At 70.6% G+C, this 50,766-nt stretch carries 45 protein-coding genes (1 of these 45 cut by a window edge); 24 read left to right on the forward strand and 21 right to left on the reverse strand.

All coding sequences use genetic code 11. The features are described 5' to 3' along the window. On the forward strand, positions 1 to 91 hold the final stretch of the coding sequence (locus D7Y21_RS01670; protein ID WP_120564053.1) for a BamA/TamA family outer membrane protein. Its footprint begins 1,088 nt before the window's first position; only the last 91 of its 1,179 coding nucleotides appear in the window; its start codon lies off the left edge, out of view; its stop codon occupies positions 89 to 91. A 30-nt stretch (positions 92 to 121) separates the two neighbouring features. Here D7Y21_RS01670 and D7Y21_RS01675 read toward each other — a convergent pair whose 3' ends face one another. From D7Y21_RS01675 to fni, 5 genes are all read right to left on the reverse strand, one after another. Then, positions 122 to 1,201, reverse strand: a complete 1,080-nt coding sequence (locus tag D7Y21_RS01675) for a mevalonate kinase (RefSeq protein ID WP_121710813.1) — start codon at positions 1,199 to 1,201, stop codon at positions 122 to 124. Further along, positions 1,201 to 2,187 carry a diphosphomevalonate decarboxylase gene (gene mvaD / locus D7Y21_RS01680; protein ID WP_120564051.1) on the reverse strand — a complete coding sequence of 329 codons (987 nt, stop codon included), beginning with the start codon at positions 2,185 to 2,187 and terminating at the stop codon, positions 1,201 to 1,203. Before mvaD ends, D7Y21_RS01675 begins: the two co-directional genes overlap by 1 nt. Then, a complete protein-coding gene (gene mvk, locus D7Y21_RS01685) occupies positions 2,184 to 3,122 on the reverse strand; it encodes a mevalonate kinase (RefSeq protein WP_121710816.1) in 939 nt (312 codons plus the stop codon). Before mvk ends, mvaD begins: the two co-directional genes overlap by 4 nt. 106 nt (positions 3,123 to 3,228) lie before the next feature. Beyond that, on the reverse strand, positions 3,229 to 4,557 hold the full coding sequence (locus D7Y21_RS01690) for a hydroxymethylglutaryl-CoA reductase, degradative (RefSeq protein ID WP_120564049.1): 1,329 nt from the start codon (positions 4,555 to 4,557) through the stop codon (positions 3,229 to 3,231). A gap of 33 nt (positions 4,558 to 4,590) precedes the next feature. Further along, the gene (gene fni / locus D7Y21_RS01695) at positions 4,591 to 5,649 is read right to left on the reverse strand and encodes a type 2 isopentenyl-diphosphate Delta-isomerase (protein ID WP_121710818.1); all 1,059 of its coding nucleotides are present in this window, start codon (positions 5,647 to 5,649) and stop codon (positions 4,591 to 4,593) included. A 151-nt stretch (positions 5,650 to 5,800) separates the two neighbouring features. Here fni and D7Y21_RS01700 point away from each other — a divergent pair, with 151 nt between their 5' ends. Next, positions 5,801 to 6,220 (forward strand): hypothetical protein, encoded by a 420-nt coding sequence (locus D7Y21_RS01700; protein ID WP_120564047.1) that lies wholly within the window; start codon positions 5,801 to 5,803, stop codon positions 6,218 to 6,220. Positions 6,221 to 6,383: 163 nt separating this feature from the next. Further along, the gene (locus D7Y21_RS01705; RefSeq protein WP_120564046.1) at positions 6,384 to 7,340 is read left to right on the forward strand and encodes a zinc metalloprotease HtpX; all 957 of its coding nucleotides are present in this window, start codon (positions 6,384 to 6,386) and stop codon (positions 7,338 to 7,340) included. Between the two features lie 15 nt (positions 7,341 to 7,355). Here the strand turns inward: D7Y21_RS01705 and D7Y21_RS01710 are convergent, their stop codons facing one another. Next, positions 7,356 to 8,099 (reverse strand): SDR family oxidoreductase, encoded by a 744-nt coding sequence (locus tag D7Y21_RS01710; RefSeq protein WP_121710821.1) that lies wholly within the window; start codon positions 8,097 to 8,099, stop codon positions 7,356 to 7,358. A 108-nt stretch (positions 8,100 to 8,207) separates the two neighbouring features. Between D7Y21_RS01710 and D7Y21_RS01715 the strand changes: the two genes are divergently transcribed. After that, complete coding sequence (locus D7Y21_RS01715; protein ID WP_121710823.1) at positions 8,208 to 9,113, forward strand: AraC family transcriptional regulator; 906 nt, start codon at positions 8,208 to 8,210, stop codon at positions 9,111 to 9,113. Positions 9,114 to 9,120: 7 nt separating this feature from the next. On the opposite strand, the gene D7Y21_RS01720 is transcribed toward D7Y21_RS01715, so the two are convergent. Continuing rightward, positions 9,121 to 9,960, reverse strand: a complete 840-nt coding sequence (locus tag D7Y21_RS01720) for a 2-oxo acid dehydrogenase subunit E2 (protein WP_121710825.1) — start codon at positions 9,958 to 9,960, stop codon at positions 9,121 to 9,123. 178 nt (positions 9,961 to 10,138) lie between these two features. Between D7Y21_RS01720 and D7Y21_RS01725 the strand changes: the two genes are divergently transcribed. After that, positions 10,139 to 11,254, forward strand: coding sequence for a cell envelope biogenesis protein TolA (locus tag D7Y21_RS01725; RefSeq protein WP_121710827.1), 1,116 nt, complete (start codon positions 10,139 to 10,141; stop codon positions 11,252 to 11,254). 66 nt (positions 11,255 to 11,320) lie between these two features. Here the strand turns inward: D7Y21_RS01725 and D7Y21_RS01730 are convergent, their stop codons facing one another. From D7Y21_RS01730 to D7Y21_RS01740, 3 genes are all read right to left on the reverse strand, one after another. Next, the gene (locus D7Y21_RS01730; RefSeq protein WP_120618180.1) at positions 11,321 to 11,812 is read right to left on the reverse strand and encodes a serine/threonine protein kinase; all 492 of its coding nucleotides are present in this window, start codon (positions 11,810 to 11,812) and stop codon (positions 11,321 to 11,323) included. Between the two features lie 11 nt (positions 11,813 to 11,823). Next, positions 11,824 to 12,717: a DUF2381 family protein gene (locus D7Y21_RS01735; protein ID WP_158627212.1), complete on the reverse strand. Its 894-nt coding sequence runs from the start codon at positions 12,715 to 12,717 to the stop codon at positions 11,824 to 11,826. 63 nt (positions 12,718 to 12,780) lie between these two features. Next, positions 12,781 to 14,298, reverse strand: a complete 1,518-nt coding sequence (locus tag D7Y21_RS01740) for a kelch repeat-containing protein (RefSeq protein WP_121710830.1) — start codon at positions 14,296 to 14,298, stop codon at positions 12,781 to 12,783. A gap of 123 nt (positions 14,299 to 14,421) precedes the next feature. On the opposite strand from D7Y21_RS01740, the gene D7Y21_RS01745 reads away from it, so the two are divergent. Beyond that, entirely contained in the window at positions 14,422 to 15,963 is a 1,542-nt protein-coding gene (locus D7Y21_RS01745) for a HAMP domain-containing sensor histidine kinase (RefSeq protein WP_120564038.1), read from the forward strand. Beyond that, the gene (locus D7Y21_RS01750; RefSeq protein ID WP_121710833.1) at positions 15,960 to 17,279 is read left to right on the forward strand and encodes a pitrilysin family protein; all 1,320 of its coding nucleotides are present in this window, start codon (positions 15,960 to 15,962) and stop codon (positions 17,277 to 17,279) included. The genes D7Y21_RS01745 and D7Y21_RS01750 overlap by 4 nt, the downstream gene beginning before the upstream one ends. Here the strand turns inward: D7Y21_RS01750 and D7Y21_RS01755 are convergent. Beyond that, positions 17,260 to 18,585: a tetratricopeptide repeat protein gene (locus D7Y21_RS01755; RefSeq protein ID WP_120564036.1), complete on the reverse strand. Its 1,326-nt coding sequence runs from the start codon at positions 18,583 to 18,585 to the stop codon at positions 17,260 to 17,262. The genes D7Y21_RS01750 and D7Y21_RS01755 overlap by 20 nt on opposite strands. A gap of 142 nt (positions 18,586 to 18,727) precedes the next feature. Between D7Y21_RS01755 and D7Y21_RS01760 the strand changes: the two genes are divergently transcribed. Beyond that, complete coding sequence (locus D7Y21_RS01760; RefSeq protein ID WP_233591618.1) at positions 18,728 to 18,970, forward strand: hypothetical protein; 243 nt, start codon at positions 18,728 to 18,730, stop codon at positions 18,968 to 18,970. 13 nt (positions 18,971 to 18,983) lie between these two features. Here the strand turns inward: D7Y21_RS01760 and D7Y21_RS01765 are convergent, their stop codons facing one another. Both D7Y21_RS01765 and D7Y21_RS01770 read right to left on the reverse strand, forming a co-directional pair. After that, positions 18,984 to 19,583, reverse strand: a complete 600-nt coding sequence (locus tag D7Y21_RS01765) for an RNA methyltransferase (RefSeq protein ID WP_121710835.1) — start codon at positions 19,581 to 19,583, stop codon at positions 18,984 to 18,986. 86 nt (positions 19,584 to 19,669) lie between these two features. Further along, positions 19,670 to 20,698 (reverse strand): AraC family transcriptional regulator, encoded by a 1,029-nt coding sequence (locus D7Y21_RS01770; RefSeq protein ID WP_121710837.1) that lies wholly within the window; start codon positions 20,696 to 20,698, stop codon positions 19,670 to 19,672. Between the two features lie 133 nt (positions 20,699 to 20,831). On the opposite strand from D7Y21_RS01770, the gene D7Y21_RS01775 reads away from it, so the two are divergent. Next, positions 20,832 to 22,202, forward strand: coding sequence for a cytochrome P450 (locus tag D7Y21_RS01775; protein ID WP_121710839.1), 1,371 nt, complete (start codon positions 20,832 to 20,834; stop codon positions 22,200 to 22,202). A gap of 4 nt (positions 22,203 to 22,206) precedes the next feature. On the opposite strand, the gene D7Y21_RS01780 is transcribed toward D7Y21_RS01775, so the two are convergent. From D7Y21_RS01780 to D7Y21_RS01795, 4 genes are read right to left on the reverse strand one after another with little or no spacing between them, the layout of a single operon-like run. Continuing rightward, positions 22,207 to 23,706, reverse strand: a complete 1,500-nt coding sequence (locus D7Y21_RS01780; RefSeq protein WP_120564031.1) for a DUF4388 domain-containing protein — start codon at positions 23,704 to 23,706, stop codon at positions 22,207 to 22,209. Positions 23,707 to 23,730: 24 nt separating this feature from the next. Continuing rightward, positions 23,731 to 25,581: a response regulator gene (locus D7Y21_RS01785; protein WP_120564030.1), complete on the reverse strand. Its 1,851-nt coding sequence runs from the start codon at positions 25,579 to 25,581 to the stop codon at positions 23,731 to 23,733. Between the two features lie 34 nt (positions 25,582 to 25,615). Next, complete coding sequence (gene dapF, locus D7Y21_RS01790) at positions 25,616 to 26,467, reverse strand: diaminopimelate epimerase (protein ID WP_120564029.1); 852 nt, start codon at positions 26,465 to 26,467, stop codon at positions 25,616 to 25,618. A 24-nt stretch (positions 26,468 to 26,491) separates the two neighbouring features. Further along, positions 26,492 to 32,902, reverse strand: a complete 6,411-nt coding sequence (locus tag D7Y21_RS01795; RefSeq protein WP_233611911.1) for a methyltransferase domain-containing protein — start codon at positions 32,900 to 32,902, stop codon at positions 26,492 to 26,494. Between the two features lie 128 nt (positions 32,903 to 33,030). Between D7Y21_RS01795 and D7Y21_RS01800 the strand changes: the two genes are divergently transcribed. The 3 genes from D7Y21_RS01800 to D7Y21_RS01810 all read left to right on the forward strand — a co-directional run bounded on the left by D7Y21_RS01800 (position 33,031) and on the right by D7Y21_RS01810 (position 37,790). Beyond that, on the forward strand, positions 33,031 to 33,816 hold the full coding sequence (locus tag D7Y21_RS01800; protein ID WP_121710842.1) for an IF-2 protein: 786 nt from the start codon (positions 33,031 to 33,033) through the stop codon (positions 33,814 to 33,816). Between the two features lie 542 nt (positions 33,817 to 34,358). After that, the gene (locus D7Y21_RS01805; protein ID WP_199724395.1) at positions 34,359 to 36,716 is read left to right on the forward strand and encodes a ribonucleoside-diphosphate reductase subunit alpha; all 2,358 of its coding nucleotides are present in this window, start codon (positions 34,359 to 34,361) and stop codon (positions 36,714 to 36,716) included. Positions 36,717 to 36,779: 63 nt separating this feature from the next. Continuing rightward, positions 36,780 to 37,790 carry a ribonucleotide-diphosphate reductase subunit beta gene (locus D7Y21_RS01810; RefSeq protein ID WP_121710845.1) on the forward strand — a complete coding sequence of 337 codons (1,011 nt, stop codon included), beginning with the start codon at positions 36,780 to 36,782 and terminating at the stop codon, positions 37,788 to 37,790. Between the two features lie 80 nt (positions 37,791 to 37,870). Here D7Y21_RS01810 and aqpZ read toward each other — a convergent pair whose 3' ends face one another. The 4 genes from aqpZ to D7Y21_RS01830 form a co-directional block, all read right to left on the reverse strand. Then, the gene (aqpZ, locus tag D7Y21_RS01815) at positions 37,871 to 38,698 is read right to left on the reverse strand and encodes an aquaporin Z (protein WP_121710847.1); all 828 of its coding nucleotides are present in this window, start codon (positions 38,696 to 38,698) and stop codon (positions 37,871 to 37,873) included. 162 nt (positions 38,699 to 38,860) lie between these two features. Beyond that, positions 38,861 to 39,397 carry a hypoxanthine phosphoribosyltransferase gene (hpt, locus tag D7Y21_RS01820; RefSeq protein ID WP_120564023.1) on the reverse strand — a complete coding sequence of 179 codons (537 nt, stop codon included), beginning with the start codon at positions 39,395 to 39,397 and terminating at the stop codon, positions 38,861 to 38,863. Positions 39,398 to 39,409: 12 nt separating this feature from the next. Beyond that, positions 39,410 to 40,225: a uracil phosphoribosyltransferase gene (locus tag D7Y21_RS01825; protein ID WP_120564022.1), complete on the reverse strand. Its 816-nt coding sequence runs from the start codon at positions 40,223 to 40,225 to the stop codon at positions 39,410 to 39,412. 41 nt (positions 40,226 to 40,266) lie between these two features. Beyond that, on the reverse strand, positions 40,267 to 40,866 hold the full coding sequence (locus tag D7Y21_RS01830; protein WP_043321219.1) for a thymidine kinase: 600 nt from the start codon (positions 40,864 to 40,866) through the stop codon (positions 40,267 to 40,269). A gap of 195 nt (positions 40,867 to 41,061) precedes the next feature. Here D7Y21_RS01830 and D7Y21_RS01835 point away from each other — a divergent pair, with 195 nt between their 5' ends. The 12 genes from D7Y21_RS01835 to dnaB form a co-directional block, all read left to right on the forward strand. Continuing rightward, a complete protein-coding gene (locus tag D7Y21_RS01835) occupies positions 41,062 to 41,433 on the forward strand; it encodes a DUF5658 family protein (RefSeq protein ID WP_120564021.1) in 372 nt (123 codons plus the stop codon). Positions 41,434 to 41,549: 116 nt separating this feature from the next. Then, positions 41,550 to 41,849 carry a septation regulator SpoVG gene (spoVG, locus tag D7Y21_RS01840; protein WP_120564020.1) on the forward strand — a complete coding sequence of 100 codons (300 nt, stop codon included), beginning with the start codon at positions 41,550 to 41,552 and terminating at the stop codon, positions 41,847 to 41,849. Between the two features lie 41 nt (positions 41,850 to 41,890). Then, positions 41,891 to 42,844 (forward strand): ribose-phosphate pyrophosphokinase, encoded by a 954-nt coding sequence (locus D7Y21_RS01845; RefSeq protein ID WP_120564019.1) that lies wholly within the window; start codon positions 41,891 to 41,893, stop codon positions 42,842 to 42,844. A gap of 222 nt (positions 42,845 to 43,066) precedes the next feature. Beyond that, positions 43,067 to 43,756, forward strand: coding sequence for a 50S ribosomal protein L25/general stress protein Ctc (locus D7Y21_RS01850; RefSeq protein ID WP_120564018.1), 690 nt, complete (start codon positions 43,067 to 43,069; stop codon positions 43,754 to 43,756). Positions 43,757 to 43,871: 115 nt separating this feature from the next. After that, positions 43,872 to 44,447, forward strand: coding sequence for an aminoacyl-tRNA hydrolase (pth, locus tag D7Y21_RS01855; protein WP_120564017.1), 576 nt, complete (start codon positions 43,872 to 43,874; stop codon positions 44,445 to 44,447). Between the two features lie 275 nt (positions 44,448 to 44,722). Then, positions 44,723 to 45,199, forward strand: coding sequence for a 30S ribosomal protein S6 (gene rpsF / locus D7Y21_RS01860; RefSeq protein ID WP_120564016.1), 477 nt, complete (start codon positions 44,723 to 44,725; stop codon positions 45,197 to 45,199). A gap of 48 nt (positions 45,200 to 45,247) precedes the next feature. Continuing rightward, positions 45,248 to 45,658, forward strand: coding sequence for a 30S ribosomal protein S18 (gene rpsR, locus D7Y21_RS01865; RefSeq protein ID WP_120564015.1), 411 nt, complete (start codon positions 45,248 to 45,250; stop codon positions 45,656 to 45,658). Positions 45,659 to 45,688: 30 nt separating this feature from the next. After that, positions 45,689 to 46,132: a 50S ribosomal protein L9 gene (gene rplI / locus D7Y21_RS01870; RefSeq protein WP_120564014.1), complete on the forward strand. Its 444-nt coding sequence runs from the start codon at positions 45,689 to 45,691 to the stop codon at positions 46,130 to 46,132. Positions 46,133 to 46,328: 196 nt separating this feature from the next. Then, positions 46,329 to 47,486: an acyltransferase gene (locus tag D7Y21_RS01875; protein WP_120564013.1), complete on the forward strand. Its 1,158-nt coding sequence runs from the start codon at positions 46,329 to 46,331 to the stop codon at positions 47,484 to 47,486. Beyond that, positions 47,483 to 48,601, forward strand: a complete 1,119-nt coding sequence (locus D7Y21_RS01880; RefSeq protein WP_120564012.1) for a sensor histidine kinase — start codon at positions 47,483 to 47,485, stop codon at positions 48,599 to 48,601. Before D7Y21_RS01875 ends, D7Y21_RS01880 begins: the two co-directional genes overlap by 4 nt. Further along, a complete protein-coding gene (locus D7Y21_RS01885) occupies positions 48,598 to 49,368 on the forward strand; it encodes a LytTR family DNA-binding domain-containing protein (RefSeq protein WP_120564011.1) in 771 nt (256 codons plus the stop codon). The genes D7Y21_RS01880 and D7Y21_RS01885 overlap by 4 nt, the downstream gene beginning before the upstream one ends. Before the next feature lie 158 nt (positions 49,369 to 49,526). After that, positions 49,527 to 50,766 (forward strand): replicative DNA helicase (gene dnaB, locus D7Y21_RS01890; RefSeq protein WP_121710849.1); only part of this gene is annotated, 1,240 nt, incomplete at its 3' end.

Genomic DNA, 50,766 nt, shown 5'->3' on the forward strand with positions numbered 1-50,766 from the left:
GCGCCGCGCGGCCGTGGTGCGCATGGACTACGCGCGCTCCACCGAGACGGGCCGTCAGCGCTTCTACATCACGTTCGGTCACATGTTCTAACGGCGGGCCCGGGCGCGCGCCGCGCTGATTTCACGTGAGCGCGTCCACCCAGCCACGAAGCCGCGCATCCGTCTGCGCTTCGCCGCGCACGCCCTGCTCCACGTCCAGCGTCAGCGTGAGGAAGCCGCGCGACTCCAGGCCCTCGCGCAGCTCTTCGCGCGCCTGTGCGTCCGGGGCGAAGAGGATGCAGCCGTCACCGCCGCCCGCGCCGGAGAGCTTGCCCGCGCAGTGGTACGACGCGGCGATGGCCAGCACGCGGCGCATGCCTTCTGTCTCCAGCGGGCCCAGCTCCAGGAGCAGCGCGTGCTGGGCCTTCACGGCTTCGGCGAAGGCACGGAAGTCGCCGCCACCCAGACCGTTCTCAATCGCATGGCCCAACGCATCCGAGCGCTCCACGAAGGCCTTGCGGCCTGCGTCCGCGAGGCGGGCTTCCACCTGGCCGATGAGGAGCTTCGTGGACGCGCTCTCACCGGTGAAGGCGTAGAGCATGGACACGCGCGGCACGGGCATGCGCCAGAGGTCCACGGGTGGGGACTCGGCGAGCGCGGCGTTGAAGCGGCCGGTGTTGGCGGCGTCCGCGAGCGCGGTGATGTCGTAGCGCCGGTAGCGCACGGCCCCGCCCGCGAAGCTCGTGGCCACGTCGCCGCCGCTGCCCTTGCCGCCCTGCCCCAGCGTGTGCGCGGTGAGGGCGAGCTTCAGGACGTCGAACTTCTCCTCCAGCACGAAGCGCGCGGCCTCCGCGGCGAGCACCGTCGCGGACGCGCTGCCTCCAATGCCCAGCTTGTGGCCACCCGGGCCGAGCGCACCCGGAGCCACCGCCACGTCGAAGCCCACGCTCGCGCGGCCGTGCGCACGCAGGGCTTCATCCAGCGTGCGGGCGACGAAGGAGAAACCCGCGGGCACTTCGCGGTCCCACTTCACACCCCGGGGCGTGGTGAGCCCCTGGAGCGTCCCCTCCTCCAGGCAGATGTGCACGCGCGAGTCCTGACGCCTGCGCACATAGGCGGCCGTGCGTGGCGCCACGGCCGCGAGGCGCGACACGCCGCCCCACAGCACGGCGTACTCACCGGAGATGAACAGCTTGCCCGGGGCGGAGAGCGCTCGGTCCATCAGAACAGGTGCTCGGTGAGCAGCGTCGCGTCACCGCCGGGCACGCAGCGCACCACGTCCACGGCGCCGCAGGCGCGGGCCAGGGCCTCCGCCGCGACCTCGTGGGCCGCGGTCGTCAGCAGCACCGGGTTCGGCCCCGCGTCGAGCGTGAACCACACCGGCACGCCCTTCTTGCGCTGCTCGCGCAGGTGCTGGATGAGCCCCAGCGTCGCCGGGCTCAGGTAGGAGAGCGGCGGATCCGCCGAGAGCGTCGTGCAGTGCATGCGCCACGCGTTGCGCTCGCACAGCTCGCCCAGCGCCTCCAGGTCCTTCTTCGCGATGAGCTCCCGGGCGCGGGGGACTTCCGCCTCCGCGTCCTTCACCCACGCCGGATAGTAGGGGCTCGTCTCCACCGTGTTCTTCATCCCGTCCCGCGACTTCACCTCCTTCTCGCCGCGGTCGAGGATGGCCACCACCATGCGCAGGTCCGCCCAGTGCCCCGCGTCGAAGCGCTGCACGGCGTAGCTGTCCTCGCCGTCCTCACGCTCGCCGCGCATCCACTCGCAGAAGCCGCCCTGCACGCTGCGGCACGCGGAGCCGCTGCCCCGCCGCGCCAGGATGCTGGACGCTCGCGTGTCCTGGGGAAGCCCCGCCGCCGCGCGCCCCGCCACCGCCAGCGCCGCGAAGCCCGCCGCGCTGCTGGCCAGACCCGCCGCCATCGGGAAGTCCCCGCGCGACACCACCTTCGCGGGCCCCAGGTCGCGCCCCGCCTGCACTCGCACCGCGTCCAGCAGGCGCAGCACTCGGTCGCGCTCGCTGCCCTTGGCCACGTGGCCGTGCAGCTCCACCGTGTCCGACGGCGCGCCGAACTCCACCGTCGTCGTCACGTGGATGGGGGCCAGCGTCAGCGACAGGCTGGACTGGTGCGGAAGGATGAGCGCCTCGTCGCGCTTTCCCCAGTACTTCACGAGCGCAATGTTGGGATGCGCCCGGACCGTTGCCTTCATGGAATGTCTCCCTGGACCCGCGGCCCCGCGAGCTGACTCGCGAAGCAGCGCACGCCGTCGCGCGTCAGTTGCGCGACCACGGGCTCCGGTTCGGGGAAGAGGCCGATGACCGCGCCACCGTCACCTCCCGCCCCGGTGAATTTGGCCCCCAGCGCGCCCAGCGAGCGCAGCCGGAACACCATGTCCTCCAACGCTGGTGACGACAGCCCCAGCGCGTTCAGGAGGCCCTGGTTGACGTTCATCGCGTCCCCCAGCCCCTCCAGGTCGCCCGCCTCCACCGTCTTCGCCGCCTCGGTGACGAGCCTCCCCACCTGACCGAAGAGCCGCTTGTAGCGCTCCGGCCACCGCGCCTGCCGCTCGCGCAGCGCCCCCACCGTCAGCTTCGTGGGACTGCGCGCGCCCGCCAGCGCCACCACCACCGACACCGGCCGCGGACTCTTCAATTCGCGCGCGCGGCCCGTGACACCCGCCGGCGCCTGCACCCGCCGGTAGAGGATGAGCTTCTCCTCGGCGCTCGTGGTGTGGTCCACGCCGGACGGAGTGCCGTGGAACTCCTGCTCCATCTCCCACGCCAGCCGCGCCGTCGCCTTCGCCGTGGGCGCCTGCCCCGCCGCCTGCAGCAGCACGCGCGACGTGGCCACCGCCAGCGCCGCGGAGCTGCCCAGCCCCGCGGACAGGGGCAGCTGCGGCTCCAGGGTAACCTTCACCTTCGGCTCGCCCACGAGCTTCGCCGCCCGCGCGAAGGCCTTGCGCATCATCCGCTTCTGCGCCGCGTCCGCCGTCACCGGCACGTCCAGCACGCACGAGCGCGAAGGCCCACCGCGCGCCACCACGCCGATGGTCAGCGGGCCGGCGATGGCGGGGTAGCCGTACACCACGCTGTGCTCGCCCAGCAGGATGACCTTGCCAGCACCGAAGGCGACCAGGGGATTCATTGCGGAAGTCATGGCACCAGGCACGCGAAGGGGGCGGGCGCCTTCATTCCGCGCCCCGCCCTGCCCCGTCAAGCGCTCCCACGAGGAGAGCGCCCGGGGGCGGACGTCAGCCGTTGGTGAGGGTGGCGACGGCGGGCGTCTCCGGCGGCAGGCTCGCGAGGATCTCCCGCGCCTTCTCCACCTTCACGTGCCCGGCCTTCACCAGCAGGTTGGCCACCTTCTCCACGTCCCCGCCGCGCGCGCCCGCCGTGACGGCGACGCTGCGCGCGTGCATGGCCATGTGGCCCTTCTGGATGCCCACGGAGCCCAGGGCGCGGAGCGCCGCGAAGTTCTGCGCCAGGCCCACCGCCGCGAACACCATGGACAGCTCACGCACGCTGGTGGCGCGCATCAGCTTGAGCGCCACCTGCGCACCCGGGTGGATCTTGATGGGGCCGCCCACCAGCCCCAGCGCCAGCGGCAGCTCGATGCGGCCCACCAGGTGCCCTTCCTCCAGGTACCAGGTGGACAGCGGGCGGTACTGCCCCTTGCGGCACGCGAACGCGTGGGCACCGGCCTCGATGGAGCGCCAGTCCTGCCCCGTGGCGATGGCCACCGCGTCGATGCCGTTCATCACGCCCTTGTTGTGCGTGGCGGCGCGGTACGGGTCGGCTTCCGCGAAGCGGCTCGCCTGCGCGATGCCCTCGGCGATGACCTCGCCCGGCAGGCCGAAGTCCGCCAGCAGCGGCAGCGGGATGCGGCACGTGGCGCGCGCGAGCCGCTTGTCCGCCAGGTTCGACAGGATGCGCAGGTACACCCGGCCGCCCGTCAGCTGCTCAATCAGCGGCGCCACGCCCTCCGCCATGGTGTTGATGAGGTTCGCCCCCATCGCCTCCTGCGCGTCGATGAGCAGGTGGACGATGAGCAGCGGCTCGCCGCGCGGCCCCTCCGGCGCGGGCAGGAGGCGCACCTCCACGTCCTTCGCGCCACCGCCGCGGGCCACCATGGCCGGGTGGAAGCTGTTGGCCAGGGCGAGGATTTCATCCTTCGCATCCAGGATCTTCTCGGACGCGCGGCCGGGGTCTCCGTAGTTGGAGACCTGCACCTGGCCGATCATCATCGACTCGTCGGCCTCCGCGATGAAGCCTCCCGACTCGCGGACGATCTTCGACGCGAACGACACCGCCGCCACGACGGAGGGCTCCTCCACCGCCATGGGCACCAGGTAGTCGCGCCCGTTGACGTTGAGGTTCAGGCCCAGGCCCAGCGGCAGGGAGAAGGTGCCCACCGCGTTTTCAATCATCTGGTTGGCGATCGACAGGTCCAGGCCGTTCTCGCCGCGCAGCTGGTCCAGCTCCGCCTCGGTCAGCCGGAACATCTGGCCGATGCGCGCCAGGCGTTCCTCCAGGGGCAGCTTGTGGAAACCGGCGAGCCGGGACGTCACGGTGTCAGACATGTTCTTCCTTCCCAACCTGGGATCCACCCTGCATCACAACGCCGCCAACCAATCCTTCAACGCGCCGGTCACCACGCGAGGCCGCTGCCGCAACTGAGCGACGGTGCGGCTGCCCGTCAGCACCAGCGCCTGGCGCAGGCCCGTGAGGATGACCTTCAGCGCCTCCTCCGCCGCCGGCAGCCCGCCCTGCTGCTGGGCCCGGAACAGCGGCAGCGCCATGCCCGCCAGGTCCGCGCCCAGCGCGAGCACCTTCGCGGACTCCAGCCCGCCGCGAACCCCGCCGCTGGCCACGAGCCGGACCTCCGGATCCACCGCCTTGCGCACGCTGGCGATGGCCGCCGCGGTGGGGATGCCCCAGCCGCTGAACTCCTCGCCCACCTGGGCCTGCGAGCCCACCGCGCGAAGCTGCTCCACGCGCACCCACGACGTGCCGCCCAGCCCGGAGACGTCCACGTTGCGCACGCCCAGCTCCACCAGGCGCCGCGCCACGTCCGGACCGATGCCGCACCCGGTCTCCTTCACCAGCAACCGGTCGCCCATGGCACGCGCCAGCTCCTCCACCACGCGGTAGCCGCCGCGGAAGTCGCGGTCGCCTTCCGGCTGCGTCAGCTCCTGGCCCGCGTTGAGGTGCAGCGCCATGCCGTCCGCGCCAATGGCGTCCATCAACCGCCGCACGCCATCCACGCCCAGGCCAATGGCTTGGTACAGCCCGATGTTGCCCAAGAGCGCCACCGTGGGCGCCACGTCGCGCACCGCGTACGACGCCGTGCGCGAGGGGTGTTCCGCCATGGCGCGCTGGCTGCCCACACCGAAGGCCAGGCCGTGCCGCTCCGCGAGCAGCGCCAGGTCCCGGTTCACCGCGCCCGCGCGGTCCGTGCCACCCGTCATCCCGGTGACGAGCAGCGGCGCCTGGAGGCGCTTGCCCAGGAACGGCGTGGACAGGTCCACGTCCTCCACCGCCATCTCCGGCATGGCGCAGTGGATGAGGTGCACGTTCTCCAGCAGCGTGGAGTTCCGTGCGGGTTCCACATCGCCGGTCGCGCACAGGTCGAGGTGGGCATCCTTCCGCCTGGCTGTCGTCTCGTCGCCCATGTCGCTGAAAGCCACCCGTGCTGTCGCTGCAAAAAACCTGTAAGCCTGGAAGGTCGTTGGGTTCCTACCAAGCGCCAGGGCCGAGGTGCAAGCCAAAGGGCCCCACCGGTCGCCCCCCGGGCGTGAATGGACGCGGTGGCTTCTGGACGGTATGAGCGACCGCGTGAGCACGCCGGACAACAGGGTCGTCGTCTTCCTGCACAGTGGCGAATACGACCGGGTGCACCAGGGGCTCTCCATCGCGGCGGCGGCGACGGCTGCCGGACGACGTGTGGAGGTGTACCTGTTCTGGTGGGCCCTGGAGCGCTTCCTGTTGGACAGGCTGGACGAGCCGGACTTCGCCGGCCGCGAGGACGTGGCGGACCGCTTCGAGGCGCGCGGCATGCCCACCGTGCGTGCGCTGCTTGAGCACGTGCGCGAATCCGGGCTGGGCATGGTGGCGGGCTGCACGGGCTCGCTCGGTGCCCTGGGGAGCGAGTCGAAGGCGGGCGACAGTGGCATTGACGTCTGGCTCGGGTGGAGCGCCATCCTCCAGCGTACGGCGGGCGTGGCGGATCGTTTCTATCTTTAAGGCCGGCACTACCTTTGGGACGGGCGGCAGCCGGGGCCATGGGCCTCCGGGGTAGCCTGGACCCGTTACGTTGACGCCCCCTTGCTCCTGCTTACGTTTCGTGTGGCCCCCATGGCGGGGCGAAAGGCACGGAACGAGGAACATGGCGCGGCGTGACCCCCACATGACAACCCGAGGACCGGCCGCACCGGCGCTCAAGGGCGGCGGGTGGCACCGGCTGGGCAACGCATTGAAGACGACCGTGCTGCTGGCGGGCTTGACGGGCCTGGTGCTCGTCATCGGCCAGCGGCTGGGCGGCGCGCAGGGGCTGATGATGGCGGGCCTCTTCGCGGTGGTGATGAACTTCGGCTCGTACTGGTTCAGCGACCGCATCGCGCTGGCCATCCACGGCGCGCAGCCGCTGTCCTACGAGCAGGCTCCGTGGCTGCATGAGATGGTGGAGCGGCTGGCCGCGCGCGCGGGCATGCCGAAGCCGAAGGTCTACCTCCTCCCCACCGCGCAGCCGAACGCGTTCGCCACGGGCCGCAACCCGAGCCACGCGGCCGTCGCGGTGACGGCGGGCATCATGGACATCCTGGACCGGCGCGAATTGGAGGGTGTGCTGGCGCACGAGATTGGCCACGTGCGCAACCGGGACACGCTCATCGGCACGGTGGCGGCGACGCTCGCGGGCATCATCAGCTACGCGGCGCAGATGCTCTTCTGGTTCGGCGGCAGCATGCTCAGCCGCGGCGACGACGACAGGGACGGTGGCGTGGCCGGAGCGCTGTCCAACCTGGGCCTGCTGCTGGTGGCGCCCATCGCGGCCACGCTGCTGCAGCTGGCGGTGAGCCGCTCGCGTGAATACGGCGCGGACGCCACGGGCGCGGAGCTGTGCGGTGACCCGGATGCGCTGGCGAGCGCGCTCTTGAAGATGGAGCGCGGCGCGGAGGCCATGCCGTATGACCGGGCCCCCGCGACGTCGCACCTGTTCATCGTCAACCCGCTGCACCACGGCGGGGTGATGTCGCTGTTCTCCACGCACCCGCCCATCCCGGAGCGCGTGCGCCGGCTGCGCGAGATGAGCGCGCGGATGGGCCAGGGCACCCGCGGCCGTGGCGGCTGGGAGTATGCGTACTGACAGACTCCCGGAGGGTCACGCCGACCGGGCCAGCGCCACCGCGTCTGGCCCGGCGGGAAAGCGGAGCGTCTTCGACGTGTCATTCGCGGCACGCCAGATGGCCTCGGCCACGTCGGACTCGCGCGTCACCGCGGAGGGCTGTCCGAGCGAGGCGAAGATGCGCTGGGCGTAGGGCGCATACGCTTCGGGGAACAGCCCCTCCATCCGGGGGGTGCCGTTGCTCGTGAAGCGGGTGCTCGGGCAATAGCCCGGCTCGACGAGCTTCACGCGCAGGTTGAAGTCCTCGAGTTCGAAGGCGAGCGACTCCGTGAACCCTTCGATGGCCACCTTGCTCGCGGTGTAGACGGCCACCAGCGGCATGGGGGCCAGGGTCGCGCTGGAGGTCACGTTCACGATGACTCCCGACTTGCGTGCGCGAAGCTGCGGCAACACCGCCTGCGTCATCGCCATGACGCCGAAGACGTTGGTCTCGAACACCTCGCGCACCGTGGCCATCGGCGTGGCCTCGAAGGCGCCCATGAGCCCGATGCCCGCGTTGTTGACGAGCACGTCAATGGGCCCGCTCGCCTCCAGCGCGGCGGCGATGCTCTCCGGCTTCGTCACGTCGAGCGGCACCACGCGCAGCCGGTCCGAGGAAGGGAGGACGCCCTCCCGTGGCGTTCGCATGGTGGCGACCACGTTCCAGCCCTGCGCGTGAAAGTGGCGTGCCGTCTCGAGTCCATAACCGGAAGAGCACCCCGTGATGAACACCGTCTTCATGCCGTCTCCTTTGCCGCGATTCGCGCGGCGTCGATGTTCTGAAGGTACCGGCGGCGTTCAGGACGCTCCACTACGGGGAGTCCGTATTTCTTTTGCTATCGTCCAGCCATGACCGACCCCCTTTCGGAAGTCATCGCGCTGCTTCAGCCCAGGGCCATCTTCTCGAAGGGCATCAGCGGGGCTGGCGCATGGGGTGTTCGTTACTCGGACTTCGGTCAGCCCAGCTTCTGTGCCGTGCTCGAAGGGCGCTGCCAACTGGCCGTTGACGGACAACCGGCCGTCACGCTGGAGGGGGGCGACTTCGTGCTGCTGCCGGCGACACCGGGCTTCACCATTTCTGGCTTCGAGACGGTGACGCCCGAACGTGTCGACCCCAAGGTGGCCCCGGCCCCCGCGGGGGAGGTGCGTCACGGCCGGCGTGGCGGCCGCCCGGACGTGCGCCTGCTCGGGGGTTACTTCGTCTTCGACTCGCCGGACGCGGCCCTGATGGTGTCGTTGCTCCCGGTCCTGGTGCACGTGCGCGGCGTGGAGCGGCTCTCCACGCTGGTCCAGCTCGTCAGGGACGAAACGAGCGAACAGCGCTCGGGGCGCGAGCTCGTGCTGACGCGGCTCGTGGAGTTGCTGCTCATCGAGGCGCTGCGGTCCACGCCGAGTGGCGACACACCTCCGGGGCTCCTCCGCGGACTGGCGGATGCGCGGCTCGCACCCGCGATCCGGCAGATGCACCGCCACCTCACGCGTCCGTGGACCGTGGCGCAGCTCGCGAAGAGCGCGGCGCTCTCGCGCTCGGTGTTCTTCGAGCGCTTCTCGCGCACCGTGGGCCTGCCCCCCATGGAGTACCTGCTGGACTGGCGGATGGCCGTCGCGAGGGGACTGCTTCGCGGCCAGGAGCTCACCATCACGGAGGTGGCCGAGCGTGTTGGCTACAGCTCGGCGAGCACCTTCACCGCGGCGTTCAGCAAGCGCGTGGGCCAGCCTCCCGGACGCTTCGCTCGTGGGAGCGGACAACGTTGACGGCGGGCTATTCCATCGATGGATCCGGGAGCGGACCGAAGGCCTCCACCGGGTGCTCCAGCATCTCGCGCAGCGTGCTGGCGATGACGCCCGCGTGGTAGCCGTCGAGGAAGCGGTGGTCGAAGGACGCGTTGATGTTCATCACGTGTCCTGGCACCACCCTCCCCTCCTCCACCACCGCCACCTCGCGCACCGCTCCGGGCGCGAGGAAGATGGGCACGCGGGTGAAGGGCGCCAGCGGCAGGTACGCCGTGTCCAGTCCCAGCTCGCCCACGTCCACCACGACCGCGGCGCCGAACGGATCCCGGGGCAGGCCGAGCCACGACGGATCCAGGTTCAGCGTGTACGTGAGGAACGACACAAGCCCGGTGAAGCGGTGCAGCAGCAGGTGCGGCACGCGCGCGAGCAGGCTCCGGCCCTGCTCCACCTGGGCGTCCCGGCCTTCGCGCACGCGCGCCGCGGTGGACTCCACCTCCAGCGCCAGCGCGTGCACGGATTTGCGGTCCACGTCCTCGATGCGCACGGGAGTGAGGCCGCGTTGATCCGCACCGGGGAGCACCGCACACACGGTGATCCGCTGTCGCAGGTAGATGCGCTGGTAGCGCAGGAGCGCGTTGGCGTCCGGACAGCGGCGCAGCGCTTCGCCCATGGCCTTGAGGACCAGGTGGGTCGCGGTGAGCCGCACACCGGTGCGCTGGTGGAAGGCGTCCATCCAGGCGAGCGCGGCGTCCATGCGCACCGTCAGCGTGCCGTAGACCGTGGGGTCATACGCGGTCGCCCAGCTGCCAATGGCGAGCTTGCGGAAGCTCGACACGTCCCGCTTCGGCTTCAGCTCCAGGTGCGCCATGGGGCGCGAGCGTGCCCCAGGATGGCGCTGACGGGGGAGCCGGAATGCAGGCGGGCGCCACGGCCCGGCCAGCGCGGCGGTTGGGGCCCGCCGGGTTGCCTGCCAGTGAAGCCTTGACGCGCCATGTCCCAGCGGTAGGCTGCCCCGCTTTTTGCATCTTTCTGTGGAGGTCGTTCCCTTGCTGGTTGCACTCATCCTTGTATCGATCGGGTTCGCCGTGACGCTCGGTCTGCTGCTCTTCGGAGACAAGAGCGGCGCTGGTGCCAACGCGGGCCGTCCCTCGCTCTCCTCTTCCTCCTCCGCGCCGTCGTTCCGGGGCGAGCTGGAGTCCGAGAGCAAGGCGCGCGCGAAGGCGGAATCGGAGGTCCAGCGCAAGCAGAAGGAGCTGGACGAGCAGCGCGCCCAGCTCCAGGAGGTCAAGGAGCAGCTCAAGCAGACCAAGCGCAAGCTCTTCGAGCAGAAGGAAGGCGAGAAGGGCTCGAACGATCTGGTGAAGGCCCGCGCCGAGGTGGAGCGCAACGCCAGCATGCAGTTGGAGCAGACCCGCGCGGAGCTTGCGCAGGCCCTGACGGAGAACTCCCGGCTGCGCGCGGAGACCGAGTCGCGCAATGGCCCCCGCCGCCGTGAGGCCCCCGCCGCCGCCGTCCCGGCGCAGACGACCGCGCCCGCCGCCGTCCCCGCCGCCGATGCTCCGGCCGCGGCTCCGGTGGATCAGATCGCCGCGCCCGCGAGCGAGCCCGTGGTGAACGCGGCGGTGGCCGTGACGCCCGCGCCCGTGGCCCCGGCGGAGCCCGTGCGCCGCTACCGCGAGCTGAACGACGCGGACCGCGAGAAGATGAACCGGCTGGAGCAGGCGGCGAACAAGGACCGCTCGCGCGCCGCGGAGCTGGAGAAGGAAGTGCGCCGGCTCAAGGGCCGCGCCGACACGCACGCGCGCATCCTGTCGGTGACGAAGTCCGAGGCCGACCTGGGCAAGGACAAGTACAAGGCGCTGGAGAAGCGCCTCAACCGCACGCTGCTGGAGCGCGACCTGCTTCGCCGGGCCATCAAGGACCTGGAGAAGAAGACGGGCATGCTCGCGGACCGCACGGAGCTGACGCCGGACGAAGTCGCCGCCAGCGACCAGCGCAGCGACGAGCAGGCCCGCGCCCGCGCCGAAGCGGAGGCCCGCGCCACCGCCGCGGCCACGCCCACGGAGGCCCCGGCCGCCACCGAGCCGACGGCCACCACCGAGCCGACGGCCACCACCGAGGGCGAGGCGAAGCCCTCCGAGGCCCCGCCATCCAACGCCTGAGCCGTACCCTGGCGTGAAGCACAGAGGCCCCGCGGTCCCCTCACCGGGACGCGGGGCCTTCGTGTTTCAGCGATAGGACTCGACGATGTCGACGCCCGCCGAGGAGAACTCCAGGATGGCCGTTCCTGGCTTGGAGTCGGGCCGCTTCCGCAACTGCCCCTTGGAGAGCCGCGCCACGGCGCAGATGGGAATCTTGTCGCCGTCGGGTGGATGCGCCTCGTAGTACCGGACCACCACCTGGGGTCCTCCGGTCCACACCCGCCCGTAGAGACGGGTGGTCGTTTCAAGAGGCCCGAGGCTGGAGATGAGCATGCTCTCCACGGGGCCGTCGTAGAGCGTGATGGGGCTGACGTCGTCCTGATTGATGTCGAGCGTGACATTCGCTCCGTCACCCACGCGCAGCCGGAGGATCCGCATCGTGTTCAGCGCGTCCTCGGGACAGTCCTCGGGCTTGGGCGTCCCGTCCGAATGAAGCCCCACGCCCCCTCGGGTCGTGGTGCAGCCCAGCGACAGGGCCAGCACGAGGGCAACCGGGGACCACTTGCGCGGTGCGTTCATGTCGCGTCGATCTACTCCCGGATGAAACGCTGTTCCAGGACGAGGTAGGCCTGGGACAGGCCATCGGACCGGAACAACTCCAGCGCCAGTTGCTCCAGACCCTGCGGTGACTGGAAGGCGCTGTCGTCAGCGACCACGGCGATGCGGCCCATGGCGCCCGGAGCAATCTCCTCCTGCTGCATGCGCAGCGCGAACGCACGTGAGTTACCGCCGGAGACCGTGGACAGCCGGGCCTCCATCATCCGCCAGGGCTTCTTCGCATCACGGTTCGTCAGGGTGGACAACACGGCCATCTTCGGCAGCGTCTTGCTGGAGAGCACCTCCACCAGGATGTCCGCCCCCTCCTCCTTGAGGCGCCAGCCCTGGCGACGGGTGAATGGCGTGTGCTTGAGGTTCCCCTGGGCCAGGAGCGTCGCGAGCGCGTGATCCGCGGAGTGCTCTTCCTCCCGCAGGCGCTGGTTCTCCTCCTCCAGGGCGCGACGCTGTTTGAGCGAGTCCATCAGCGTCGAGTACATGGCGTCATAGCCGCGCGGGTCCTCGAACACGTTCACCTGTTGATCCACCGCGTTCCGCCCTCCCTCCTCCGCGGGCTTGAGCAGGAACGGCACCTGCTTGCCGTTCGAGAGCGTCACCAACAAGGGAACACCTTCGTCCTCCCCCAGGTCCCGGAGAGGCTCCACGACCACCTTGCGTCCGCCCGCGAGCAGCGGCTCGAACCGGCCCTCCCACGCCAGCATGCGGGTCCGCGCGGGGTCCACGGACGTCTCGAAGCGGAGGACGGTGGCCACCTTCCCCTTCACGTAGAGGGTGGGTGCGGAGTCCGACGGGTGCTCCGACAGCAGCACCGTGCGGATCGCGAGTTCATCTTGCTCACGCGCGATGGCCTCCGCGGTCGTCAGGAGCAACGCCAGGGCCAGAGCAGACCGGGCAGGTAGACAGTCCCTCATGGGACCTGGAGCGTAGCAGCTTCAGTCGCGCGGCGGCGGCATCACCACCAGGGCTTCGGTGTTGGCGCGGGTCTCCCCGGTGCTGTCGTCCACGCCGCCCACCACGAGCACGGAGCCGTCCGGCAGCGCGGAGCACGTGTGCCACACGCGCGGCTGCGGCATCAGCGTCAGGCCCAGCACGGTGGGCTGCGCGCCTGCGTACGGGGTGATCAACTCCGCCCACGGGACCGCGTACGTCGTGCCGATGCCGGTGCCCCGCCCGCCCAGCGCCACCACCCGGCCGTCCGCCAGCGACACCGCGCACGGATTGCTCCGGGGCATCAGCGCGGGGCCGTCGCTCACGGCCATCACGTCCTCCAGCACCTCGGAGGCGCCCACCGCCCGCGCGTCCAGGGTGGGAGCCACGTCGTCGAAGCCGCCCATCAACAGCGGGCGCGGTGACTCGTCCGGCCTGCCCAGCACCGCCACGGCGGCGCCCACGCGGGGCACGCGCAGCCGGGGCGGCACGTTCGTCAGGCGCTCCAGGTCCGTCCCACTGAAGCCGACGGCCACGACCTCCGCAACGGGCCCCTGGGTGTCCGCGCCGCCCGCAATCAGGAAGGTTTTTCCGTCCGCCATCACCGTCAGCGTCGTGTCGACGCGGCGCATGTCACCAGCCACATCAACGAAGCGGTTGGAGGCACTGTCGAAGGCCTCCGCCGTGAAAACCCCGCTCCCTTCCGCGGCACGCCCGCCCACCAGCAACACGTGGCCCGCCGCATCCACCGCAGCCGAGTGCTGATAGCGCGCCACCTTGGGCGTGAGCTCACTCACCGCGCCCGTCGCCACGTCCACGAGGCGCGCCGTGGACTGCAATGACACCGGGGCGAAGGACTCCGCGCCGCCCGCCAGGAACACGTGGCCATCCGGCAGCAGCGACGCCGTGTGGAAGGCCCTCGCACCCACGTCCGGCCCGGCGCTGAACGTGCCGTCCGCCGGGTTGAACACCTCCGTGGTCCCCGACACGGGCCGCGAGCCATTTGGCTGGGGCAGATAGCCCCCGGTGATCAACACCCGTCCATCCGGCAGCGTCGTGGCCGTATGCGCCGCGCGCGCTTCGGCCGGCAACGAGCACGTCTTCGGGTCCGACGCCAGGTTCACCGGCACGAACTCCCCCAGCCGCCGCAAGAACACCCGCACCTTGGGCGCCTGCCCCTCCGCTACGTCGAACGGCGCCGTTCGGCCCACCGACACCAGCTGTCCGCCCTGGCCCGGTGCCCCCACGTAGGCCCGCACCTCCAGCACCCGCGCGCTCCCCGGCGGCAGGGCCGGCACGTCCTCCTGCGCCCACTCCACCGTCGACACCCGCTCCCGAGGCGTGTCGAGCCCCGGGCCCGTCACGCGGAAGCGCAGGTGCGTCACCCCGGCCATGGGCTGGATGCCGGCGCAGGAGGCGGTGAGCAGGTCCAGGGAGGGGCGGACCTCCTTCTCCCCGCAGGCGGGGGTGAGGGACACCAGGGCGGCGGCGAGGAGCGTGGAGCGGACGAAGCGCGGGGCCATGCGGCGGACGCTACCAGCCCCCCTCCCCGGAGGGGTGGAGTCCAGGCGTCCGGAAGCAGGCGGCGCGGTGGGGATTGCGCTGTAATGCGCCCGCTCCAGGACGTATGTCCTGTCCCCTCCTCCATGAAGCTCTCGCTCGCCACCCGCATCTTCCTGGGCTACGCGCTGGTGCTGCTGACGTTCGGGGCGGTGTCCCTCTTCAGCGTGGCGGAGCTGCACCGCAACCGGCTGGAGATCCGGCTCGTCAGCCAGGGCTACCTCCAACTGTCCCAGGACGCCGCCGCGCTGGAGACCTTCCAGACCAGCCAGGAGAAGGACACCGAGCGCGTGCTGGAGCAGAACAGCGTGGAGACGCGCCGCGCGCTCATCCGGCTGGCGAGCCTGTACTACGCGCCCCAGATGGCCCAGCGCCTGGAGGCCGCCCGCGCCAAGGCCCGCGAGGTGCTCACCTTCGCCCCGGAAGGCGAGGTGCCCTTCGTGATGGAGCTGGACTCGCGCTTCGCGGAGCTGTCGCGCAACTCCAAGGCCTACGGCCACGCGGTGGAGGCCGTGTTCACCTCGCTCGCGTCCGAGTCCCCCGAAAGCCAGGAGGTGGCGCGCGCCACCGCCGAGCTGCGCCAACTGGAGAGCGCCATCGGCCGTGAGCTGCGCGTGCTGCGCGCGACGCTGACCAACCGCATCCGCGAGCGCGTGGACGGCGCGGAGGAGCGTGAGCGCAGGACAGGCCTCACCATCATCGCGCTGTCCATCATGGCCATTGGCGTGGGCGTGGGTGTCACCGCGTGGTCCGCCCGCACGCTGCGCCCGGTGCGCACGCTGATTGAAGGCGTGTCCCGCATCGGCCGGGGCGACTACTCCGCCCAGCTGGGCGTGCGCGGCGAGGACGAGGTCGCGCTGCTCGCACGCGAGTTCGACCAGATGGCCCGCTCGCTCCAGGCGCGCGAGGCGCAGCTCAAGTCGCAGGCGGAAGCGCTGATGCGCGCGGAGCAGCTGGCCGCGGTCGGCCGCATCTCCGCTCAAATCGTGCACGAGGTGCGCAACCCGCTGTCCTCCATCGGCCTCAACGTGGAGCTGCTCCAGGACGCGGTGGACAGCGCGAACTTCGACTCGCAGGACACCGCCACGGAGGCGCGCGAGCTGCTCTCCGCCGTCACCCACGAGGTGGACCGCCTCACCGACGTCACCGAGCAATACCTGCGCATGGCCCGCCCCGCCCGGCCGGACCTGGAGCCGGAGGACATCATCGCGGTGCTGGACGGCGTGCTCGACTTCACCCGCGAGGAGCTGGTGCGCGCGGGCGTGGAGGTGGTGCGCGACTTCGCGCCCGGCACGCCCCGCGTGCTCGCGGACCAGGGCCAGCTGCGGCAGGTGTTCCTCAACCTGCTCCGCAACAGCCGCGAAGCCATGCCCACCGGGGGACGGCTCACCGTGGCCACCGTCCCGCGTGAAGGGGACGTGGAGGTCACCGTGCGGGACACCGGCGCCGGCATGACGGAGGAGGCCCGCCGCCACCTCTTCGAGCCCTTCTTCACCACCAAGGAGGGCGGCACGGGCCTGGGGCTCGCGGTGAGCCAACAGATCCTCCAGGCCCACGGGGGCTCGCTCTCCTGCCAGAGTATTCCCGGCCAGGGGACGACCTTCGTGTTAAGGCTTCCTCGCGCATGAGCTTTACACCGTACCGGGACGTGCTGCCCTCGGGGCTGCGCGTCGTCACCGTCGAAACGCCCCACCTGCACACCGCCCTGCTGGCCGTCTACGTGAGGACCGGCAGCCGTCATGAGTCGGTGGAGAACAACGGCGTCAGCCACTTCCTGGAGCACCTCTTCTTCCGGGGAAGCGAGGCCTGGCCGGACACGGTGAAGATGAACGCGGCCGTGGAGGAGGTGGGCGGCAACCTCAACGGCGCCACCACCCGCGACCACGGCTACTACTACACCCCGCTGCACCCGTCGCACCTGAGCGTGGGCCTGGACGTCATCGGCGACATGCTCACCCGCCCCCGCCTCACCGACATGGAGGTGGAGCGGCAGATCATCCTGGAAGAGATGCTCGACGAGGTGGACGACAAGGGGCGCGACATCGACCTGGACAACCTGTCCAAGCGCCTGCTGTTCCCCGGCCACCCACTGTCCCTCAAAATCGCCGGCACCCCTGAGTCCGTGAAGGCCCTCACCCACGCCCAGGTGCTGGAGCACTTCGCCCGGCACTACGTGGCCGGCAACCTGGTGGTGTCCGCCGCGGGCAGCGTGAAGCACTCGGAGGTGCTGGCCCTGGCCGAGCGCGCCTTCGCCCACCTGCCCACGGGCAGCGCCACCACGGAGAGCGCGCCGCCGCCGCTGGGCCCCGGGCCGCACTTCCACTTCGTCTCCCACGACGAGTCGCAGACGGAGTTCAAGCTCACCTTCCGCGCCGTGCCGGAGCAGCACGAGGACTTCCCCGCGCTCCAGATTCTGCGGCGCCTCTTGGACGACGGCCTGTCGTCGCGGCTGCCCTTCGAAATCGTGGAGAAGCGCGGCCTCGCGTACTCGGTGCAGGCAGGGCTGGACACGTACCACGACCTCAGCCTCTTCGAGATTGAGGCTGCCAGCGCGCCGGAGAAGGCGTCGCTCGTGGTGGCGGAGTCGCTGCGCGTGCTCTCCGAGCTCTGCGAGAAGGACGCGGGCGAGGAGGAGCTCAACCGCGCCAAGCGCCGCCACCGGATGCTGCTGGAGTTCTCCCAGGACTCGCCGGGGGAGCTGGCCGGGTGGTTCGGCGGCGTGGAGCTCTTCCGCCGGCCGGAGACGTTCGGCCACCGCGCGGATCAGGTGGACCGCCAGACGGCCGCGCGGGTGCGGGAGGTGGCCCGGCGCTACTTCACCCGGGAGAACCTGCTCGTGGTGGCGGTGGGCCAGCGCAAGGGGCTCAAGGCGCTGGAGAAGGTCGTCATGGACGCGGAGGGGCTGCCCTCCTCCGCGCCCGCCGTCAGCGCCGCCCGCGGATGATGACAGGCCCCGTCGGGGCCTTCTTCTTCTTGGGCGTCGCCTTGTCGATGGCCTTCTGGATGCGCAGGTAATCGGGGTTGTGCGGCTCGCGCTTCAGGGCCTCGTCGATGAGCTTCCTGCCGCGCGGCAGCTGCGTCTCGAACTGGGCATAGAGGTTCGCGAGCGCGGCCTTCTCCTCCACGGTCGCCTCGTTCAGGCCCGCCAGCCGCTCCAGGACCTCCTGCGCCTCCGGCTTGCGGCCGGCCTTCAGGTGCAGCCGCCACATGCGCGACAGCGCGGGCGGGAAGGCGGGCTCCGCCTTGAGGGCGAAGCGGTAGCTGTCCTCCGCCCCGCGCGCGTCGCTCTGCTCCTCCAGCACGCGGCCACGCACGTACAGCGCGCGGGCGAAGCGCGGGCGCAGGTGCAGCGCGCGGTCCACCAGCTGCTGGGCCTCCGACGCGCGGCCCTGGGCGCAGACGATCTCCGCCAGCCACGCGACGGCCTCCGCGTTCTCCGCGTCGTCCTCCAAGAGCTTGCGGAGCGCGCCCTCCGCTTCGGCCGGGCGCCCGAGCGCCATGAGCACGCGGGCCTTCATCGCCACCACGTCCGTGGAGTCCGCGTCCTCGGGCGGCACGGACTGGAGGTCCGCTTCCGCCATGTCGTTGACGCCGCTCATCAGGAAGAAGCGCGCGCGAAGGAGCCGCGCGGGCGTGAAGCTCGGCGTGCCCTGGAGCACGCGGTCCATCAGGTTCGCCGCGAGCAGCTCCTCGCCCTTCATGAGCAGGATTTCGGCCTCCACCGTCTTCGTCGGGGCGTCGTCCGGGTTCTCCCGGAGGATGCGCTCCAGCGTGGTGAAGGCCTCGTCCGGGTGCCCCTGCCGCGCCTGGAGGCGGGCCAGCGACAGGATGTCCTCGTTGGACAGCTTGCCCTCGTCCCGCAGCGACACGAGCGTGGAGATGGCCTGGGGAATCTGCCCCTCCCCCATGTACATGTCCGAGAGCTGCTTCTGGATGACGGGGTCCGTGCCCGGGATGAGGCCCTCCGCCTGCTTGAGCGTGAGGATGGCCGCGCCCGGGTTGCCGGCGCCCTGGTGGGCCTTGGCCAGGAGGAGGAGCGGCTCCACGCTCTCTGGCGCGGCGTTGGCGGCCTTCCGCAGCTCGGAGATGGCGCGGACGTACTGGCCCTGCGAAAGCGCTTCACGGCCCTGGGACAGGGAGTTCTGGACCTGGACGGCCTGCTTCTGCGCGGCCGCCGTCTCCGGGTCCTTGCAAGCAAGCGGCAGGAGCAGGACGAGCGTCCAGGGACGGGGGAAAAATCGATGGGGCATCGCTGAGGGACAGGGTAGCGGATGTTATCCTTCTCCGTCGATGGACCCTTTCGTGCGCCGCCTCGTGGAGAGGCTTCATGATCCCAGCCGGCCGCTGTCGCGGAACCGGCATTTCCACACGTTCGACACCCCCGAGGGTCGAATGGCGCTGAAGGTGTTCCGTCGTCTGCGCAGCCTCCAGCAGGACATCCTGGCCTGTCACAAGGAGGGCCGCCGCGCCCGCATCTCCCGCCAGCTCAACCCGGACGGAGACCACCGCATCGAGCTGTGGATGGAGCGCGTCGCGGGCCGCCGCGTGTCCATGCTCCAGCCCGCGGAGTACGAGCTGCTCGCCCGGCTGCCGGGTGTACGGGACGCGCTGGAGATCCTGGACGAGGCGGCCTGAAGCAGAAGCGCGTCTAGAAGACCCAGGGCCCCAGGCCCGTAGGCGCCCCGTCGCACGCGACCCTGAGCCGCGCCTGGGCGTCCGCGTAGGAGAGCCGGGCCGCGTCCGCCTTGAGCGTCGGAGAGGCCCAGTCCCGCCACGAGCGCAGCACCGCGACGTGGCGCCCGTCGTCATCCTGCGCTTCGGAGAAGTGGACCAGCAGCCGTTCCTCCAGCGCCTCGCGAGCCTTGGTCCACGGGCCTTCCTTGTCCAATGGGACGCGCTTGTCCCGCTCCACGGTGGAGAGCAGCGCGCGTGCGTCCGGGGACAGGCCCTGGAGTGACGGACGGCGGCGCGCGGGCTCCATGGCGACGCGGTAGACGGCGGGCCAGAGCGTGGGGTCCACGAAGGCGACCTTGCCCTCCACCAGCCGCACCGCGAGCACGTCCTTCGACGCGCGCAGCATGCGCCCCAGCCGGTACGCGAGGCGCCCCTTCGCGTGGTCGCGCCAGCTGCCGGTGGGCCTGCCGCCCATGACCTGTTCGACGAGGGACGTGGGCCCGTGGGTGGGCACCTCGGTGATGACGTGGCGCGTGCGCACCAGCTCTTCCGCGTCCCTCAGCGTCTTGATCATCCGTGTTCCCCTCTCCGGTGCGGCCATGTGCCGCGCCCATGTGGAAAACATTCCGCGCGAGGGACGGATTCCGGCGCCTGCCTCCTTCAGGGCTTCGCGGCCTGGGACACCTGCCACTGTCCCGGCGTCGCCCCGCTCCAGCGGCGGAAGGCGCGGGTGAAGGCGCTGGGGTCGCTGAAGCCCAGGAGGAAGGCGATCTCGAAGTGGGGCAACTGTCCGTCGCGCAGGAGATGGAAGGCGCGGTCGCGGCGCACGGCGTCCTCCAGGCCCGCGAATGTGACGCCCTCCTCCCGCAGGCGGCGCTGGAGCGTGCGCTCACTCACCGCGAGCCGCGTTGCGACGTCCGCTGGAATGAGGTCGCCCGTGCGGGGCTGGGCCGCGAGCACCTCCTCCACGCGCTCGCGCCAGGAGCGGACCTCCTGGGCCTCCACCCGCGCCAGCTCCGCTTCGGCGCGGGCGTGGAGCAGGTTGCCCAGCTCGATGTCCGCGTGACGGATGGGGAGCTTCGCGGCGGCCTCGTCGCCCTGTACGAGGTTGGCCCTCGCGTCGTATTCGATGCCAACGCCGAGGAACTCCTCCACGCCCGAGGATGCGGCATGGCGAGGATGCGTGACGCACACGCGTGTGGGGCGCCAGTCCTCTCCGCTGAGCGCGCGACCGCTGGCCACCATCGACACGAGCAGCCCCTCCACGGGGTGCTTCAGTCGCGAGGCCCAGGCATCTTGCGGATCCAGCTCCAGCTCCACGCGCATCATCCCGGGCAGTTGGAGGACGCGCCACGTCGTGCGCGGGTCCAGCAGCGCGTAGATCCGGCAATAGCGCTGGAGGGACGTGCGCAGGTCGGGGCTGTTGACCAGCACATAGCCCACGAGCCCCACGTGGGTGGGCTCCAGCGCCTGCGCGAGCCGTACGGCCAGCGGCTCGGAGCCGCCCACCTCGACGAGCAGGGTCCACACGCGCTGGAGCGCCGCGTAGGGAAGCCGCACGTCCGGCCGCGCGAGCAGGGCTTCGTCCACGCCCACCGCATCGAGCAGCCGCGCACGGGCAATGCCCAGCGACGCGCCCACCTGGAACAGGGGCCGGAACAGCGAGGACTGGAGCGTCTGGGGACGCATCGCGGGACAGCATGGCCTGACGTCCCCTCGCCTCGCAATGCGCGGTGGCGCCCGCGGACAATGCGTTGGCGCCCCGGGACCATGCACGCCGGGCGTGTGGGGCGCGATACCTCCCTCCAGGAGGAAGCGCCCGATGACCACCGCCACCGCCACCGTCACCCGTCAGCCCCCAGGCCCCAGGGGCCACCTGCTCATGGGCATCCTGCCCGACGCGCGCCGCGACCTCCTGGGCTGCCTGCGAGGACTCCATCGCCAGTACGGTGACGTGGTGCGCTACCGGCTGGGCCCCATGCGCTCGCACCTGGTCGCGCATCCGGACGCGGTGAAGCACGTGTTGCAGGACCACGTGAAGAACTACACGAAGGACCACCTCACGTACCGCATGGGCCGGTGGATCACCGGCAACGGCCTGCTCACGAGCACGGGGGACTTCTGGCTCCGGCAGCGGCGGCTCGCGCAGCCCGCCTTCCACCGGCAGCGCATCACGGGCATGGCCGCGGGGATGGTGCGGCAGACGCAAGGGCTGCTCCAGCGCTGGGAGACGGCCTCCGCGAACGGCACGCCCGTGGGCATCAACGAGGAGATGATGCGGCTGACGCTGGCCATCGTCGGGGAGGCCCTCTTCGGCACGTCCGTGGAGGACCAGACCGAACGGGTGGGCGCGGCCTTCACCGAGCTGAGCCAGCAGATCGCCGAGCGCTTCCGCACCTTCCGCATGCTGCCGCCCGTGCTGCCCACCCGCTACGACCGCGCCTTCCGCGACGCGCGCGCCACGCTGCTGGGGACCGTGGGGGGCATCATCGCCACGCGGCGCGAGCGCGGCGACGACACGGGCGACCTGCTCTCCATGCTGATGCTCGCGCGCGACGAGGACACGGGCGAGGGCATGACGGACGAGCAACTGGGGGCCGAGGTGATGACGATGCTCCTCGCCGGCCACGAGACGACGGCCACGTCGCTGAGCTGGGTGTGGGGACTGCTGTCGAAGCACCCGGAGGCGGAGGCCCGGCTGCACGCGGAGCTGGACACGGTGCTCGGGGGACGCGCCCCCACGGTGGAGGACGTGCCGAGGCTCGGGTACACGAAGCAGGTGGTGGAGGAGACGATGCGGCTGTACCCCGCGGCGGTCATCTTCAGCCGCAGCGTGCAGGAGGACGACGTCATCGGCGGCTTCCGCATCCCGAAGGGGACGTCAGTGGACGTGAGCCCCTACGTCACGCAGCGCCACCCGGACTTCTGGGAGGAGCCGGAGGCCTTCCGTCCGGAGCGCTTCGCCCCCGAGGCCGCGGCGAAGCGGCACCGCTTCGCGTACTTCCCCTTCAGTGGCGGGCCAAGGCAGTGCATCGGCAACAGCTTCGCGATGATGGAGGCGCAGCTCGTGCTGGCCACCGTGGCCCAGCGCTACCGTCTGCGCGAAGCGCCCGGCTTCACGCTGGAGCCGGATTCGCACCTGACGCTGCGGCCGAAGGGCGCGCTCCCCATGTACCTGGAGCGCCGGAGCTGAGCGTTCACGGGGGCGTCACGGACGCGCGCTGCACCTGCGTGACGCCGGGCAGCGTGGGCGAGGGGTTGAGCGCCTGGACCAGCATGGCGCGCAGGGCCTCCGTGAGGTCCTCCCCCGGAGCAATCACGCCAGCCGGGGCGCCCTGCAGCGGCGCCGGGACCTCCGTGCCCACCACCACGATGGGGATGCGGACCTCCCAAGCAAGGTAGTGCGCCAGCCGCACCGCCGGCTCCGAGTTGTCCATCAACAGCGCGCCAATGGAACCCGCGCTGAATGGACGCCACAGCGGGCGCGCGGCCTCCGCGGGCGGCAGCACGCAGAAGTCCACGTTCAACACGTCACTCAGCTCCAGGCGACCCAGCGTCCCGAAGCCACTCTTCACCGCGGTGGGATCCGCCGACATCGCCTCCAGCCCCGGCACCCGCGCCAGGATGCGGCGCGCCGCGGACGAACCGCTGCCACACACGAAGACCTTCGCCGTCGCCACCTTCGACAGCGTCCTCGTGCGCAACAGGCGCCCGCGCAGCGCGTGCACCTCCGCCGCGCCGATGAGATCGCCCCCGCCCAGGTTCTGACCTTCGCTCTCCGTGGGGCGAGCCACGCCCTTCTGGAGCAGCGTGGACAGCACGCCCAGCACTTCCATGTCCGTGGCGGGCGCCAGGTCCAGGACCTCGCCCAGCGCTCGCGGCTGGCGCAGCAGCTCCATCACCTGCGCCGTCACCGGGTGCTGCTCCTCGGACAGGTCCACCTCCGGCGCCAGCATCAGCCGCGTGTGTCGCGGCGGCAGGCCCGGCAACAGGCGGTTCACCTCGTCCGACTGGCGCATGCCTTCCAGCAGCGCGTCGTCCATCGCTCGGTTGATGCGCGGACGCGCGGCGCTGGTGCCGGGCGTGAAGGTGAAGTTGCCCTCCGTCCACGACAGGAGCCGGAACAGCGCCTTCTCCCCTTCCACCCTCCCGAGCCGCGCGTTCACTGTGCGGCCATCGGAGACGGTGATCTCCCCGCGCTCCCCGCCGCGCTCCAGCGACAGGCGCCCGTTGCGCTTGTTCATGCCCAATATCTGCATGAGGTCCGGGATGCTGAGCTGGCTGAGCGAACCTTCGATTTCCTGCTGCTCGCTCTTGAGGTCCTTGGCCGCTTCGTTGCGCCGGAAGATGTGCTCGATGCGGCTGAGCACTTCATCCAGGTTGAAGGGCTTGCGCAGCGTGCCGTCCCGCATGCCCCGCGCCCGGTCCGAGTCCAGGCTGGACGTGGTGAGCACCACCGGGATGTCTTCCGTGCGCGGGTTGGTGCGAAGAATCTGCACGAACGTGCGCGCGTCCAGCAGCCGGCACGCCTCGTCGAAGAGCGTCAGGTCCGGGTGCCGGAGCACCGCGACCTCCAGCGCTCGCGAGCCATCCGGCGCGTAGTGCACCTGATAGCCCTTCGTGCGCAGCGCCCGAGACAGGGCGCGCACCGAGTCGAGGTCGGGGTCGGCGATGAGGATCTTCCGCACCTGGGCCAAGGTCGCTTGCTCCGCTTCGTGACGTCAGTAGGGCTGCAGGTCGTATTCGGCCTGCAGCTTGGAGATGAGCCCGTCCACCACCGCGGTGTCCGAGGTGTGGAAACCCCACGTCGCGCCCCGCCCGCGCCGCTGGATGAGCGCGTACGACGCACTCTCCGACAGCCAGAGGATGAACTCGTGGCGCGCCACCCGTTCGTCCCCTTCCAGGAACACCGGCGTGAGCGCCGCGTGCGACTCCAGGTCCACGCGGCGGCCCAACAGGTAGATGCGAGACGACAGGTCCGGAGGCGCCTGCTCCAGGCCCACCGCCAGCGGCAGGTCCGCGCGGATCTCCGGGCCGCCCACGTAGAGCAGCCCGCGCGAGCCCGGGTCGCGCACCAGCTCCCGGGCGATCTCCACCTGGAGCTCGTCGAAGAGCACGTCCGCCACCTTGCCCCGGCGGCTGGGCTCCGCGCGGTCGTCCGTGGGCAGGCGCGGGCTGTTGGGCGTGCCCAGCAGCAGGTCCACCTCGTCCCAGAACGGCAGCCCGTCCAGCATCAGCCGGCGCTGGAGCGACGCGCGCCGCTCGTCCATGCGGCGGCGGCAGCGGTGCACCAGCTCGTCGAAGTCCTCGCCGTCCTTGGGGAAGGTGCTGGCGCCACCGACAAGCGCCAGCGGCAGGCGCTGCTCCACGTCCTGCACCTCCGGCTCGTCACGCACGGCGGCGACGGCGCGGCGCACGAACATCATGGCGCCGAAGAAGTCCGTCTCCGGCAGGAGGAGGTAGAACTCCTGGTCGCTCGCCTTCGCGATGACGTCCGAGTCGCGGATGATTTTACTGAGCGCCTTGATGATGCCGCGCACGGCCTTCTTCGCGTCCTGCGCGCCCAGCCGCACGCGCACCAGCGGAAGGTTGTCGATGCTGAAGGTCAGCAGCGAGAACGTGCGCCCGTACCTGCGCGCCTTGTAGATCTCCTTGGACGCGTAGTCGGTGAAGTAGCTGAGGTTGTACGCGGCGGTGTCGCGGTCGCGCAGGCCCAGGCGCTGGAGCGCCATCAGCTTGCGGCCGTTCTTCACGCCCACCGCGGCGAAGTCCGCCAGCACCTTCGCGTCGCGCGTGTGCTCCAGGCGGAAGTCGCCGGTGAGCGGGTCGGACAGCTGCGCCAGGCCCATCACTTCCCCGGCGGCCACCAGCGGCACGTACAGCACCGGGGAGCGCTCATCGCGCGCGAGCCACGGAGCGGCTTCGCGCAGACGCAGGGACAGCGGCCCCTCCGGGCTCATCTTCTCCGGCAGGAACTGCTTGTCGAGCAGGCCCCGGTACGAGCGCAGCGCCAGGTCTCCCCGGTCGTCCACCACCCACAGCGCGGCGCTCTGCGCGTCACACACCGCGCCCAGGTCCGCGATGACGCGCTCCTGGAGCCACTCCAGATCCGGATGGGAGAGCAGCTCCAGGCAGCGCTGCTGGAGGTTGTGGAAGCGGGCGAACTCCAGGTTCTCATCCTGGAGCCGAGCGCGCTCGTGGCGCAGTTGGGCACGCTCCATGGCGCGGTCCACCGCGAGCAGCAGGTCCGACTCCTCCACGGGCTTGACCAGGCAGTCCGCCACGCCCAGGCGCAGCGCGACCTCCGAGCCCTGCACGTCGTCGCGGGTGCTGACGAGGATGACCTCCTGCTCGGGGTCGCGTTCGCGCAGGCGCGCGGTGAGCGAGAAGCCGTCCACGCCGGGCATCACCACGTCGGTGAGCACCAGGTCGAACGTCGCCCGGGACACCTCTTCCAGGGCCAGGGTGGCGTTCTCCACCGCCACCACGCGGTGCCCCCGGCGTGACAGCAAGTCCGTGGCGAGTTGTCGGAAGAACAGGTCGTCGTCGACGACGAGGATGGGACCGGCCACGGCGCTCGGGGGGAGAAGGGAGGAAAACCGAAGGCTATCGGGCCCTTGGAAGCACGACAACGCCTTCGAAGACGAAGGCTACGGGGCCTCGGAGCCGGATGTCGGACAGGTCGTCCGGAACGCGGATTCTCAGGTCGCCGCCCGGCAGCGTGACACGCAGCCAGGCATTCGAGGGCAGGCGCTTCGCCAGCACGGCCGCCACGGCGGACGCACACGCCCCCGTGCCGCAGGCCTGGGTGAGGCCGCAGCCGCGCTCCCAGACCACGACGGTGAGGCCGTCCTCGTCCACGCGGACGAACTCCACGTTGGTGCGGTCCGGGAAGGCGGGGTGCCGCTCCAGGCCGGGGCCCAGGCGCTCGGCGGCTTCCAGGGGCTGGTCCAGGAGCACCAGGTGCGGGTTGCCCATGTTCACCGCGGTGCCGAGCAGGCCTTCATGGCCGGGCACGGGGGCGCTCACGAAGGGCTGGCCGGTCGTCCCGGAGGGCAGGTTCGCGGCCACCAGCCGGGCCGGGCCCATGGAGATGTCCACGCCGACAACGCCGCCGTCGCCGTAGCCGGGCTCGCAGGTGAGCACGCCGGCCCCGGTCTCCACGTCGATGAGCGCGGGGTGCTGGCCGGATTGGTCCACCAGATACTTCACCGCACAGCGCAGGCCGTTGCCGCACATCTCCGCGATGCTGCCGTCGGCGTTGTGGACGACCATGCGGGCAAGGCCGCGGGACGACGGGAGGATGGCGAGCACCCCGTCCGCGCCGATGCCCCGGCGCCGGTCGCACAGCCAGCGGGACTGCTCCGCGCCGATGTCCAGGCCCGTGCGGCGCCGGTCCAGGACGACGAAGTCGTTTCCCAGGCCGTGGTACTTGAAGATGCGTTCGCTTGCGTCCACGGGGGGAAGTGTAGACGCCCGCGTTTATTCGCGCTCGCCGACCTTCTTGGGCGGGGACGGAACGTCCAGGGCAGGCATGGCCCGGCGCGAGGCCCCGGGGGCGGCGGGGGCACTGGCGCGGCGCAGCTCGGCCAGTTCGGCCTCCCGGGTGGCGAGCTGGTCCTGCATCTTCTCCACGTGGGCCTGGAGGACCTCCATCTCCGCGGCCATCTCCAGCACGTCCTCCGGGGGCGGGGCGGCGGCGGACTTCGATTCCTCCAGGGCCTGGACCAGGGTCTCGCGTTCGGTCTCCAACGCTTCCAGCCGGGCCTGCTGTTCGCGGATCCGGGTGGAGAGCTGGTCGCGTTCAGCGCGCTCGGTGTCCAGGAGGCGCGCGGCATCCGCGGCGGCGGTCTCCAGGGAGTTGGTCCGGCCCTCCAGGCGGACGCGGGCGGCGCGGGCGACCGTCAGGTCCGACTGGAGGCGCTCGCGTTCGGAGGCCATGGCGGTGCGCTCGGAGTCCGCGCGGCGGGCCTGGGCCTCGGCGTCGGCGGCGGCCTGGGTCAGGGCGGCGACGCGGGACTCCAGCGCGGCCTGTTCGGTCCGCGCGTCCTCGAGCGCCGTGGCGAGCCGGGCCTCCATGGAGGCGAGGGATTCACGGGTCTGTTCGGCGGACTGGGCGAGGCGGGCTTCGAGTTCGGCCTGTTCCGTGGCGGCGCGCGTCTGGGCATCCGCGAGACGGGCTTCGCGCTCCGCGTTCGCGGAGTCGGATTGGGCGGTGAGGTCCGCGATGCGGGCTTCGAGTTCGGCCCGCTCCGCGGCGGCGCGGGCAGTGGCTTCCGCGAGCTGGGCTTCGATGGAGGACTTCTCCTCGCGGGCCTGTTCGGTGAGCTCCGCGAGGCGGGCTTCGAGTTCCGCCTTCTCCGTCCCGGCGTTCGCGAGGAGCTCGTTGAGGCGCGTCTCCAGCTCGGCCTTCTCGGTCCCGGCGTTCGCGAGGAGCTCGTTGAGGCGCGTCTCCAGCTCGGCCTTCTCCAGGCCGGCTCTCGCGAGCGCCTCGTTGAGGCGCAGCTCCAGCGTGGCCTTGTCCGTGCCGGCGCTGGTGAGCGCTTCGGTCAGGCGCAGCTCCAGCTCGGCCTGCTCCGTGCCGGACTGGGCGGTGGCTTCGGCGAGCCGGGCTTCCAGATCCGTCCGCTCCTGCTCCGCGCGCGTGGTGAGGTCCGCGAGCTGGGCTTCCAGGGTGGCGGTGCGCTCGTTCCCGGTCTGGACGGCCTCCGTGAGCCGGGCCGCGTCCGCGCGCGCGGTTTCCAGTTCCGCGCGCAGGCCTTCCAGCGAGGACTCCAGGTTCGTGGCCTTGCCCGCGAAGCGGCGCGCGGTTTCGAGCTGCACCACGAGCACTTCCGCGTGCTCGCGTGTCGCGGCGAGCCGGTCGCTGGCGTCCACCAACTCCGCTTCCAGCCGGCCGACCTGCTGGCTCCGCTCATGCAGCGCGGCGTGCGCCCGTTGCAGCTCGGAGCCCAGGCGCATCAACTCCTGGTGCGCGGCGCCCAAACGGGCCGTCTCCGCGCGCAGGGCCGTCAGCTCCTGCTCCTTCTGCCCCAGCTGCTCGCGCAGCTCGTCCAGATCCTGCTGCTGCCGCTCGGTCCGAGAGAGCGCGCCTTCCAGCTGCGCTTCCATGGAGACCCGCAGGGCGCTGGCTTCGCGCAGCTCCTGTTCGCGCGCGGACAGGGACTCCGTGAGACGCGCAGCCCGGGCTTCGGACTCGCGTGCCGCGTCCTGCGACTGCGAACCCTCCGCGAGCCGGGCCTCCGCCTGCGCGAGCGAATCCTCCAGCGCGCTGAGGTTCGTGGTCTCCGCGGCGAGCCGGAACTCGACCTCCGTCAGGGAGGCTTCCAGTCCGACCCGGCGCGACGTCTCGGAGGCGGCACGCTTCTCCGCGTCCGATAGGGCCTGCTCCAGGGTGGCGAGGCGGGACTCCGCATCCTTCAACGAAGCTTCCAGCTCGGAGCGGCGAGCGGACTCGGCGGCAATCGTGGACTCCGCCGAGGCGATGGACGCTTCCAGTTCGGAGCGGCGGATGGACTCCGCGGCCTGCCGGACGTCGACCTCCGAGAGCGATGCCTCCAGCTCGGCACGCCGCGTGGATTCAGCGGCCTGCCGTGCCTCCGCCTCCGCGAGCGCCGCTTCCAGTTCGGAGCGCCGCGTGGACTCCGAGGCAAGCCGGGACTCCGCCTCCGCGAGCGACTGCTCCAGCGCGGCCCGTTGCGAGGACGCGGCGGCATGCCGGGCCTCCGCCTCCGCCAGGGCCTGCTCCAGCGTGGTCCCTCGCGCGGTCTCGGTCGCGAGGCGGGCCTCGACCTCCGTGAGGGCCTGCTGCATCGCGGGGAGACGGGTGGCCTCTTCGGCGAAGCGGGACTCGGTGTCCGACAGCGACGCTTCCAGTTCGGCGCGGCGGGCTTCGGCTTCCGCGAGCCGAACCTGGACGGCGGCCCGCGCCTGCTCCGCTTCGGTCAGGCGCTCGCGCTGGGCCGAGGACTCCGCGCGCAGGGTCTCCAGCTCCGAGTTGAGCGCAGCCTCATCCTTCGCGCGCGACTCGCGGTCGCGAGCCTCCTGCGTACGCGCATCATCGAGCGAGGACAGCGCCTCCACCTCGGACCGCCGCGCCTCGGTGAGCTCCGCGCGCAGCTCGCGCACCGTCGCATCCAGGGCCGTCTGCGACTGCTTCGCCTCCGACAGCGCGGTGCGAGCCTCTTCCAGCTCCCGGACGTAACCACGCGCCTCGTCCGCCGACGCCGCGTGCGACTGCCGCAGCTCCAGCAGCGCGGCTTCGTTCGTACGCTGCGCTTCGGCGAAGGAGGCCTGGACCTCCGAAAGGGTCTGGCGCGTCTGCTCGAAGGCGGCCTCGGTGGACAGCCGCGCGGCACGCGCCTCCGACAGGTCCGTTTCGAGCTGGGTCCGCGCCTCCTGTGCCGAAGCCCGCGAGGCTTCAGCCCGGGCACGCTCCTCTTCCAGCGCCGAAGCGGAGTCCTGCTGGAGCTGGGCGAACGACGTCTCCAAACGGGCCCGCTGCGAGCGCTCATCCTCCAGGACCGTGCGCGCCACGCCCAGCGCGGCATCCAGCCGCAGCCGGTCCGCTTCCAGTGCGCTCTGCGCCTCGTTCCACGAGGACTCGGAACCCTCCAGCCGTGCGCGAAGGGCCCGCTCCGCGTCGAGCGACTCCTGAAGGTTCGCGAGCGCCACCTGTGCACGGGCCTGCTGCTCGCGCTCCGACAGCAACTGCGCCTGGGTATCGGCGAGCAACGCCTCCCAGCGAGCCCCCCGCTCCTGCTCGTGGGTCAGCGATTCGCGAGCCGCGTCGAGCTCCGCCTGCGCCGAGGCCCGGGCCTTCTGCTCCCGAGCCAGGTCCTCCTGGATGAGCGCAGCCAGGGCTTCCGCGTCGGTCAACTCCTGCCGCAGCGAGCGGAGCGTTGCCTCCAGCTCCGTGTTGCGCGCCTCGGCGGTCTCGCGCGCCTGGTTCGACTCCGCGAGCCGGGCCCCGTGTTCCCACACCTCACGGGCCAGGGTGTCCCGGGCTTCGGAACGGACCTGGTCGACCGCGGCCTCGAGGGCCTCCGCGGCACGAGCCTCCGCCGCCGCGAGCCGGGCCTCCGCCTCTGCGCGCACGTTGGCGAGCACCTGCTCCGTCTGGCCGCTCGACTCGGCGCGGGCGTCGGCGAGCGTGCTGGCCGCGCGGGCTTCGACCTCGGCACGCGCCTCCGCGAGCATCCGCGCCGCGCGGACCTCGGCTTCTTCCAACTGCCGGACCCGCTCGGCCTCCGACTCGGCGCGGGCTTCTGCCAGCGCCTGGGCCCGCTCGGCCTCCGCCTCGGCACGCGCTTCCGCGAGGGCCTGCGCTGTCCGTGCCTCGACATCCGCCAGTTGCCGGCTCCGCTGAGCCGAGGCCGTGGCACGGACCTCGGTGAGCGCCTGCTCGCGTTGGTTCTCCGCCTCCGCCAGGGCCGAGGCCCGTTCAGCAGCGGCGTCCGCGAGCGCCTTCGCCATCCGAGCATCCGCGTCGGCCCGCGCTTCGGCCAGAGCCCGCTCGACACGGGCATCCGCATCCGCCCGAGCCGCATCCAGCGCCTGAGCCGCGTCCGCGACCGCGCGTTCGACCCGGGCATCCGCATCGGCCCGAGCCACTTCCAACGCCTGAGCCGCCTCGCGCGCATCCGACAGTGCACGCTCGACACGGGTATCCGCGTCGGACCGGTTCGCCTCCAGCGCCTGAGCCGCTTCGCGCGCATCCGCCGCCGCACGTTCGACACGGGCATCCGCGTCGGACCGGGCCTCCTCCAACGCCCGAGCGAGCCGGGCCTCCGCGTCGGACCGGGCCTCCTCCAGCGACTGCGCGAGCCGGGCCTCCGCCTGCTCACGGGCCTCCGTCAGCGCGAGCTCCGCGAGAGCCCGTTCTTCCTCCAACGTCCGCGCGAGCCGGGCCTCCGCCTGCTCACGAGCCTCCGTCAGCACGAGCTCCGCGAGAGCCCGCTCCTCCTCCAGCGCCTTCGCGAGCCGCGCCTCCTCCTGCTCGCGGGCCTCCGCCAGCGCGCGCTCCTGCCGCGAATCCGCGTCGGCGTGCGCGGCGGCCAGCGCGTTCGTCACCCGCTCGTCGGCCTCGGCGCGAGCCTGGGCCAGCGCCTCCTCCAGCCGTGCCTGCGCCTGGCCCCGCTCCGCGTCGATGGCCTGGACGAGCGCGGCCTCCACGCGGACGCGCTCCGTCTCCGCCGCCGCCAGCCGCTGCCCCGCCACGTGCTGCGCGGACTCGACCCGCTTCTGATCCGCCTCCAGCGACTCCAGGCGCAGCCCGGCCGCGTGAAGCTCTTCCTCCAACCGCGCCGCCAGCGCCCGAGCCGCCGACTCCGACTGCGCACGGCCCTCCAGCTCCTGCCGCAGCCGGGCTTCCGCCTCACGCGCGCTGGTGAGCTCCGTCTCCAGGCCGCGCTGCAACGCCTCGCGCTCCGCGAGCCGCGCCTCCGCGTCCTTGCGCGCCCCTTCGGCGGAGTGCATCCGCTGCTGGGCCTCGGCGAGCTCCCGGCGCGCTCGCGCCAGCTCCGCATCCTTCACCGGCACCGCGTCGCCCGCCGTCCGCGCCGACTCCTGCGCGCGCGCCAGCTCCGCCTTCAGGTGCTCCACCGCCGCGAGCGCCGTCGAATACTGCTCCGCGATGCGCAGCTCCCGCTCGCGAGCCGCCTCCGCCTGACGGCGCTTGTCCTCCGCCCCGTCCTGAGCGCGCTCCGCCGCCAGCCGGTCCCGTTCCCGGTCGATGCGCAGCGAGCCCAGCTCGTCCTGCAGCGCGCGCAAATCCGTGTACGCCTGCGTCAGCCGCTCGCGCGACTCGTCCAGCGTCGCCGCCGTCTCCTCGCGCCGCGCCCGCTCCAGCCGCAGCGTCTCCTGAGCGGCCAGCACCTGCACACCCGCGTCCGCCTGCGCGCGCTGCGCCGCCTCGACCTCCAGGCGCTGCGCCGTCAGCCGCCGGTCCGCATCGGCGATCCGCTCCGTCGCGACCTGCAACTCCAGCTCACGGCGCCGCAGCCGGCTGCTCAGGTCGTCCCGCTCGCGCGCGGACTCCACCGTGCCCCGAGCCTGCTCCAGCTGCGCGGTCAGCCGCGCCATGTCCTGCCGGGCGCCCTCCAGCGCCGGCTTGAGCGACACGACCTCCGCCTCGCGGTCTCCAATCTCCGCGCGAAGCTTCGACACCGCTTCCTTCAGCCGCCCTGCCCGCTCCTCCCACGTCTTCGCCCGGGCCGCGACCTCGTCCAGCTTGCCGCGCGTGAAGGCCAGCGGCTCCGGCGGCAGCTGCACCCACGTGGGGTCCACCACCCGCGCCGGCTCCAGGCCCGCCATCACCACGAAGTACGCCGCCTCGCTGTGCCGCACGAGCGAGCCGTCCACCTGCAGCCCTTCGCCCCGCTCGAACGCGAGCTGATAGCCCAGCACCGGCGACTGCGTGGCCACCTCCACATGGGGGAAGTGCGCCGTCAGCGCGTCCAGCAGCTGCCCGTACGTGGGCGGCACCGTCTCTTCCGGCTCCAGCAGTTGCGGCAACGCCAGCCCGGCGATGTTGCGCAGGCCGCCCATCAGGAAGCCCTGCCGGGCCACCAGCCGCGCCAGCTCCGCCAACAGCTCCGGCGCGCGCACGTAGGGCGCCAGGTCCGTCACCAGGACCAGGTCGAAGCTCCCCGCCTCCAGGTCGTCATAGACGTTGGCGCGGTAGCGGACCTGCGGGTGCGCATGGGCCTTCTGCGCCGCCTCCACCGCGGACACGTCCGCGTCGCACGCCACCACGGTGCGAGCGCCACGCTCCACCAGGAAGCGCGCGCTCTCGCCGCCCGTGGACGCCACGGCGTCGACCTCGAGCACGCGTCGCCGCGCGAACAGGCTCTCCGCGAAGATGTAGCGGGGCAACAGCTCGCTGGGCCCCATGCGACGAAAGGTGGATTGCAAATGATGATCCCGGCGGGGCGCAAACTGTAGCGTTGGAGTCCCAGAAGACCCAATTTCAGGTTTCGACCCTCACGGGCCCAAGCCCGTCCGACCGGAGAGCAGGCGACATGACCACCCATTCACCGCAGGGATTCGGCTACCGGGCCCGCCGCACCTTCACCCGGCTCGTCGTCTTCCTCGTCATCCTGGGCCTGGGTGGCGGCGTCGTCTTCCTCCTGGGCCAGCTCAACGCCCGCACCTTCACCGTCGTGCAGGAGAGCGGCGAGCTGGTGGTGATGAAGGGCCGCGCCCTGCCCACGGGCGCCGCCGCCTACCGCCCCGGGGACCCGCGCCTCGCGGACGCCTACGCCCCCCTCCCCCTGGAGGGCCAGGACGTCACCCTGCTGACGCAGCAGAAGTTCACCGACCGCGACGACCTGGACCGCGCCCTCTTCCCCCTCCTGGAGACCCTGGCCCGCCCGCGCATCGCGTCCGGCGAGCCCGCCAAGGTGGAGCGCGGCCTCTATTATCTGCGCCGCGCGGAGAAGCTGTCCGGCATCACGGAGGAGCAGCGCAGGAGCCTCCAGTCCATGCTCACCGACGTCGCCTTCTACCAGGCGCGCCAGAAGCTGGAGGACGCCCGCCGCCTCGTGTCGGAAGGCCTGGCCCAGCTCAAGCTCGCCGCGGAGACGGAGAACCGCCACGCCCGCGCCGCCAACCAGATGCTCACCACCGTGGGACCCACTGCACGCGACCTGGAGGAGGCCCTGCGCCGCGCTGTCCACAGCGAGAGCGCCCCGAACAACACCCCTGTAGCACCGGCGCCCCGGCAACCCGCCCCGTCACCCGCCGGTGACGCGTCCGCCACGCCTCCGTCAGCCGCCCCAACCCCCGACGCGGGCGCCCAGCCCTGATCTCCAGGGGTTGGGTGACCCCATGAAAAAGACGGTCCCGAAGGGGCTTTTCCGGCCCTGTAAATGTCGTGCGGAAGACGGCCGGAACAGTGTTGGTGAGTGATCATAGATTGCAATGATCGATCCGACCCTGGCGGCAGGTTTACACAGGATCTAGCGTTGACACACCAGGTGACCCCCCATAGGTTGGGTGCGTTCGAGCGGCTGCCCCAAGTCCGGGGGCTCGCTCCCGGAACCCGGAGGCTGGTGTGGTTTTCTTGATCGACACACACGCCTGCCCCACAATTCGCTACATGTCGGGCCGCTGTCGCCAAGCCCCCGGGTCCTGATCGGAAGTCAGTTCCTCCCTGCCATCACCGGAGCCTTCACCCACGGGGTCAGTCCGCCCTGGTGGCTCCGCATTGCCTTGTCCTGGAAGTGAGACGCCCGTGACCGTCCAGACGCCTTTCAAGCCGAACGCCGTCGCCTCGCCGCCCCCCGACTCCGCCGCCGTGGCGCCCGCCACGCAGGCCCCGTCGGCTCCCGGCGACTTCACCACCACCATGCGGGTGAAGAAGCGCAACGGCACGGCGGAGCCGGTGGACCTCAACAAGATCGTCCGGGCGGTGGGCAAGTCGTGCGTGGGCCTGTCGCGCGTGGACGTGATGCGCGTGGCCACCAAGACCATCAGCGGCCTGTATGACGGCGCCACCACGCGGGAGCTGGACAGCCTGTCCATCCAGACCGCCGCGGCGCTCATCGTGGAGGAGCCCGAGTACGCCCGGCTCTCCGCGCGCCTGCTCTCCACCTTCATCCAGAAGGAGGTCAGCAACCAGGACATCCAGTCCTTCAGCCAGTCCGTCGCCGCCGGCCACAAGCACGGCCTCATCGCGGACCGCCTGCTCACCTTCGTCCAGGCCAACGCGCGCAAGCTCAACGCCGCCATCGACCCGGTCCGCAACGACCTGTTCGAGTACTTCGGCCTGCGCACCGTCTACGACCGCTACCTGCTCAAGAACCCGCAGACGCGCGAAGTCATCGAGACGCCGCAGGACTTCTTCCTGCGCGTGGCCTGCGCCCTGTCCGGCGACAACGCGCGCGAGGCCATCGAGCTCTACCGCCTGTTCAGCTCGCTGGAGTACCTGCCTTCCTCCCCCACCCTGTTCAACTCCGGCACGCGCCACGAGCAGCTCTCCAGCTGCTTCCTCCTGGACTCGCCGGCGGATGAGCTGGACGCCATCTACAAGAAGTACTCGGACATCGCGATGCTGTCGAAGTTCTCCGGCGGCATCGGCGTGGCGTACCACCGCGTGCGCGCGCGCGGTTCGCTGATCAAGTCCACCAACGGCCACTCCAACGGCATCGTCCCGTGGCTCAAGACGCTGGACGCGTCCGTGGCGGCGGTGAACCAGGGCGGCAAGCGCAAGGGCGCGTGCTGCGTGTACCTGGAGACGTGGCACGCGGACATCGAGGACTTCCTCGAGCTGCGCGACAACACCGGTGACGAGGCCCGCCGCGCGCACAACCTCAACCTGGCCAACTGGGTGCCGGACCTCTTCATGCGCCGCGTGGAGGCCGACCAGGAGTGGAGCCTCTTCGACCCGAAGACGACTCCCCACCTCACCGACCTCTTCGGTGACGCCTTCGACAAGGCCTACGCGGAGGCGGAAGCGCAGGGCCAGGCCGTGCGCAAGGTGAAGGCGCGCGACCTGTACGCGCGGATGATGAAGGTGCTCGCCCAGACGGGCAACGGCTGGATGACCTTCAAGGACATCTGCAACCGCAAGAGCAACCAGACGGGCCAGCCGGGCAACGTCATCCACCTGTCCAACCTGTGCACCGAAATCCTGGAGGTCACGAGCCAGGGTGAGACGGCGGTGTGCAACCTGGGCTCGCTCAACCTGAGCCGCATGGTGAAGGACGGGAAGTTCGACTTCGACCTGCTGCGCTCCAACGCGATGCTCGCGCTCAAGCAGTTGGACCGCGTCATCGACCTCAACTACTACCCCATCCCCACCGCCGCGGACTCCAACCGCCGCTGGCGCCCGGTGGGCCTGGGCCTGATGGGCCTCCAGGACGTCTTCTTCCAGCTGCGCCTGCCCTTCGACTCCGTGGAGGCGCGCAACCTGTCCAAGAAGATCTCCGAGGAGATCTACTACGCGGCGCTGGTCACCTCCTCCGACCTGGCGGAGCAGTTCGGCGCGCACCCCTCCTTCCCGGAGACGCGCGCGGCCAAGGGCGAGCTCCAGTTCGACAGCTGGGGCATCGTCCCGGAGGACACGCTGCGCTGGGACGCGCTGCGCTCGCGCATCATGAAGGTGGGCCTGCGCAACTCGCTGATGATCGCCATCGCGCCCACGGCCACCATCGCGTCCATCGCCGGCTGCTACGAGTGCATCGAGCCGCAGGTGTCCAACCTCTTCAAGCGCGAGACGCTGTCCGGTGACTTCCTCCAGGTGAACCGCTACCTGGTGCGCGACCTGCAGCAACTGGGCCTCTGGAACGAGAACACCCGCAACCGCATCAAGATGGCCGAAGGCAGCGTGCAGGACCTCACGGAGCTGCCGGAGGAGCTGCGCGCCATCTACCGCACCGCGTGGGAGCTCCCCATGCGCGCGCTCCTGGACATGGGCGCGGACCGCGGCGCCTTCATCGACCAGAGCCAGTCGCTCAACCTCTTCGTGGAGACGCCCAACATCGGGAAGCTGTCCTCGATGTACTTCTACGCGTGGCAGAAGGGGCTCAAGACGACCTATTACATGCGCTCGCGCCCGGCGACCCGCATCGCCAAGACCACCGTGGGCCAGGGCGGCCCGACGATGACGGCCGCCCCCACGCCCGCGCCGCAGGTGGTGACCGCGGAGGCGGAAGCGGTGGCGTGCTCGCTGGAAAACCCCGAGGCGTGCGAGGCCTGCCAGTAGTCCTCTGGCGGTCCCCCACCCTGCTGTCCCCTGTCGTCGTGTGAGTAAGGGAGTACCGAAGCAATGCTGCTCGATCCGGGAATGAACCTGACGCTGCGCCCCATGGCGTATCCCGTCTTCTTCGAGATGTACCGCAACGCCATCAAGAACACCTGGACGGTGGAGGAGATCGACTTCTCCACGGACCTGGTGGACCTGCGCTCGAAGATGACGGACGCGGAGCGTCACCTCATCCACCGGCTGGTGGCCTTCTTCGCCACGGGCGACTCCATCGTCGGCAACAACCTGGTGCTCAACCTCTACAAGCACCTGAACGCGCCCGAAGCGCGCATGTACCTGTCGCGTCAGCTCTACGAAGAGGCCCTGCACGTCCAGTTCTACCTGACGCTGCTGGACACCTACGTGCCGGACCCGGCGGAGCGCGCCAAGGCCTTCGCGGCGGTGGACAACATCCCGTCCATCCAGCGCAAGGCGCGCTTCTGCATGAAGTGGATGGACAGCATCCAGGCGGTGGATCAGATCCGCTCCAAGTCGGACCGCCGCCAGTTCCTGCTGAACCTCATCTGCTTCGCGGGCTGCATTGAAGGACTCTTCTTCTTCGCGGCCTTCGCGTACGTGTACTTCCTGCGCAGCAAGGGGCTGCTGAACGGCCTGGCCGCGGGCACCAACTGGGTGTTCCGCGACGAGTCCGCCCACATGGCCTTCGCCTTCGAGGCCATCCAGACGGCGCGCAAGGAGGAGCCGGACCTCTTCGACGCGAGCCTGGAGAAGGACGTCGTGCAGATGATGCGCGACGCGGTGGAGTGCGAGACGCAGTTCGCCCAGGACCTGCTGAGCGGCGGCGTGATGGGCCTGTCGGTGCAGGAGATGCGCGGCTACCTGGAGTACGTGGCCGACCAGCGCCTGCAGATGTTGGGCATGGCCCCCATCTTCCACACCAAGAACCCGCTGCACTTCATGGACCTGCAGGACGTGCAGGAGCTCACGAACTTCTTCGAGCGCCGCGTGTCGTCCTACCAGGTGGCCGTGGGCGTGGGCGCCGCCAACGACGTCGTCTTCGACGCCGCCTTCTAGGCCGTCCCCTCCCCTGCTTCACACACCCAGGCCGTGCCCCGCATCGAAGCGAGGCACGGCATTCGTGCGTTCAACACGCTTCAGACGGGGCGCTCCACGTCGCGCGGGCCCACCACGCGCTCGCGGCGCTCCTCGTCCAGGGCCTGCTCCGCGCGCGCGGCCGTAATCTGCACCGCCGGGCGGTTCACCAGCCGGTACACCGCGGACGCGAAGGCCGCCCCCAACAGCGGCGCGATGATGAACAGCCACAGCTGGCGCAGGGCGTCCCCTCCGGCGAACAGCGCCGGGCCCAGGCTGCGCGCCGGGTTCACCGACGTGTTGGTGATGGGGATGCCCACCAGGTGGATGAGCGTCAGCACCAGGCCAATGGCCACGCCCGCGAAGCCCACCGGCGCGCGCGAGTCCGTGGCCCCCAGCACCGTCAGCACCAGCAGGAAGGTGAGCGCCACCTCCGTGAGGAACGCCGCTCCGCCGCCATAGCCCTCCGGCGACGCCGCCCCGTACCCGTTGCTGCCCAGCCCCTCCGCGCCCGCGGAGTAGCCGCCCGGCGCGCCCTTCGCGATGAGCAGCACCACGAACGCCGCGAGGATGGCGCCCACGCACTGCGCGATGACGTAGCCAGCCACGTGACGCTTGTCGAACTTGCCCGCCATCAGCAGGCCCACCGTCACGGCCGGGTTCACGTGACAGCCGGAGATGGGGCCCACCGTGTAGACCATGGCCAGCAGCGACAGCCCGAAGGCGAAGGCCACGCCCAGAAAGCCGATGCGGTCGCCCGCCAGCACCGCCGCCCCGACGCCGCCGAGCACCAGCACGAACGTGCCGACGGCCTCCGCCAGGTACTTCTGCATCGCCTCCCCGCCCACTGTCGCCGTCCGCGGGGGGGCTCTCACGTTCCCGTCTCGCATGTCCAAGCCTCCTCAGGTGTCCAGAGGAGAGGCTGCGCATGCGTGCGCTCCTCGACGCACGAAGGCCCTGCACACGGCCGCCGTGCGGCGCATGGACAGGGCCCTCGCAGTCCCGAGGCCCCCACCCCGAAGGGAGGGGCACCCGAGCCCATCAGGCGTTTCTCAGGCGTGCTTCCAGATGCCGATGAACGGCAGGTTCCGGTACTTCTCGCCGTAGTCCAGGCCGTACCCGACGACGAACTTGTCCTCGATGACGAAGCCCTTGTAGTCGATGTCCACCTTCGTCTTGGCCCGCGCGGGCTTCTCCAGGAGCGAGCAGATCTTCACCGACGCCGGGTGGCGCGCCCGGAGGTTCTCCAGGAGGAAGCTCATGGTGAGCCCCGTGTCGATGATGTCCTCGATGATGAGCAGGTGCTTGCCCGCCATCGGCTTGGACACATCCGTGGTGATGCGCACCTCGCCCGTGGACTCCGTGCCGCCGTGGTAGCTGGCCACGCCCAGGAACTCGAGCGTCAGCGGCAAATCAATGGCCCGCGCCAGGTCGATGGCGAAGAACGCGGAGCCCTTGAGCACGCAGATGAGCGTCAGCTCCTTGCCCTGGTAGTCGCGGGTAATCTGCGCGCCCAGCTCCTTCACGCGCGCCTGCACGGCCTCCTCGGAGATGAGGACGCCGACATCCTTCTCGTGGAACGTCGTCACCGGGTGCTCCCTCTACACGTAGGCGTTGTTCATGATCTCCCCGAAGCCGCCGCCACCGGGGACGATGTATTGCCGGTCATCCAGGCCCCGCTCCTTCTCCCAGAGCAGGCCCGGCGCGGTGCCGAACACCTCCGGCGGGGACAGGCCGCGGTCCAGACGGAGCGCGTAGATGATGACGTCCGGGTGCTCCGTCGTCATCCGGCGCAGGTACTCCGGCGTGACGATGAGGTTGAGCGTGATGATGCGCCGGGCCCGCCCGGGCACCTTCGTCTTGTACAGCTGGATGGCCGTGGACAGGCTGCCGCCCGTGGCCCCCATGGGGTCCGGGAACAGCACGAACGCGTCGTCCACGTCCCCGCCAATCTTCGCGCCGCCAATCTCCGAACCCACCACCGCCTGGGCCGCGTCGATCATCCGGCTCATGATGATGTGGTCCTGGCGCACCAGGGACGGGTCCACCGTGAAGTTGAGCAGGTCATACGTCACCTGCGACGGCAGCGTGCCCGCCCGCGCGATGTTCACCGTCACCACGCGCAGCTGCGGGTCCACCACCTCGCCCTGGTAGATGCCCAGGGGCGTGGAGTCGATCATGCGGGTGGGGATGGTCACCATCTTGCGCGGGAACTCCGCGTTGATGACCGTCTTCACCAGGTCCGCGTAGAGCTGCTCCACCAGCCGGTTGATCTGCGGCTGCAGCGTGCCCTTGGCGCACAGCGTGGCCAGCTGGGAGAGGAGAAACGGATTTCCCACCAGGTGGACGTTGGCCCCATAGTGATGGGCCATCTCGTTCAACTTGAAGGGCACGTTCGCGTAGAGAGTGTCGCGCATCGGATGGGGCTCCCGCGCCGGGGTTAAGGCGGCTTACGGCTTCAGTCGAACAGCTTCAGCGTCTGCGGAGGGCTCGCCTCCGCGGGTTCCGCCACGTGACACTTGCGGCAGCGCGGCTCGTAGGCACCCGCCGCGCCCACCACCACCCGCTCCTCGCTGCCAATGATGCGCTGCGAACGGTTGGCCGGGTTCCCGCACACCGCGCAGATGGCCAGCTCCTTCGTCACGTACTCCGCCACCGCCATCAGCTGCGGCATCGGTTCGAAGGGGCGCCCCTGGTAGTCCTGGTCCAGGCCCGCGCAAATGACGCGCATGCCCCGTTGGGCGAGCGCTTCGCACACCTGCACCACTTCTCCGCCCAGGAACTGCACCTCGTCGATGCCCACCACCTGCGTGTCGGGGGACAGGTGCCGGAAAATTTCTTCAGCCCTTTCGATGGGCAGGGACGTCAATTTCAACTGGCTGTGGCTGACCACCTGCGTGTCGTCGTAGCGCGTGTCGATGCGCGGCTTGAACACGCGCACCTTCTGCCGGCCGTACAGCGCGCGCTTGACGCGGCGGATCAACTCCTCCGTCTTACCGGAGAACATGGATCCGCAGATGACCTCTATCCACCCGATATCTTTGGGGAATTGATGCAATGGACGCTCGTCGGGGTGTGGCAGGGCGGGGGCAATCTCCGCGACCCACCCCTTCCCGTCAATTTCGTTTCCAGGCTGGCAAGCCCCCCGTCTCCGCCGCCTGCCCGGCTGCTTCCCGCAAGTCGTGGAAGCCCTGGCAAGGGATTTGAATAGCCCAGGCCCCAGGTACCAGGACGGGAACCTTGGGGGTGGGGCGTGGCGGCGACGGCGAACGAGGTGCAGGCGGGGAGTTGGGCGCAGCAGGCTTCTTTCTACACGTCACCGGCGTCGGTGGCGCTGCTCATGCTGAACCTGTTGGACGGGCTGTTCACCCTGCTCTTCCTGCAACTGGGAGTGGCGGAGGAGCTCAACCCGGTGATGCGCGTGGCGTACGAGCAGTCACCGCTGCTCTTCATGTTCTCCAAGCTGCTCATCGTGAACGCGGGGCTGTGCCTGCTGTGCCTGCACCGCCGGCTCAAGGCCAGCCGCGTCGCCATCCGCGTGGGCGCCGTCGTCTACGCCATCATCGTGGTCTACCACCTGGCCTTCCTCACCCACCTGGTGAGTCATTGGCCCTTCGGGGCATGACGGCTAGCGGAGCAGTGAACGGTCCCCAGCGCGACAGGTAGGGGGTGCTTGCTTTTCACCTTCAGTCTGTCCCAGGCTTCCCCGTAGCTCCGGCCTTCCAGGTTCGGGGGGGGACCATGAACATCACCGACGTCCGGGTGTTTCCGGTCGAAGAGGACAAGCTCAAGGCGTACGTCACCATCACCCTGGATCACTGCTTCGTCGTACGCGACCTGAAGGTGATCCACGGCTCCACCGGGCTCTTCATCGCCATGCCCGCGAAAAAACGGAAGGACGGGACCTACAAGGACATCGCTCATCCGTTGAACGCGGACACGCGAAGCCAGATGGAGCGCGTCATCCTGATTGAGTACGAGAAACACCTTCACCAGGCGCAGAGCGGGACGCTCGGTCCCGTGGCGGCTGAACTCGACTAACGAACTTCCATTCGGGGCGCTCACGGGTTAGTCAGCGCCCCATGCAGCCGTCGCGTGACTTCAAGGTGTTCGCCGGGAACTCGAACCCGGCGTTGGCGCAGCGCATCTGCGAGTACCTCCAGCGGCCCCTGGGCAACGCGGTAGTGGACACGTTCTCCGACGGGGAGATCCACGTCGAGATCGGCGAGAACGTGCGCGGACAGGACGTGTTCATCGTCCAGTCCACGTGCCCGCCGACGAACCACCACCTGATGGAGCTGTTGATCATGTGCGACGCCCTCAAGCGGGCGAGCGCCGGCTCCATCACCGCCGTGATGCCGTACTACGGGTACGCTCGGCAGGACCGGAAGGTGGCGGCCCGCACGCCCATCACCGCCAAGCTGGTGGCGGACATGCTGGAGGTCGCGGGCGTCAACCGGGTGGTGTCCATGGACATGCACGCCGGGCAGATCCAGGGCTTCTTCAACATGCCCTCGGATCACCTCTACGGCTCGCCGGTGTTCCTGGAGGACATCCGCAAGCGCTTCCCGGAGTCGAGCGAGCTGGTCATCGTCAGCCCGGACGCCGGCGGCGTGGAGCGCGCGCGCGCCTACTCCAAGCGGCTGAACACGGGGCTGGCCATCATCGACAAGCGCCGCCCGCGCCCCAACGCCTCTGAAGTGATGAACCTCATTGGCGACGTGAAGGGCAAGGACGCCATCCTGGTGGACGACATGGTGGACACCGCGGGCACGCTCGCCCAGGCGGCCCTCGCGCTGAAGGACAAGGGCGCGCGCCGGGTGCTCGCGTACGCGGTGCACCCCATCCTGTCCGGCCCCGCCATCCAGCGCATCACCGACTCCGTCCTGGAAGAGGTCGTCTTCACGGACACGGTGCCGCTCGCGGCCGACGCCAAGGCGTGCCCGAAGATCCGCGCCCTGCAGACGGACGCCCTCTTCGGGGAAGCCATCGCGCGCATCCACCGCGCGGACTCGCTGAGCTCGCTGTTCGTCTGACGTCGTCCGGGCCAGCCCGGGCGCAGCCAGGCGAAGAGCCGCCTGGAGTCCGGGCGGCTTGACGAAGGACCCCGGGGGCTGGCATGTCCGCCCCCTCCACCGGTTCCATGGGCCTGACAACAGGCCCGGGCGCCGTCTTCGGGGCCCACCATGGGGGTGGGATGCCGAGGGCGCCCAGACGCCGGTGAACACCGCGGTACCCCACCGAAAAGAGAGATTTCCATGGCCACCGACAAGAGCACCCTCGAAGCGCAGGCCCGTGAAGGTTCCGGCAAGGGCATTGCCCGCCGCCTGCGCGCGTCCGGCCAGGTTCCCGCCGTCGTCTACGGCAAGCACCTGAAGGCGCCGCTGCACATCTCCGTGGACCCCAAGGCCATCCGCACGGCCATCAACACCCCGCACAAGCTGAACACGCTCATCCAGCTGAAGCTGGCGGGCAATGAGCAGCAGGTCCTGCTGAAGGACTACCAGATGGATCCGCTCACCCGCGACATCCTGCACGCGGACTTCATCGCCGTGAGCGAGAAGGAGCAGGTCAAGGTGAACCTCCCCGTCGTGCTCACCGGCAAGGCCCCGGGTGTGGCGGAGGGCGGTCTGCTCACCCAGGTGCGCCGCAACCTGGAGGTCTGGGCGCTCCCCGGCGCCATCCCGCTCCAGATTGAAGTGGACGTCAGCAATCTGCAGATCGCGGAAGCCATCCACGTGAACGACGTGAAGCTCCCCGAGGGCGTGTCCGTGAAGACGCACGTCAACTACACCATCGCGGTCCTCGCCGCGCCGGAAGCGGCGGAGGCGGCTCCGGCCGCGGCCGCGGCGGCGGCTGCCCCTGCGGCGGGCAAGGCGGGCGACGCGAAGGCGGGCGACGCGAAGGCCCCCGCGGCGGCCGCGGCCAAGGCCCCGGCGAAGAAGTAGTCCTCTTCCGCCGTTCGGTATCTCTTCGCGGGGCGGGCCTCTTCCAGGGCCTGCCCCGCTGTCTTTTTCCGGGTGTGGACCCCTTCAAGGCCCCCACCCTCCTTGGGAGCCTTCCATGAAGCTCATCTGCGGGCTGGGCAACCCCGGGCGCGAATACGAGCGCCACCGCCACAACGTCGGGTTCATGGTGGTGGACGCGCTCCTGTCGCGCGCCCGCGCGGAGCTCACCCAGGACAAGTTCCAGGCGCGCGTGGGCCAGGGAAGCCTGGGCGGCGAGCGCATCCTCTTCGTGGAGCCGCAGACGTACATGAACCTGTCTGGCCGCTCCGTGGCGGAGGCCGCGCGCTTCTACAAGGTCGCGGTGCAGGACGTGCTCGTGGTGCACGACGAGCTGGACATGCCCTTCGGGCGGCTGCAGCTCAAGGCGGGCGGCGGCGCGGGCGGGCACAACGGGCTCAAGAGCATGGTGCAGTGCCTGGGCGAGGACGCCTTCATCCGCGTGCGGGTGGGCATTGGCAAGCCGGAGGGCCCCAACGCCAAGGAGCGCGTGGCGGGCTACGTCCTGTCCAACTTCGACGACGGCGAGCGCCGCCAGCTGGAGGAGCTCGTCGGGAAGGCGGCGGACATGGCGGAGAGCTGGGTGCGGGACGGGCTCGCCACGGCGATGAACCGCCACAACCGCAGGGCCTGAAGCGCCGGGCCGGCCGCCTGTCTGCCGGTTGCCCCTCTGGCTCCCCTTGACTTTCCAGGAGGGGTCCTCTTAGAAGCCCCTTCCCCCGGAGTGCGTCCCACGCCTTCCGGTGGATGTTCTTTCAAAGCTTCCCGTGTTCACGCACGGGCCAAGGCGCGATGGTGACGGGCGCGCGAGAGGATTTCCCGTCCCCGGTGGTGGCCTTCGAGGGCCTCCGGCCGTTTCCCCGCTCCCCGGATGGTCCGGGGGGCACTCGACCCCAAGGGGAGAGAAACATGGCAGAGACGCAGGCCGCCAAGCGGCTTCGTGAGTACGAGACCATCTTCCTGGTCAAGCCGGACGTGACCGACGACAACGTGGACAAGCTCAAGGAGCGCGTCCGCGGCATCGTTTCGCGTGAGGGCGGCAAGGTCCTCCGCTTCACGGTGTGGGGGAAGAAGAAGACCCTGTTCCCCGTGGCCAAGCAGCCCCGCGCCATCTACGTCCACACGAGCTTCCTGGGTGACGGCAAGCTGGTGGCGGAGATCGAGCGCAACCTGCGCAACCTCGACGACGTCACGCGCTACATCTCCGTGAAGATCGCGGACGAGGTGGATCCCGAGTCGCGTCCGGTGCTCGAGGACCTCAAGCTGGCCGGCGACGTCGAGGAGACCCGTCCGGGCGCTCCCGCCGAGCGCGAGGGTGGCTTCCGCAGCGAGACGCCTGAGTTCGTGGCTGGCGAATCGGAAGAGGAGTCCACCGAGGAGGCGTAACGCCTCTGACGGGACCTTCCCCCAACCTTCCAGGAAACGAGAACGTTCATGAGCAACGGCATGGATAGCAAGCAGGGCGCGGGCGCTTCCCGCGGCCCCGGTGGTGGTGGCGGTGGCGGCTACGGCGGCGGTTCGCGCGGTGGCGACCGCGGTGGTGATCGCGGCGGTGACCGCGACCGTGGTGGTGATCGCGGCGACCGCGGCGGCATGGGCGGCGACGACGACAAGCGCGGTGGTCGCGGCTTCGGCCGCAAGAAGGTCTGCCGGTTCTGCGCGGAGAAGAACGCGTCGGTGGACTTCAAGGACCAGGCGACGCTGAAGTACTTCGTCACCGAGCGCGGCAAGATCATCCCCCGCCGCATCTCCGGTAACTGCGCGAAGCACCAGCGTGAGGTGGCGGTCGCCATCAAGCGCGCCCGCGGCATCGCGCTCCTCCCCTACAACGCGGTGGTCGGCTAGTCGCCGGTCCGCAACACAGGAGACAGGAACATGAAGGTCATTCTGCGTGAGGACATCGACAACCTCGGCAAGTCCGGCGAGCTCGTCACGGTGAAGGACGGCTTCGGCCGTAACTTCCTGCTGCCGCGCAAGAAGGCGGTCCTGGCGAGCGAGCAGAACCTGCGTCAGCTGGAGCACGAGAAGGCCGTGCACACTGCGCGCAACGCCAAGCTGAAGGGCGCTGCCGACGAGCAGGCCAAGAAGCTGGGCGCCGTCAAGGTCACCATCAAGCGCAAGGTGGGCGAGCAGGACAAGCTGTTCGGCTCCGTCACGGTGCTGGACATCGCCGAGGCGCTCGCGGCCCAGGGCCAGCAGGTGGATCGCCGCCAGCTGCACCTGGCCGAGCCCATCAAGTCGCTGGGCAGCTACGAAGTGGAGCTCCGCCTGCACCGCGAGGTGACGGCGAAGATCAAGGTCGACGTGGTGGCCGAGTAGTCCACCGCTTCACCTGAAGCGCTCCATCGCTTCAAGGGAAGGGCCGTCCGGGCAACCGGGCGGCCCTTTTCGCGTCTCCGGGGTCCTGCCCCATCCGGCTCGCGCCGCTGGCGGTCCGTTTCACGGCATCCGCGTGGAGCCAGGAGCGCGGGCGTGGGTACTTCAGGGGCGGACACCGCCTGGAGGTCCCCGCCGCATGAGCGCTCCACTCCGCCCCGCCGCCGCGCACCACCCCGACCTGGACTGGCTCCGGGTGCTGGCCATCGTGGTGCTGCACCTGTTCCACACCGGGATGATGTTCAACACCTGGGAATGGCACATCAAGAGCCCCCAGGCGCTGCCGGTGCTGGAGCCTGTCATGGGGGTGCTGCACCTGGTGCGCATGCCGCTCCTGATGGTCATCTCCGGCGCGGGCACGGCGTTCGCGCTCCGGCGGCGCTCCTTGAGGGCGTTCACGAAGGACCGGGCGAAGCGGCTGTTGTTGCCGCTGGTGTTCGGCATGTTCGTGGTGGTGCCGCCGCAGATCTACGTGGAGCGGCTGTTCCAGGGCCGCTTCCAGGGGAGCTACGCCGCGTTCTACCCGACGGTGTTCGACTTCGTGCCCTACCCCGCGGGCAGCTTCAGCTGGCACCATCTGTGGTTCGTGGCCTACCTGTTCGTCTACTGCCTCATGGCCCTGCCCCTCTTCGCCGCGCTGCGCACGCAAGCCGGGGGGCGGTTCCTCGCGGCGGCGGACGCGTGGCTGTCGCGAGGGGTGAACGTGCTGTGGCTCGTCGTGCCGCTGGCGCTCAACCGGGTGCTGCTGCGCGACTTCCCGGAGACGCACGCGCTGCTGGATGATCCGCGCACGCTCATCCACTACGGCCTGCTGTTCCTCTACGGCCACCTGCTGGGCCGCTGCCCGGGCGTGTGGGGCCGGCTGGTGGCGCTGCGCCACGTGCTGCTGGCCGTGGCGTTGGCGGCGCTCGTGGTGGAGCTGGTCTGGCCGTGGCCGGTGATGCCGGTGGTGCCCGCCATCGTGGGGGGCACGGTGCTCATCTGGAGCGGGCTGCTGGTGGCGCTGGCCTGGGCGCGGCACCACGTGCGCACGGCCCCCGCGTGGCTTCCGCACGCGCAGGCGCTGTCGTATCCGTTCTACATCTTCCACCAGACGGTCATCATCTGCGTGGGCTACCTCTGCCTGCGCCTGCCGGTGGGTCCCTGGGCCATGCTCCTCGCGGTGCTCACGCTGTCCTTCGCCGTCACGCTGGCGCTGTGCGAGGGCGTGTCCCGCGTGTCGTGGCTCCGGCCGCTCTTCGGCATGAAGCCCCGGGCCGCGCGTCCGGCGGTTCTCACCCCGGAGGCCGTGGGGTGAGGACCTGGGCGGAGCATCCCTCCACGCGGTGGCGCTGGCCCCGGCTGCGCCTGCGTCCGGCGCTGAAGGTCCTGGCGTTCGGGCTGGTCCTGGGTGTGTGGCAGGGCAGCGCGGTGCGGCTGATGCAGCTCATGCGGCCCCATCCGGGCCATTGGGCACCCGCGTTCATCTGGGAGATGACCAGCGCGCTTGCCGTCACGCTGCTGCTCCCCGTCCTGATGACGGCGGTGCTCAACGCGCCGGCACCTCGCGTGGGCTGGGCGCGCTTCCTGGGCATCCACGCGGCGGCGTTCCTCCTCTTCACGTCGCTGCACATCGCGCTGATGGCGGGGCTGCGGCACGGCGTCTACGCGCTGCTGGAGCTGGGGGACTACGACCTGGGGCCACCCGTGTACGCGCTCCCCATGGAGGCGCAGAAGGACCTGATCACCTACGGCCTGGGCTGCGCGGTCATCTCGCTCCTGCACGAGTGGCGGGAGCGGCAGGCCCGCGCGCTGCGCTCGGCGGAGCTGGAGGGCGAGCTGAGGGCCGCGCAGCTCCAGTCCCTCACGGGCCAGCTGCACCCGCACTTCCTCTTCAACGCGCTGCACACCATCGGGTCGGTGATGTACGAGGACCTGCCGCGCACGGACCGGCTCCTGAGCGACCTGGGCCAGCTCCTGCGCGCGAGCCTGGAGCGCACCGAGCCCACCTGGACGCTGGCCGAGGAGCGCGGGCACACCGAGCGCTTCGTCGCATTGCTCTCTGCGCGCTTCGGCGACCGGCTGGAGGTGCGCTGGGATGTGGCGCCGGGGTTGGAGTCCCAGCGCGTGCCCTGCTTCGCGCTCCAGACGCTGGTGGAGAACGCGGTGAAGCACAACCAGGACCTGCGCGGCGCGCTGGAGGTGCGCATCCGCACCCGGGCCGAAGCGGACCGCTGGGCGCTGGAGGTGGAGGACACCGGGCGCGGCTTCGGGGCGCCCTCCCCTGCCTCCGGACCCGGCGTGGGGCTGACGCAGCTTTCGCGCGTGCTCACGCTGCTTCATGGAGACCGGGCCCGGCTGGAGCGCGGCGAGGGACCGGAGGGTGGCGCGCGCGTGACGGTGTGGCTGCCCCGGCTGGAGGCTTCGTCATGACGGTGTTCCGCGTGCTGGTGGTGGACGACGAGGCGCCCGCGCGCGCGAAGGTGAAGCGCCTGCTGGCGGACGACGCGCGCTTCACCTGCGTGGGCGAGGCCTCGGACGGGACGGAGGCGCTCGCGCGCATCGAGTCGCTGCGGCCGGACCTGGTGGTGCTGGACGTGCAGATGCCCGGCCTCACCGGCTTCGAGGTCCTGGAGGCGCTCGGGCCGGACGCCTGCCCCGCGGTCATCTTCTCCACCGCCTACGAGCGCTTCGCGCTCCAGGCCTTCGAGGCCCACGCGGCGGACTACCTCCTCAAGCCCTATGACGCGGGCCGCTTCACCCGGGCGCTCGACAAGGCCCATGCGCTGCTGGGCGCGGGCACGCATGGCTCCGCCGCGCTGGACGCCCTGCTCGCCACGGTGGCGAAGGCCCGCCCGGAACGCCCCCTGGAGCGGCTGGTGGTGAAGGTGGGCGAGGGCTGGGTGCCCCTGCGCCTGGACACCGTGTGGCGCCTGTCGTCGGAGGACAAGTACGTGCGGCTCTTCACCGCCCAGGGCGAGCACCTGGTGCGCCAGACGCTGCGCGCCCTGGAGGAGCGCCTGGACCCCACCCGCTTCGTGCGCGTGCACCGCGGCGACCTGGTGAACCTGGAGGCCGTGGCCCGGCTGGAGCCATGGACGCATGGAGACGGCATCCTGGTGCTCAAGGACGGCTCCACGGTGATCCTCAGTCGCACCTACCGGGAGGCCTTCCTCCAGCAGTGGGGCGCCGCCGAATAGCCCGACGCGCGGGGTCGGTTCACCTGGAGGCCGGGCGGAGGTGCCACGGCGGGTCGTGGCATCCCTCCCGGACCCACCGGGTGCTACAGGTCTGTTGCCTGGAAACTGGACGTCCGCTGGAACGTGTCAGACGCTGCCTGTAGAGGTTCCAAGCAGCCATGCAGAACGTCCTGGACGGTAGGGAAGGTCGGCGGGTCCACGAGGATCTCGCCGCGGAGCGCGCGGTGCTGGGCGCCGTGCTGGCGGACAACGGGCTCATCACGCCCGTGGCGGAGGTCGTCCACGCGGACGACTTCGCCAGCCCTTCGCACGCGCAGATCTTCTCCGCGATGATGCGGTTGGATCAGCAGAGCAAGCAGGTGGACCACCTGACGCTCGCGGAGGAGCTCAAGGTCCTGGGCCAGCTCGTCTCGGTGGGAGGCCCCGCGTACCTGATGGGCCTGGACCAGGTCGTCCCGCTGGCGGCCAACGCCGTCCAGTACGCCCACATCGTCAAGGACCAGGCGCTGCGCCGGCGCCTGGCCAACGTGGGCCGGGAGATCCAGGAGCTCGCCAGCCAGGAGACGGGGGAGCTGGACGTCCTGCTCGACGAGGCCGAGCGCAAGGTCTTCCTCCTCGCGGAGAAGAAGCGCGAAGGCGACCTGCGTCCGGTCAGCGAGCTGATGGAGCAGACGCTCGACCTGCTGGACAAGATGAAGACCGCGGCGACGGGCGTGACGGGCCTGTCCACGGGCTACCTCGACCTGGACAATCAGCTGACCGGCCTGCACGCCGGTGAACTCATCATTCTCGCGGCGCGTCCCGGCGTGGGCAAGACGTCCTTCGCCATGAACATCGCGGTGCACGCGGCGCTGAAGGAGAACAAGGCCGTCGGCATCTTCAGCCTGGAAATGCCCGCGGATCAGCTGCTCATGCGTCTGCTCGCGTCCACCGCGCGCGTGGACATGAAGAAGCTGCGCGGCGGCCGGCTGTCCCCGCACGACGAGGAGAAGTTCCAGGAGATGGCGGGCGCGCTCTACAACGCCCCCATCTACATCGACGACTCCGGCGGTCTGTCCCCGTTCGACCTGCGCGCGAAGGCGCGGCGCGTGAAGCAGAAGGACCCGCGCCTGTCGCTGCTCGTCATCGACTACCTCCAGCTGATGCACCAGAAGGGCAAGGTGGAGAGCCGCCAGTTGGAAGTCGCTGAAATCTCCCGCGCGCTCAAGCAGCTGGCCAAGGAGCTGGAGGTGCCCATCATCGCGCTCAGCCAGCTCAGCCGTAAGGTGGAGGAGCGCAAGGGCGGCAAGCCCATGCTCTCCGACCTGCGTGAGTCCGGCTCCATCGAGCAGGACGCCGACGTGGTGATGTTCATCCACCGCGAGACGGAGGAGGAAGGTGGCGAAGGCGGTGGTGGCG

The sequence above is a fragment of the Corallococcus sp. AB045 genome, from assembly GCF_003668895.1.
GTDB lineage: Bacteria > Myxococcota > Myxococcia > Myxococcales > Myxococcaceae > Corallococcus > Corallococcus coralloides.

Bases quoted from the DNA above. Each gene is read 5' to 3' on its own strand.
- D7Y21_RS01745 (WP_120564038.1), top strand. From the start codon at position 14,422: ATGAAGCTCTCGCTCGCCACCCGCATCTTCCTGGGCTACGCGCTGGTG.
- D7Y21_RS01800 (WP_121710842.1), top strand. From the start codon at position 33,031: ATGACCACCCATTCACCGCAGGGATTCGGCTACCGGGCCCGCCGCACC.
- mvk (WP_121710816.1), bottom strand. From the start codon at position 3,122: ATGAATCCCCTGGTCGCCTTCGGTGCTGGCAAGGTCATCCTGCTGGGC.
- D7Y21_RS01740 (WP_121710830.1), bottom strand. From the start codon at position 14,298: ATGGCCCCGCGCTTCGTCCGCTCCACGCTCCTCGCCGCCGCCCTGGTG.
- D7Y21_RS01720 (WP_121710825.1), bottom strand. From the start codon at position 9,960: ATGGCGCACCTGGAGCTGAAGCCGAAGCGGGACGTGTCGAGCTTCCGC.
- D7Y21_RS01715 (WP_121710823.1), top strand. From the start codon at position 8,208: ATGACCGACCCCCTTTCGGAAGTCATCGCGCTGCTTCAGCCCAGGGCC.
- spoVG (WP_120564020.1), top strand. From the start codon at position 41,550: ATGAACATCACCGACGTCCGGGTGTTTCCGGTCGAAGAGGACAAGCTC.
- D7Y21_RS01755 (WP_120564036.1), bottom strand. From the start codon at position 18,585: ATGCCCCATCGATTTTTCCCCCGTCCCTGGACGCTCGTCCTGCTCCTG.
- D7Y21_RS01760 (WP_233591618.1), top strand. From the start codon at position 18,728: ATGGCGCTGAAGGTGTTCCGTCGTCTGCGCAGCCTCCAGCAGGACATC.
- D7Y21_RS01690 (WP_120564049.1), bottom strand. From the start codon at position 4,557: ATGTCTGACACCGTGACGTCCCGGCTCGCCGGTTTCCACAAGCTGCCC.
- D7Y21_RS01705 (WP_120564046.1), top strand. From the start codon at position 6,384: ATGACAACCCGAGGACCGGCCGCACCGGCGCTCAAGGGCGGCGGGTGG.
- D7Y21_RS01810 (WP_121710845.1), top strand. From the start codon at position 36,780: ATGCTGCTCGATCCGGGAATGAACCTGACGCTGCGCCCCATGGCGTAT.
- D7Y21_RS01770 (WP_121710837.1), bottom strand. From the start codon at position 20,698: ATGCGTCCCCAGACGCTCCAGTCCTCGCTGTTCCGGCCCCTGTTCCAG.
- rpsF (WP_120564016.1), top strand. From the start codon at position 44,723: ATGGCAGAGACGCAGGCCGCCAAGCGGCTTCGTGAGTACGAGACCATC.
- D7Y21_RS01885 (WP_120564011.1), top strand. From the start codon at position 48,598: ATGACGGTGTTCCGCGTGCTGGTGGTGGACGACGAGGCGCCCGCGCGC.
- D7Y21_RS01765 (WP_121710835.1), bottom strand. From the start codon at position 19,583: ATGATCAAGACGCTGAGGGACGCGGAAGAGCTGGTGCGCACGCGCCAC.
- D7Y21_RS01750 (WP_121710833.1), top strand. From the start codon at position 15,960: ATGAGCTTTACACCGTACCGGGACGTGCTGCCCTCGGGGCTGCGCGTC.
- rplI (WP_120564014.1), top strand. From the start codon at position 45,689: ATGAAGGTCATTCTGCGTGAGGACATCGACAACCTCGGCAAGTCCGGC.
- aqpZ (WP_121710847.1), bottom strand. From the start codon at position 38,698: ATGCGAGACGGGAACGTGAGAGCCCCCCCGCGGACGGCGACAGTGGGC.
- D7Y21_RS01805 (WP_199724395.1), top strand. From the start codon at position 34,359: ATGCGGGTGAAGAAGCGCAACGGCACGGCGGAGCCGGTGGACCTCAAC.
- D7Y21_RS01850 (WP_120564018.1), top strand. From the start codon at position 43,067: ATGGCCACCGACAAGAGCACCCTCGAAGCGCAGGCCCGTGAAGGTTCC.
- D7Y21_RS01825 (WP_120564022.1), bottom strand. From the start codon at position 40,225: ATGCGCGACACTCTCTACGCGAACGTGCCCTTCAAGTTGAACGAGATG.
- fni (WP_121710818.1), bottom strand. From the start codon at position 5,649: ATGGGCGACGAGACGACAGCCAGGCGGAAGGATGCCCACCTCGACCTG.
- D7Y21_RS01675 (WP_121710813.1), bottom strand. From the start codon at position 1,201: ATGGACCGAGCGCTCTCCGCCCCGGGCAAGCTGTTCATCTCCGGTGAG.
- mvaD (WP_120564051.1), bottom strand. From the start codon at position 2,187: ATGAAGGCAACGGTCCGGGCGCATCCCAACATTGCGCTCGTGAAGTAC.
- D7Y21_RS01845 (WP_120564019.1), top strand. From the start codon at position 41,891: ATGCAGCCGTCGCGTGACTTCAAGGTGTTCGCCGGGAACTCGAACCCG.
- D7Y21_RS01795 (WP_233611911.1), bottom strand. From the start codon at position 32,902: ATGGGGCCCAGCGAGCTGTTGCCCCGCTACATCTTCGCGGAGAGCCTG.
- D7Y21_RS01710 (WP_121710821.1), bottom strand. From the start codon at position 8,099: ATGAAGACGGTGTTCATCACGGGGTGCTCTTCCGGTTATGGACTCGAG.
- rpsR (WP_120564015.1), top strand. From the start codon at position 45,248: ATGAGCAACGGCATGGATAGCAAGCAGGGCGCGGGCGCTTCCCGCGGC.
- D7Y21_RS01730 (WP_120618180.1), bottom strand. From the start codon at position 11,812: ATGAACGCACCGCGCAAGTGGTCCCCGGTTGCCCTCGTGCTGGCCCTG.
- D7Y21_RS01775 (WP_121710839.1), top strand. From the start codon at position 20,832: ATGACCACCGCCACCGCCACCGTCACCCGTCAGCCCCCAGGCCCCAGG.
- D7Y21_RS01875 (WP_120564013.1), top strand. From the start codon at position 46,329: ATGAGCGCTCCACTCCGCCCCGCCGCCGCGCACCACCCCGACCTGGAC.
- pth (WP_120564017.1), top strand. From the start codon at position 43,872: ATGAAGCTCATCTGCGGGCTGGGCAACCCCGGGCGCGAATACGAGCGC.
- D7Y21_RS01700 (WP_120564047.1), top strand. From the start codon at position 5,801: ATGAGCGACCGCGTGAGCACGCCGGACAACAGGGTCGTCGTCTTCCTG.